Genomic DNA, 51,478 nt, shown 5'->3' with positions numbered 1-51,478 from the left:
CTCTTATCTTGAGCGAGGGTTTTCATAATGTGGGTGATCACATATTTATCTAAGGTCTCACCCAGCTGAAGTTGCTCTACTGCCCCCAAGAAGTGGCCTGCGCCGTAGTATTCGCCGTCTTTTTCAATCGCYGAGAAGACCTCTTGGTGGAGCAGTTTTGAGGTGCTGTCACTGACAGACTGAAACTTAAATACAAAGAGCTCTTTCGCCACCGCTTCATGAAGGAGTGCTTTCCATTGCTGTTTACCCATCGCCGCATCCCCCATCGACTGGTCAATCAGCACCACAGGGTGATCGGGGGTGTTTCGTGCTTGAGAAAGCGCATTATCGGCTTGCGAGAGCAAGATACTGGCGTCACGGTTCCCGCCGCCATTCACGGCTAAACCGACAGCCACTTTCGGGGGTGTGAGCCCCATAGGATCGGCTTGCATATCGACCACCATTGCTAGCACACTTTCACCGAGTAAACGCAGATCATCGGCATCGGTATTGGGCGCTAAGATCACAAACTCGTCCTTGCTCAAACGGGCCGCTGTCATGCTGTCATCGGTAATAATGGTAGTGGTGAGATTATTGGCAAAACGTTCCACCAAGTTATCACCCGCTTCGAACCCTTGTTTTTTGTACGCTTCACTGATCAGATCAACCTTAATCAGTGCCATCCCGCCAACGCCCGATTCGGTGAGCCAAGATTTAAGTTGGCCAACGTAAAAGCTACGGTTACCGAGCCCAGAAACAGGATCGCGGTAAGCGGTTTTACGTAATCGGTCGGCCTCTTTGGCTTGTTGCTCAAAATAGCTTTTCAGCTGTTCGGTCATGACATTGATGGCCCTAACCACGGTTTTTAATTCAATGGTTGGGGGAAGGGGAATAGGGTCGCCAAATCGGTTCTTAGCAATCTCGCCTGCTTTTTGGGTGATGCGAGCCAAGGGCTTGAGAGAGCGGCGCAATTGCCAGCCGATCACGACCGATGCGATCAGAAAAATGACCGCCATACTCGACCCCAATTGCACAAACGACTTCCACAATTGTTTGTAGGCATAGCCTGGATGGGCCACCACCTCCACTTCTGCCAATTGCATCCAGCCACTAGTAATGGTTTGCTTTTCCGTAATCACCGGAAAAATATCGAGGTCGATAAACCATTGCGGGACACCTTGAATTTGAACCGGATATTCGCGCACAATTTCGCTGTTGTCGGAAAGCAACGTGAGGTTAACCTCACGGTAAAAGCCACCGTCAAAAAACGCATTGATCACGGATTCGGCCGCCACCTTATCGTCTGATTCCAAGTAAGGGGCGAGGGCCAAGCCCATCGAGTTCACGGTATTGTTCACATCTGCGGTTTGCTGGTTGAGCAAAAAGTTGCGCGTGGTGTTGAGCTCGATACCGAACACCGACAACACCAAGAAGAAGAAAATGACCAGCATCCAGGTGAATATTTGGTTGAATAACGTCATAGGTCGTTACCTATCAAAAAGTTTAACGGGTTTTTGCATTTTTAACGTGTCGACGCGGTTACGTAAGTCATTCCATAGTCCGAGTCGTGAGGAGTTACCGGCCAGCTCCCCTTGGCCTCGCTCTTTCATCAGCCACAATCGGCTACCATTAAAGCTGTAGATAGGTAGCAAATCTCGCCGCAATGAAGCGCGTTTTATTTCTGGGTCGAGGTTATCGAGCAACACAGGTTCTGATGACGGTGTGGGATAGTAAGCGACAACCATATGGAACTGATCCAATCGAATCGCTTTGACATACACCAACCGTAGTTTCTTATCATCGACACCGAGTTCTCGCAGTGAGAAATACTTGGCGATACTAAAATCCTCACAATCGCCTGCGCTGGTGCCGAGAAACTCAAGGGGCGTCGCCCAATAGTCTTTTTTTCCCCATAGCTCGATATCATCAACAAAATACAATTGGTTAAAAAAATCATTTACCTGACGCAGCTTTTCTTGCTCCGACAGACTTTGTGTATTCGCGACCATATTGCGCCAGGCCAATACGCGTTTGCCCGCACGCTCACCGTAAAACGCGGAGACCTGCTGGATCCAACGCGATTCAGTGGTAGTCAAGCCGCCGACACTCATCGACAGCAAAATGGTCAATATGGCGACGCCCCATCGCTTCATAGATATAAGGCTCGCTGTACTACTGGGGCCGGCGAGTGAAGATTGTCCACGCTTTCTCTACATCTCCTTTAAAGTTCAACAGCTCTGCACTCACGCGCCGGTCTTGTGGCGCATTCGGATCGGTTTGCGTGGCAAGGGCTTCTCCCAATGCATCAATGTCAATGCGGTTTGGATCAATGCCGGCGCTGACGAGCTCGGCTCTGACCGAACGTGCACGCTCTCGCGATAAGCGTAAATTATACTCAGGCGAGCCAATGGCACTGGCATGGCCGGTTAAACGCACCGACACGCCGGGGTACTGAGTAAGAAAGTCTGCCATAGCCGTTATATCAGTGACATAGTCGGGGCTGACTTTTGCGGTATCATTGGCAAATAGCACCCGCAACGATGTGGCTGGCGTCTCTGACGCTTGAACGGTGGAGTCTGGCTCCACATAACTGGGACACCCTTGATTATCGACTATGGCACCGATTGGCGTTTGTTCACAGCGATCACGCGCATTGATCACGCCATCCTTATCCGCATCGGCAACGTCGTGTTTTTGCAGGGCCACCGGCGGTGCCATAATGGCATAACCGCAGCCACTGAGGAGGCTGATACACACAGCGTAAAATAGGACTCGCATCATTTGTGGTCCTCCGCGTTGACTTGCCATTCGGCAGGTATCGTCACCCGCAAGGCGTTCAATAGGTTGCCGGTGTTATTTAATAGCCGGTATTGCGCTAAGAGATGATCAAAGTTCGCGTCAAGGTAAGCGCGACGCGCTTCAAACAACTCGTTTTCTGTGTTGAGCAAGTCCAATAAGGTGCGTCGGCCGATACGAAACTGTTTTTCATAGGCCAGCACTGTATCAGAGGCCGCATCCACTTGTTGTTGGAGAAACACTTTTTGTTGGGTGGTTAGCTGGTAGGCGCTCCATGCTAAGCGCGTACTTTCTTCCAATTGCCGATAGGCATTTTCAAAGGTGTCGCGTGCGCGATTTACCTCATACGCGCCTCTGCGAATAGTGGCCTGATCGCTCCCTCCATTAAAAAGGTTGTAACGAAAGCGCACCATCGCGCTAAATTCATCACTGGTATCGTTCACCCCACTTACTTGATCAGCCCAAGTTTGACTGACTTCCAAACTGACGTTAGGCAGGTGATTGCCTTTAAATTGCTCGTATTGAGCGCGAGCCGCCTCAATGTCGTATCGTGCCAGTTTTAACAATGGACTGCGGCTGACGGCTTGCTCTAACGCTGTATCAATGGAGGCCGGTAAGGCAAGGTTATCGACAACGGGTTCAATTGGCTCGTTAGCAGGCTCACCCACGACACGGAAAAACGCAGTAAAGGCATCTTCGAGGTTGGTTTGTGCCGAGAGTAAATTTGCGTTGGCACGCGCGACACGTGCCTCGACTTGGGATAAGTCAGCCGTTGACCCGATTCCAGACTCCGCGCGGCGACGAATATCAGAGAGAATTTGCTCATGCACAGCCATATTGGCCTCAGAGAGATCCAATACTTGCTCTGCCTTAAGCACATCCAGATAGACCTCGGCGACTTGCAGGGCTTTGTCTTCAGCATCCGAGAGCAGTTGAAAGCGCTGACTGTTGGCTTCATAACGTGTGCGCCTCACATTGTGTGAGGTTTGCCCATCCCATAACAACTGGCGAAGGCTTAGTGTGGCGTCCTTGCGATCAAAGTCGATATCACCTTGTGCACGGGTGGAGTCATTTTCGATACGCTCATAGCCAATGCCTGCGTCTAAATCGATATCGGGAAGGTAGTCGCCTTCACTGTTTTTCATTCGCTCATGCAAACTCATCAGCTCGTGAAACCCGCCACGCAATTCCGGATCGGTGGCGAGTGTGATCACCACCGCCTGCTCTAATGATTGGCTGTGGGCGGTGGGGAGCAAACTAAGTGCCGCTATGATAGCCGCGCTCATACGTATCCAAACTGGCATCATTTTTCAGTCATCCCTATTCCCGTAATGCCGTGTTTTGTGCCCTAACAATAGGATTAATCAGATAATCAAGGACGCTTCGTTTCCCGGTAATGATGTCAACAGACGCGGTCATCCCGGGAATAATCGGCAGTGTTTCTGCGTCACCGATGTTGTTTTTCTCGGTGCGTACCTTGACCAAATAAAAACTGTTGCCTTCCTCGTCTTGAATGGTATCTGCACTGATGGTTTCTAGCTGACCGTTAAGGCCACCATACACGGTAAAATCGTAGGCGCTAAACTTCACCACTGCTTCCAACCCAGGGCGCAAAAAGGCAATGTCTTGCGGCGCGATTTTGGCCTCAATGAGCAGGTTGTCTTCCGAAGGGACAATTTCAATAATGTCCATCCCCGGCTGAATCACGCCACCGACGGTGTTGACATGTAACTTCTTCACGGTGCCATCAACTGGGGAGGTCACCACGGTGCGTGCGACTCTATCTTGTAGACTCACTTTTCCCTCTGTCATCGAGGCGATTTGCTGTTCGACTTGGTTGAGGGTCTCTTGTTGTTCCGTTCTGAACGTTAATGCGACATCCAAACGTTGGAACACTGCCTCACGCATTGATGACACCACTGAGGGCAATGATAACTGTGCAGAGGATAGCTCACGTTGGGTATCGTTGAGTTGGCGCTGTAGTTTAATTAAGTCAATTTGAGGCACCACCCCTTCTTCGGCGAGAGGGCGAGTAATGTTGAGTTCTTCTTGTGCGAATTCCAAGCTTTGCTCGAGGTTGTCGATGCGTGACTCAAGCTCGATCAGTTCTTGCTCTTTTTGGCGAATTTTTTGTGCCGTCACGTACAGCTGGTTTTGAATATTCGATAGCTGCTCTTGATAACTGGCTTGGGCTTGGTTCACCAGCCCCGGACGAGCTGCGGCCAAGTCGCTGGGGACTTGGAGCGGTTGACGATTGAGAATGATGCTGTCACGCCACTCTTCCAGTGCAGCAGTGTCATTAATTTGTACTGACTCGAGCAATGCGCGAATGCGAATTTCATCGGCGCGCAAGCCATTGAGTTCTTGCTCTCGCTCTCGAAAATCCGACCGGAACAGGGTGTCGTCGATAAGGATTAAACGTTGGCCACGGGCGACTGTATCGCCTTCTTTTACCAACAGTTCTTTAACCAGCCCGCCTTCAAGGTTTTGCACCACTTGCAGTTGCGATGAAGGGATCACTTTTCCTTGCCCGACCGTCACTTTATCGAGTTGCGCTTGAGAGGCCCAAATGGCGGCTGCGATAAGAAACAAAGCGATTGTCCACAACAAGATACGCGCACTTTTGGGCGCGTTTAAGAGCAAAGCTGCTGTTTTATCATCGATGTAATCGAGATGTTCGTCTCTGGGCAATACTGCATGAGACTTATCGCGCCAAGCCATGTCTCTCCCCATGTAGGAAACCGCTCTTAAAAGTTTAGTCTATGCTGCTGATTTTTTGCTTTATTTGTCGGTTTTTGTGCAAAGCGATGTATTACTGCGCGATGGTGATACGAAAGTGCCACTAATATTGGCTACGTTTAAAATTTTCTTTATCTAACTGATACTTGCGCATTTTATCGTAAAGGGTCTTTCTCGCGAGTCCCAATTCTTGTTGTACGTCTTTTAGTCGACCCCCATGTCGACGTAATGCGTCGCTTAGGRTCTCAAACTCAAATTGACTGACACGGTCCGTCAGTGTGGGCAATTTAGACTCTGTGGTCGCGGAAGGCGCTGCGTTGTCTAGCCTATCTTCGCCAAGTAGGACCAATCGCTCGGCGTAAGCGCGAAGCTCTCGCACATTGCCCGGCCAGCTGTATTCGCATAAACGTTGTTGTTGTGGCGAAGATAATGTTGGGGCTTCGATGCCATAGCGTGACGCAATAGTTCGCGTAAAGTTCTGAAATAGCGGGATAATGTCATCACAGCGGTCACGCAATGGTGGCATCAACACTTGGCCAGTCAGGAAATGTTGACATAATGCGGGATCGAATTGCTCACGTTGTACCCTCTCGGCCAAATCAAATCGTGATGTGACAATCAGGCGAACCTGACTGGTTTGGGAATGTGCAGGATCATCACGCAGCTGAATATAGCGATGTAACCGTTGCTGGAGAGGGATAGGCAGCGCCTCGATGCCGTCAATCAACAAACAGCCACCATTCGCAGCATGTAATTTCCCAGTTTTATTCGCCCAGTGAGACAACTCGCCACCAAATAACGTTTGCTCCAGCAAATGGGTAGGCAATAAGCGGCATTTGAGGGTAATCAAGGGCGTGTTCTGCCATTTGCCATGGTCGTGAATAAAGCGAGCGGCCAGCTCTTTCCCGGTGCCTTTTTCTCCGACTAGTAATACATCATCGTCTGTTTGCTGGTAGTAGCCCAGCTGACGACGGGCGGATTTCACTTGCGGATGGTTGCCTAAAATGCGCGGGCCGGGGCCACTTTGCGCTGCAAGCTCCTTGCGAAGTTCGCGGTTTTCGAGCACCAGAGCACGTTTGTCATACGCACGTTTTAACACGTCCAACAGATGATCGGTTGAAAAAGGTTTTTCGATAAAATCGTACGCACCCAGCCGCATGGCTTCGACTGCGGTAGAAATATCACCGTGGCCGGTAAGCATGATCACTTGCATCTCACCATCTAGCGCTAATATCGCTTGCAATAGCTGCATACCGTCCATGACGGGCACATTAATATCGGCAATGATAACGCCCGAGAAGTTGGTGGTTAAGGCCGCTAATGCCTCTTGTGCGGTCGCAAACGCGTTGACATGCCAGTCATCAAGGTGCAGTGTCTGCGTAATGGCATCGCGGACCGCTGGCTCATCATCGACCACAATCACCGTCGGTTCCATTATTCACTCTCCTTAGTCGGAACGGGCAGACGAATTATCATGATGGTTCCGCCTGTTGGGTTGGTGTTTGCGATAAGTTGACCATGTAGGCTCTCGAGGATCCGCTTAGAAATCGTCAGCCCAAGCCCGAGTCCTGTTTCTTTAGTAGTAAAAAAGGGTGTAAAAACCTGTGCCAGCGTATCACTATCCATGCCTTTACCATTGTCTATCACACGCAGTTCAAGGCTGCTTGCATCGTGTTGAGTGTCAACCCGAATGCAAGGGTCGGGAGTACTCGATACAGCGTCTATCGCATTGGTGAGCAAGTTGACTAACACTTGCTCGAGCAAGATGGCATCCGCGACAACATAAAGCGGGCTTGAGTGCGAGGGAAGCTGTACAGTGATACCTTGACGAAGCCAGCGGCTTTTGGTCAACGAAACAGCGGCATGAAGTAATGGCACCACATCGAGGGTACCTGTTCGGGTTTGTGATTTTTTTGCGAAGATCTTAAAGCGCGCCACAATGTCATGGATCATTTGAATCAATCCGAGCGTTTTCGCCAAATTATCTTCCACGTCTTGATAGCGTGCTTTGGCCATTAAGCGCTGACTGTTTTCTGTGTAGGTGCGCATGGCCGCAAGTGGTTGATTGATTTCATGGTTGATCCCCGCAGACATCTCTCCAAGGGTCGCCATTTTGGCCGCTTGTACCAATTCTGATTGTGTTTGCTTGAGTACTTGTTGCGTGCGCTCGTATTGATGAAGGGTGTCACGCAATTGCTGGTTGGACGCTTGTAACGATTGTGTACGGCGAGCGACTTTGCGTTCAAGGCTCTGGTTTAATCGTGCAAGCTGGCGCTGAGCAGCAAGACGCTGCCACCATGCTAAGACAATCACAGCGACCAAGAAATAAAACGTGATGAATAGTATAACCGCCTGAAAAACGTAAGGGTAAAGGGTGCTGATCGGGGTAAGTCCATAAAGCTGCCAGTCTGCTTGGCTGATGGTGTGTGTGGTCATCAGCATTGGCTGACGTGCAGAGGCATCTAGCCCCAGGGAAATCACCGTGTTATCTGCTAGCTGACGAGGATGCTGAAACTGGCTCAGTGGGATAAGCGGGGTGTCGCCATAACGCCTCGAGCGTTGAATACTTTGCTTTTGAGGCGTGGGCAGCGTAGTGAGTGTTTGGTACACCCAGTTGGGGTTAGAGCTGTAAAAAATAACCCCTTGCGGATCGGTCAATAGGTAGTCAAAGGTTTGATATTTCCATACTTGTTCGATAATAGACAGGTCAACCTTGATGACGAGCACCCCCAGTAAATCCTGTTGATTTGAGTCACGGACGGGATAGGAAAAATAGTAACCGCGCTTTCCTGAACGAGTTCCCAAGGCATAATAAGCGCCTTTTCCCCCTTTTATCGCTTGTTGGTAATAGGGCCTGTACGCATAGTTTTGACCCACAAAGGAGGCTTGGCTCTGCCAGTTACTTGCCGCGATCGTGGTGCCTTGTGTGTTCAACAAGTAGACGGTGTCGGCTTCAAGACGCGAAGCCCACCGAACTAATAAACGATTGATCTCTACGACTTGCTGTTTGGGCGCCGAATCAGCCAATAAGGTGATTAAGCGTGGATCGGAGGCGAGGACGGCGGGTAGCTCACTGTATCGAGCCAGCTCGGCAGACAGCTTGTCTTCGAGTTGTCGAACATCCTCGCGCATTTGCGCAATTAACTGAAACTTGGTTTCGTTGAAGGTGACAATGCCAACGATCACGGATAAGACCGTGCCGAGTAGGGTCGCTGATAACACAAATTGCGACTTTTTCACCGTCTTGCTCCTTGGTCATTGATCGGAGTCGGTTTAATACCGTACCCGAGAATATCCTTGTCTATCTGGCGCAACCTGCGCAAAATAACGAAAAATGAATGAATTGGAGAATGCAATGGATCTGTCTGACATTCGAAGAGAATATACGCGAGGCGGTCTACGCCGCAATGATTTGCCTGATAGCCCACTACAATTATTTGAACACTGGCTCAAACAGGCCATAGAAACTCAGGTTCCTGACCCTACCGCGATGACTATCGCGACAGTGGATGAAAACGGTCAGCCTTTCCAACGTATTGTGCTTTTAAAAGACTACAGTGACGATGGGTTCGTGTTTTACACCAATCTAGGCAGTCGTAAGGCCTTGCATTTAAAGAACAATAGCCAAATTAGCTTACATTTTCCTTGGCATTTTATTGAGCGCCAAGTGCATATTACCGGCGACGCTGAGCCATTGACTAAAAAAGAGGTGTTTAAATACTTTACCTCTCGTCCCAAGGAAAGCCAGATCGCTGCATGGGCGAGTAAGCAAAGCGAGCGTCTGACGGCACGCTCCGCCCTTGAAGGCAAATTTATGGAGCTAAAACAGCAATTCGCAAAAGGTGAAGTGCCAGTGCCCACATTCTGGGGGGGCTATCGTGTGAAACCGAAAAGCATTGAATTCTGGCAAGGCGGGGAGCATCGGCTGCATGATCGCTTTTTATACCAGCGCAACGATGACGATCAATGGGATGTTGAACGCCTTGCGCCCTAAGCCCTATCTCTTAGCCAATGTAAGCAATGAAAAGTGCTGCTTTGTGTAGCACTTTCCCTCTCCTCTGAACGTTAATCTCGCAATACCACCGACACTTGCTTGGTGAGCAACCGCTCTGGGATCACAGAGCCGAACCCCAACGCCAACGCCCGTTCAATTAAAGCTGCCTTGGACTCAACACTGAACTTTTCCCGCAGGTGTGCAAAGTGGTTTTCAATCGTTTTAACCGACACCCCTAGGGTTTGCGCAATTAATTGGGGCTTTTTGCCATACAGATGCAGAAAAAGTACTTCAGACTCTCGCGCGGTTAAATGAATGTCGGAAGGATGTGACGGTGCGTCGAGCGGATGATCATCTGGATGCGTTACTGCACGGCATATCCAGTGTCCGACTTCCAATATCGCCGTGTCACTCAACTCTTGACCACAAAATACGACGCCACAGATATTCCCCGCTTCATCGTACCAAGGCGTTTTGGTAAAAAGATGGGCGTACCATCGGCCGTTTGCGTAAGGGTGAATATCTAATACTCGTAGACGTTTGCCGGTTTCCATCACTTGTTTATCTTGCGCTTGAAATTGATCGGCACAGGCGATGGTTGGGCAGGGCATGTCGTGATCCGTTTTACCAATACTCTCTTGAGGGTGCTTGAGGCCCACGAGTCGGCAGTATTCACTATTTGCGTAAACAAACACGGAGTTTTTATCTTTGCATCCCCAGCACCCTGGCAGCTGTTCAAGCATTGAGAGAGAGGGAGGCAGCATGGAAACCGGTTGCATCATAAGGCCTACACGATCGAATGTTATTATTATTGGACGCCATTGTCCGTTTGAACATAAAAAAACAGGCAGGCTTATTTGAGCACAAAAAAATGCCGGCATAAARCCGGCAAAGACAAGAGTCGCCCTTTCGGGCTGTATCCTGTACGACGTGTAGAAGAGGTTGTCTAAATAACCGAACGAGTCATGAGGGTTGTTGACCGCCCTAGTTATCGTTGACTGCACCTAACAGTGTTAGGATTTACGTAAAAGCATTTATCGGGACAAATACTGTTTACGCTTGCCACTATATCCAGAAGCCTAGACGTTGGGTAGGGGGGATTTGACCCATTGACACAAGATAAAGTGACTTTACTTAAAGATTGTGGTTAAGATCAATCTATGCTGCAAAGTGTAAGTAACTGATAAACGCTTTCTTAACCAGTGTATTGTTCTGCTGTTGATTCGGCTGGGTTATGGACAGTCGTGGTACGTCGGCAAGTCGTACCGTGCGGATGATGCTTACCGATAAAGTAAGCAGAAAAAAAGCCGCTTGAGAAAGCGGCTTTAAGGGACTTAGATACTATCGCTTGTCAGACTAGATTTTTCTGATCACGCGGAAACCAAGGTAATTAGCACTCATGTTTTCGCCGACGTCCAAGCGCTCTGATGCGCGAGCACGTTGCGGTGAAAAGTTCCAAGCACCACCACGGGCAATTGGCTCTTCACTGCTTACCCATTCCCAGACATTTCCGGCTGTGTCATAGACACCAAAGGGGTTGGGCGGGAAGCTTTTAACCGGAGAGGTTCGTGTGTTTGACCATACGGTACCGCTCCAGCCTGTGTTGGCGTTGCCGACACCAATTTCGTTGCCCCACCAGAAATCGCTGTTTGTGCCGCCACGGGCCGCCACTTCCCACTGCACATCGTTCGGCAGTGCGTAGTTATGGCCGGTTTGTTGGCTTAGCCATTTGGTATAAGCGTTGGCATCTTTCTTGTTCACACAAACAACGGGTGAATCTGCGGCTTGGTCAAAGCCTGGCTGACGCCAATCTGATTCCAAGCTTTGGCTGATTTCACCACTAACCAGCATATTACAACCATTACCTTGTTCTGCAGCGGTGACATAACCGGTCGCATTCACAAAGGCATCAAATTGCGCCACGGTGACAGGCGTAGAGCCAATCGCGAACGAGTGACGTACCGCAACGCTTTCTCGCGCGTCTGGGCCTACTTTGTATTCACCTGCCCCAATTACCACCATTTGCGGGGCTTCAAGGTTATTGGATACAGGGTCAGTAAACTTTTTTCCCGGGCTAGGTGGACGATTGGGTTGCTCTTCGAGCTTGGCCCATACGACCTGATCTTTACCCAGATAAACCTCGCGGCTATAAGGTATAAATCCGGGCTTGCTGACCGTCAGTTCATGGGTGCCAACAGGAAGCATCAGCTCAACAGGTGTGCTGCCATAAGACACGTCGTTAATTTTAACGCTGTCGTCATAACGGTTAGAGCGAACAGTGACATTGACCCAGCGTTTTGCTTGTTGCTTATGCTTGGCTTGCTGCTGTGCTTGTGTGGTTTCAACACAGTAGCGATCTTCCAAATCTAACAAGCGACAGGCAGCTGTTTTACCCGGACGACTGACCAGTTCCGCTTTAATGCGGGTGGTGTAGTCGGTGCCACCGGTAAACCCTGCATCAACCACTTCACTGTTGGTAACGTGAATGTTGAAAGCAACCTTATCGATGTTTTGCTTCACCGCCGCCGATTCGGTGACAAAGTCGGTGACTTGGCCACGGAATTCGCGAATGGCTTGTTGCATTGTCAAGGTCTTACCTTGATTGGCACAAGCGGCAAGCGTCATATTGGGCGCACAAGTCACACTGTGGACAACCTCAATGGTGTCTTTTTGCGTCAACTCTTTACGCAAGCGCTCAGCACGTGCTTCACGCATAGCCTCGTGCAGGTTTTCCAGCGTGGTGGCTAATAACGCCTGCTGGCGCTCTTGCTGCGCGAGCAACTTTTTCTGCTCGATAATCGCTGATTCGTTCGCAGCTTGTTCTTGTTGATGGTTATTAACCTTTTGCCAAGCTTGTTGGTACGCTTGCTGATAAGGACCGATGTCGGTACTTGGGTCAGCTATCAAGTCTTGAAACTTGGCGTCCAGCTGGGCTTTAGCCTCACTACGCTCGCGTTGAAGCTGACTTAGCTCGTCATCTAACGTGGCGCGTTTAACTAAAAGGTCATCAAGCTTCGCCTGCTGCAGGGCCAGCTCATCGTTTTGAGACTCCAGCACATCTTCTTTTGCGCGAAGTTTCTCAACCAACTCACTGACCGGATCGATGTTATCCGCGGAAGACGCGTTTTCAGCGAACGCCAACTCGGTTAGCAGTAGGGGAGGGAGCGCTAAACATAGCGCCTTTATGTATTTCGTTGTCATAGTTCCCTTGCTTACGCATGTGTCGCAATAATAATACCTATGTCCAAAAAGTAGACTATCACGGAAACCAGTGTTGCCACGCAAACCGTGTTAATTATTTGACGGCAGTCAGCATTCTGCGACGTGATCGGTGCAACTGTGTTCATTGTTTTTAATATCCACGCGAGATTACCTTAAGCGCCGCCGCGCTTCAAATAAGATTGTGTGACGACGCGTGTGACGGAACCATGATCAAGGCTAAGATCTCCATTGATCGCCTCGAAACGATGATCAAGCAGAGAGGTTTCTCATCGCATCGCCTTTAACCGCTTTATAGACAGTAGCTTAGCAGCTGACACTGTCATTGTTTTCTTGTCTTTTTTGTTCTTCTACGCTGATCTATTAATCAAAAATGAGGGATCTTCCGCATTTTTTTAGTCCAAATGACATCGGCCGTAAAAATAGAGGTTCTTGATCATAGTTCCGAAAGATGATGATCGCGTGCTACTGATAATCGTGACAAAATAATGCGACATAGGTTAACGGTGATAGTGACGGTCAATGGCAAAGACGCCGAAAGTGTCTGAAGTGATAGCGTTACCCAGCCAGCAATTGCACCATAGCCATGATTACAAACAAGTGGTGATAGGGCTGCAAGGACAAACGGAATTTGATGTCGGTGGGCGAGGAAGCCTCGTTGGCCCGGGACAGGGGTGCTTGGTAACAGAATCTGAAGAGCACGCCTTTACCGGTGTGGGACGCAATGAAATATTGGTGATTAACTTACCGTATCAAGAATGGGTTGGGCATGCGTCGATGCATGACAATATCGCTCGTCTTTTTGAACGTGATGCGTATTTTCAGCTCGACACTCAGGCTCAGACCTTGATTAAAGCGTTAACGGCAGAAATGATTGCTAATCCAACCGATTTACTGCTCAGTCGGGCGTGTGCCGATACTCTGATGTGTGTGTTGCACCGCCATTTTCGTGACCATATTTCGCCACGTCGAGATGGTCATCGGCTCAACATGGATATCATTGACCGCTATATTCACCAACATATGAGTCGTAAGATTACCGTCGCCCAGCTAGCTGGTAGTGTTTTTCTTGCAGAAAGCCAATTCCATCAGCTGTTTAAAGAACAAGTTGGGATGACTCCCCATCAATATGTGTTGGAAAAGCGGTTCGCGTTGGCGAAGCAACTGATTAAAGAAAGTGATTTGACGATGGCGCAAATCGCTGACAGTTGTGGCTTCTCCAGTCAAAGTGGGTTTACTAATGCGTTTTCACGCTATTTTGGTGTTTCACCCGCAAAGTTTAAGTTGACTCCTTAGCGTTTGTTCACAACGCGATCTCGTGCCTATTTTTATCGTCGTCATGCGTCCTATTTGTTATGGAAGCATGGCGATCGACAGCTTTGTTTGTTAATTACCGGAGGATTTTGCAATAATGCCGGAGCTTTTTGTAAGACCCTGACGATAGACCCCGCATAGAATCGATCGCCAAGTAACAATGACGTAACATTTTCCTGCCCAAGTTGGGAAGGACGTGAGTGAGGATACCACTATGTTTAAAGCCATCGATGCTATGCAGCCATCGTTTATCGAGCGTCCGCTAGCGCAGATTTGGTCTGAAATATCGCCACTTTACTGTGTTGATGAAAGTGAATGGCTAACCCAATTGATCCCTCTTGCTGAGCCGTCAGAGACAGAGCGTGAACAAACACGCCGCCAGGCGACCAAGCTCATTGAACAAGTTCGTGCGGATAAGAAAGCCGTGCAAATGATTGATGCGTTGTTGCTGGAATACAGCCTAGACACGCGCGAGGGTATTTTGCTGATGTGTTTAGCAGAAGCACTGATGCGCATTCCTGACGCGCATACCGCCGATGCACTCATCCGTGACAAACTCAGCGTTGCCGATTGGAAAGCACACTTGCGTCATTCTGACTCGCTATTCGTGAATGCCTCAACGTGGGGGCTGATGCTAACGGGAAAAGTGGTGACTTTGGATGAGAGCACCGAAGGAAAACCTGCATCTGTGATCAATCGTTTAGTGAATAAGCTCTCTGAGCCTGTGATTCGTCAAGCGATGCATCAAGCGATGAAAATCATGGGTCACCAATTTGTGCTGGGCCGAGATATCGACGAGGCGTTAAAAAACGGTGAGACGCCGCGCAGCCAAGGCTTTACCTATTCCTTTGACATGTTGGGAGAAGCGGCCCTAACGGCCGATGATGCGCGCAAGTATCTCAATGATTATTTACAGGCCATTGATGCGGTTGGCGCGGCAAAATCGAGCTACTCAGGACCGTCGCCGTCAGTCTCCATCAAGCTCTCTGCGCTGCATCCACGTTATGAAGTCGCGAATCAAGATCGTGTGATGACAGAAATGTTTGAGACGGTATTGGTTTTGCTTAAACGTGCACGAGAAAAAGATGTCGCCATCACCATCGATGCCGAAGAAGCCGATCGTCTCGAGCTGTCTCTGGCTTTGTTTGAAAAACTCTATCGTGACGATGCCGTCAAAGGGTGGGGCAAGTTTGGTCTCGTCGTGCAAGCTTATTCTAAGCGTGCGTTACCTGTCATCACTTGGCTGGCGGCGCTGGCGAAAGAACAAGGTGATTTGATCCCAATGCGATTGGTGAAAGGTGCGTATTGGGACAGTGAAATCAAACTGTGTCAGCAAACCGGTCATCATGGCTATCCGGTATTTACCCGTAAAGAAGCCACCGATGTGTCCTATTTAGCGTGTGCACGTTTCTTGCTGAGCGATCACGTGCGTGGCCTCATCTATCCTCAGTTTGCCAGTCATAATGCGCATACTATCGCGGCGATTGCGGCAATGGCGACCCATCAGGATTTTGAATTCCAACGCTTACATGGCATGGGTGACGCCTTGTATAACCATGCCAAAGGCCTATTTAATAGTGATGTGCGCATTTATGCACCAGTGGGTAGCCACAAAGACTTGCTGCCCTATCTTGTCCGCCGTCTGTTAGAAAACGGCGCCAACAGCTCTTTCGTTCACCGTCTCGTTGATGCACGTTGCCCTATTGAGGATCTGATTGCCAGCCCTGTCGATATCTTGCGAGGGCATGCGACGTTGCACAATGATCGCATTCCGCTGCCGAGTGAGATTTTCGGACCGACCCGTCAAAACTCACAAGGCGTTGCAACGGACATTGCGTCTGAATGGCAACCATTCACCGATAGTGTCGCGCCCTTTATGGGAGATTACCAATGGCAAGCCGGCCCGATTGTGAATGGCGAACGACCATCAGGTGATAGCCACCCTGTGCATGCTCCTTATGATCGCAACGAAGTGGTCGGGCGTGTGGATTGGGCCACGGCTGATCAGGTTAACCAAGCGCTGGATAATGCGGCGAGAGCTTTCCCTGAATGGCAAAAAACCGATGTGAGCGAGCGTGGTAAGTACTTACTTGACCTTGCTGATAAACTGGAAGCGAATTTGGGCGAGTTGGTGGCTATATGTCACCGAGAAGCAGGGAAGACTATTCACGATAGTATTGATGAAGTGCGCGAGGCTGTTGACTTCTTGCGTTACTACCCGCAGCAAGCGATGGAGCTTCAGGCGGCTCCGTTTAGCTACCAAGGCTTTGATGGTACCCAACAATCGGTGAGCTATCACGGACGCGGTGTCTTCACCTGTATCAGCCCATGGAACTTCCCATTGGCGATTTTCTTGGGGCAAGTGAGTGCCGCTCTGGTTGCTGGGAATACAGTGGTTGCTAAGCCTGCAGAGCAAACTTCGATCATTGCTTACCGCGCTATCGAGTTGTTGCTTGAAACGGGGATCCCTGCGGGCGTTATTCAACTCTTGCCGGGTAGTGGGCCTGTGGTTGGCGCTCCCTTGACGCAAGATACGCGTATTGCGGGTGTGGCCTTTACGGGCTCGACGCCAACGGCGCAGCGTATTACGCGTACCTTGGCAGAGCGAGATGCCGACCCTGTGCCTGTGGTGGCAGAAACCGGCGGTCAAAATGCCATGATCGTCGACAGCACCGCCTTACCCGAGCAAGTGGTACGTGACGTATTGCGCTCAGCATTTGCGTCGGCAGGCCAGCGTTGTTCAGCGCTTCGCGTGCTTTATATCCAAGAAGATATCGCCGATCGTGTAATTACCTTGATCAAAGGCGCAATGGCTGAACTGTCTGTTGGCCGCCCAGAATTGCTGTCGACGGATGTTGGTCCAGTCATAGATCAGACCGCGAAGGACAAGTTGTTCGCGCATATCGAACAAATGAAACGCAGTGGCAAGTTAGTCACGCAAGTTGCGCTCTCTCCTGAGTGTGACCAAGGAACCTTTGTGCCGCCAACGGCCTTTGAGATCCGGAGCATCGATCAGCTCAGTGAAGAGCACTTTGGTCCCATCCTTCACATTGTGCGCTATCGCGCTGAAGAGTTGGACAAGGTGATTGATGACATTAACCGTACTGGCTTTGGCCTGACGATGGGCGTACATAGCCGTAATGAAACCACCTGTGCGCACATTGAACATCGTGCACGCGTTGGTAACTGTTACGTCAACCGTGACCAAGTTGGTGCTGTGGTTGGCGTTCAGCCATTCGGCGGTCGTGGTTTATCGGGCACTGGTCCGAAAGCGGGTGGCCCGCATTACTTGTATCGCTTTACTCAAGCGACGGTGAATGCCCAATAAGTCGGTTGAAAGGATCAGGAGAGAAAAATGAACCAATTAAATAGCATCATTGAGCAATGTGAAGCGGTATGGGAAGACTGGAACGATCAAGGTGTCGCAGGCCGTATCGCGCTATTGCAGCGTTGGTCTGACACAGTGTCAGCACGAGGTGAAGCCTTTGCAGACGCAGCAAAAATGATTCGATTTCAGTGTGATAATGCCGAGCGTTTGCTCGATAAAGTACACGAGTTACCTGGCCCAACCGGGGAAACCAACGAGCTGTATACCGTTGGTCGCGGGACGTTTGCTATCACAGGTGATGCGTCGTTGACGCATGTCGCACTGTGTGGGCAGTTAGCGGCTGCGTTGGTGGCAGGTAATTGTGTGGTGGTGAGTGTAGAGGGCACTCACACCGATATGGCGGATGCCGTGTTGGCCGATTTGGTTAAAGCAGGGTGTCCGGACAGGGTTGCCATTCGTGTTGACCTTGATACCAACGCGCCGCTCTTGGCGCATCCCAATATTGTGGGTTTAGCGACGACAGGCACGCTTACACACGTACGTGATGTCAATCGTCAGCTTGCACAACGACAGGGTGTGATTGCAGCACTGGTCGCAGAGTCCGATACCCAGCTGTATCCGGTTATCGGCGCGCCTGACTATGTGCTGCGTTTTGTGACCGAGCGCACCCGCACAATTAATATCACTGCTGTAGGTGGTAATGCCACGCTTCTGGAACTCGGCAGTGGTGAACATTAACTTTCCAGAGATGGCCCCGGAAGGGGCCACGTAATTGAGGGACAGATATGATAGACAATAGCTATGCCATCAGTGCCACGTTTCTTGCATATCTCATACTGATGCTTGTCATTGGTATATATGCGTATAAACGTACCTCCGACTCCGAGGATTATTTTCTCGGTGGCCGCTCATTAGGTCCTTGGCCTGCGGCACTGTCGGCCGGTGCGTCAGATATGAGTGGTTGGTTGCTGCTTGGCCTTCCTGGCTATGCCTATGCGGCTGGAATGGAATCACTTTGGTTAGCAGGCGGTTTGCTGTTAGGGACCTACCTCAACTGGCTGATTTGTGCCAAGCGCCTGCGTACGTACAGTATTGAAGTCGACAATGCATTGACATTGCCTGAGTTCTTCTCGCGTCGCTTTGAAGACAAGTCAAAGCTTCTGCAAACGATCTCGGCCTTCTTTATTTTGCTTTTCTTCCTTTTCTACACCAGTTCAGGCTTGGTGGCGGGTGGTAAACTCTTTACTACCGTCTTTGGTTTTGATTACACCACCGCGGTTGTGATCGGCACGATTTGTGTTGTGTCCTATACCTTGTTTGGTGGTTTCTTAGCCGTCTCTTGGACCGACTTGGTTCAAGGGCTATTAATGGCGGTAGCCCTACTGATTGTGCCCTTTGTTATTATGGATGGCAGTGTCTTCAAACTGGGCAATGATGTGGCCGCGATCAATCCTGAGCTGATGACACTCTGGCGCGATGTTAACGGTGAGCCGCTGACGTGGATTAGCATCATCTCATTAGCTGCTTGGGGCTTGGGTTACTTTGGTCAGCCTCATATCTTGGCCCGTTTCCAAGCGACGCGTTCAAACAAAGACATCACCACAGCGCGTCGTATTGCGGTGGGTTGGTCTGCGTTGTCGATGTTTGGTGCGGTGTTGATCGGTTTGGTTGGGATTTTGTACGTACAAAATGACATGACCGGTGATTTGAAAGACGGCGAGAAAATTTTCATGCTGTTGGTGAATGCTGCTTTCCATCCCGTCATTGCAGGTATTCTGTTAGCTGCTATTTTGGCCGCGATTATGAGTACCGCCGATTCACAGCTACTGGTTTCTTCATCGGCATTGGCAGAGGATTTCTATAAGCAAGTATTCCGTCCTGACGCGTCCACACAAGAAGTGGTGATGGTCGGTCGTGGTGCTGTGATCTTGCTTTCTGCGATTGCGCTGGGGCTTGCGATGGATCCAGACAGTTCGGTACTCGGCTTGGTCTCTTATGCGTGGGCAGGCTTTGGTGCCGCCTTCGGTCCGGCCTTGCTCCTGAGCCTTTTCTGGCGTGGAATGAACCGTAATGGTGCACTCGCTGCCATCTTGATTGGTGGGATCACCGTGGTCGTTTGGAAKCAGATGTCGGGTGGCATTTATGATTTGTATGAAATCGTCCCTGGCTTCTTCTTGGCCGGTCTGGGTGCGATCATCGTCAGCAAACTGACCGGTGGTCCAAGCGAGTCAGTCTCTAAGCAATTTGAAGGATACGAGAAAAGCTTAGATACCATGCCTTAATCGTGATGGCATGAGACTGCAATGAACCATGAAAAAGGGAGCGTCAAACGCTCCCTTTTTAGATCTCATCGCTCTACCAAGCAATTGCTTCACTTTTGCTTTGGCGGACACAATTGCGGCCATCGCGTTTCGCTTTGTACAGCGCCTGATCGGCACGTTTAAGGCCATCGACATAGTCACTGGCTTGCTGATTACCCGCCATGCCAATGCTGACCGTAATCGAGAGCGTGGTATCAATATCAGACAGGTCTAGCGCTGCGATTTGGCGGCGCAGGTGGTCAAAATAGCTGAATCCGTCGGCAACGYTGCCAGCAAACAGCAGAGTAAACTCCTCGCCTCCCCAGCGTGCCACATGGCGTAAGTGTTTTTGTTCTTGATTTAAAAACGCACCAACACGTTGAATAATGAGATCGCCCACTAAGTGGGAGTAATGATCATTAATCCGTTTGAAGTGGTCAATATCCAGAATCGCGACCTGCAATGGCTCGCCCGATTCACGTGCTTGGTCAAAGGCACGGTGCCAATATTCATCAAACGCACGACGATTTGCGAGCCCGGTGAGAGGGTCTTCTTTGGATAACCGTTCAAAGTCATCGGCTTGCGCTTGCAGCGCCTGCGTTTTCTCTTTGACCAGGGCTTTCAGCTGCAATTGCTTTTGTTGTAAGCGTTGAATACGCCATAAAAAGATGCCGTACGCCGCACTGACAAAAAGGAAAAAGCCAAGTGCGCGTATGTCCGAACGTTGCCACAGCGAAGGCTCTAAAGTGAACTGGTAGCGCAATACATCGTCACTCCATTCCCCATAAGGGTAGCGAGCACTCACTTTAAAGGTATAAACCCCCGGCGACAGGTTAGTGTATTCCGCATCATGACTCTCGTGCCGGTAGGCCCAATCAAGCTCAAACCCCTCCAACTGGGTGCGGTATTGGATTTGTTCTGGCATCGAATAGCCGAGCGCAGCGTAAGAAAAGAGAACGCGATTGGTACCCGCTGGCGCGATGTCATTGGCTTCGGGGTTAATATCCTTGCCATCAAATTGGACTTGTTGCATCACGATAGGCAGTGGGCGACTGAGCAAGCGCGCAATCCGCTCCGGACTTACACTGGCCACGCCTTTGGCGGTTGCAAACAGTAAGGAGCCGTCTGGTGTTATCGTCGCTGCGGGTGACGAGCCGCCATTGGCTTGGTTATTTGCCATGCCATCGCTTTGATCATAATGCTCAAAGTCGATGCGTTGGCGCGTACCGTCGGCCACTTGATGCGCTTGTTGATAGTTAATGCGCCAAATACCACGGTTACTCGACAACCAAAAATTATCGCTATCATCTTTGATGATTTGGAAAAATTTATCGATCGGTAGTCCCTGCGGGCGACCAACAAGCGCAAGGCTTCCATCGGTTTGCGAGTAACGAATCACGCCCCGGTCGGTTGCCATCCAAACAAATCCCGGCTCAATATAAAAGCCGAAGACATACTGAGCTTGCTCTTGTTGTGAGAGATCAAGTGTGTGTAATCGACCCGCTTCAATATAGCTGACCCCGCGTCCGGTTCCTACCCAGACTTTACCTTGTTGGTCGCTCGCCAATGCCATGACATAACTGCCGGGCATATCGCTATTTTGGTTATCATAAAGCTGGGCTAGATTCCCTTGGTTGAGTTTCGCTAATCCGCGAGGTGTGCCAACCCATAAGGTGTTATCAGGCATCTCTAAAATCGCTCGGACTTCATCATCTGGCAAGTGACCATTGATGCCGCGCGGCGTATGCAGCGTGCCGTTTTGCCAAATCCGGAGTCCATGCTGATAGGTTCCCACCCAGAGTCCACYTTGACGGCGGTGGGCAAGACTGAGCACCGACACATTATCCGTTAGTATTCGAGCACTACCACGCTGTGTATCTATCTGGCTAAGCCCCTCACTCGCGCCTACCCAAACGTGATGGTCTTGGCCTGCTAAGACGGTACGAACGTAATTTCCTGCTAACCCTTGGTCTGCGGTCAGGGTGACAAAGGGGGCATAGCGTAAACGCATGACCCCGCCGTTGGTGCCAATCCAAATACTGCCTTCGCTGTCTTCAAACCAAGATAAAATACGGTTGTTAGGCAGCCCTCGATGATAGTCGAGAAAATCGAGTTCGCCATCGCTCAGGTGGGCGACGCCACGGCTCAGCGTACCAAACCAATAAGCCCCCTGACTGTCTTGCTCTACCAGAGTGACGGCTTGGTTAAGCAAGGCGCCATCGAGTGGTGTCCACCGCTGTTGTTGATATCGCCAAGCGCCATGCTCAGAGCCGACGAGGAGAGCACCATCGTTAGCGGTGGAAACGTAGAACACTTTTTCGAACAGGTTATGATGAGAGATGGGTGTGGCACCCTGCTGTGCCGATAAGAGATAAACCCCTTTCTCTGTGGCGGCATAGATATGCTTGTTGGGCGCTAACGCGAGACGATAACTACTGATTGTCTCGATAAATTGAGTAGGCTGGGGAGTGGGCATTTGCAGCTGTTCAGCCGTGTAATGGACAACCCCCATGCCTTCGATAGCGAGCCAGAGACCGCCGTCAGCGTCACGTAGAATATCGTTCACCAAACTAGGTGCGGTCGGTAAAGCGTGCCATGAAAACCCTTGTCGCATCACGACACTGCCGCGCGCGCCACCCGCGTAGAGTTCATTTTTAGGGCCAACCGCCAACGCGCGTGTGCCGGAATCTTGCATCTGGGTTTTGGGGCCGCGATCGAAAAGAACAAACTCCAGCCCGTTGTAACGGGCAATGCCTTCCCACGTTGCGAACCACAGGTAACCATCTGTGGTTTGTTCAATCGCGTTAATGCTATTGTGAGGCAGGCCACTTGCAGAGGTCCACGTTTCGATAAAATAATCGGATAGCTGGTTATCATCGGCATGACTTTGGGTCATAAAGCCGAGAGAAAGTAATAGCCAACTACACACTAAAAGTGTGAGCGTGTGGCATGGTCTAATCCTTGATAAAGCCTGCTTAATCCGTTGGCACATCTTTTGTTCTTGTTTGCAATTCCAAGTAGACTGGCGATTCTATCTTAACCTATGTCTAGTTCTGGCACCTTGAGGTCAGGTTTTAATAGGCAAGTTGAGAAAGATCACATTAGAAACGCAAACCTTGGCTAGGCGTATTAATTCAATGATGCAGTTTATGGCGATCCGCCAGCAACTCTTAGAGCAAATCAACAGTGGTCAACTCGACCCCGGGCAAAAGCTGCCTTCAGAGCGGCAGTTAGCGGAAGCTTTCCACACGACGCGTGTCACTTTGCGTGAAGCACTCGCGGTTTTAGAAGCAGAAGGGCGTATCTATCGGCTTGATCGCCGAGGTTGGTTTATTGCGCCGAACCCTTGGCGGTATAACCCCAGTGACCTGATGGACTGGACGACTGATTTCGCCGCACAAGGCGGACAGTTTGCGATTCAAAAAGAAACAACGACGCTAGCCAGTGCAGAAATGAGCCAACAGATGCACTTGCCACCCTTTAGTGCGATTTATCAAGCAGAAGGCATTGTCTCATCGGTGGGCGTACCTGTGGGGTATGTTCGCACTTACTTACAACCTGATTACTACCCACAATATCAGCAGCAGACGATGAGCGAGAAATTGTCTGCCAATGTAACCATTCATCAATGTCACTGGACCAGCCGTTGGGAAGCCTTAGAAGGGGCGCCGATGGCGGCACTCAATGTGGCGGTTGGTACACCCGCATTGAAATTGGAGCGGCATTGGTTGATTGAGCGAGCAGGTCAATTACAGGCCATTCGCGTCGACGAAGAATGGTGGCGCCAACATGCAATTGCGCTAAGTAGCCATTCAAGGTGAGATCGCTACATACGCCTTTGAAAACAATTGCTTTAGCCCCTCAGCTGAGTATTCGCGGTGCACCAATGGGTGGGTCGTGGTGAGCGCGTTTGGGTTGGCATTAAAATGTATGGTGCGCATGTTGGCATTAATACCCGCTTGAATGCCCCGATTGGTATCATCAATAAAGATGCACTGTTGGGATGGGCATGCCATATTCATGGCAGCATAATGAAGCAAGTCTGGCGCAGGTTTCCAGCTGTTGGTATCAAAGGCGCTAAAGAGTCGGTTTTCAAAATAAGGCATTAAGCCGGTCAGGGTTAGCGCGTGCGCCATCTTTTCGGTCGGCCCATTGGAGGCAACACACATCTCAATGCCTTGGGAAGCCAGTGTTTTTAGCACTTCTTCAATACCTGCAGTGGGTTGTAAAGATTGTTCAAACAGCTGGTGGCATAAGGTACGGAATCTTGGTTCTAATTGGTCGATAGGAAGTTGCACGGCATAGCGCTCACAGGTTTGGCGCAACACGTCGGTGAGTTTGCCACCCTCAAAATGATCCAATGATTCTTGCAAGTCAATTGCCACGCCGAAAGACGCAAATGTAGCAACTAAGGCTTGGTGAGAAAGTTTCTCTGAATCAACCAAGGTGCCATCGCAGTCAAAGATAACGCAGGCAATTGGTTCATCTAAACTAAAGTGCTCCATAGTGGCTCCCTTGTGTGCCTCGCTTTATCGTTAGCGCTGAGTTGAAAATCAACAAGTCAGCGACCTTTGAAATGCTAACTGTGTCTTGCAATCTGTATTAATTCGTTATCAAAATTGGTCAGGGATCGACTTTTAAACGACATGGCATCACAAGGGTATGGATTATCAACACCAATGGATAAACGGGAATGTGATTGCACTCCCAGTCGGACAGGTTTATTGTGTCGGGCGAAATTACGCGGCGCATGCGGCGGAACTCAATAACCCGCTTCCAGAACAACCGGTGATTTTTATCAAGCCGCCAAGCGCGATCCAACCGCTCGGTCACGCTCTGACGTTGGCAGAGAAGTTTGCGCCGGTGCATTTTGAAACCGAGCTGGCAGTTCTGATCACCCAGCCGTTGTATGAGGCAACACCGTCGGAGGTACAATCTGGTCTGGGGGCCATGGCGTTGGGACTGGATTTAACGCGACGTGACCAACAAAGTTACCTAAAAGCACAGGGGCTGCCGTGGGAGAGGGCGAAGGCGTTTGCGGGTAGCGCTCTGTTAACACCCTTTATGGCAACCCCAAAGAATTGGGACGATGTTTTCTTTTCACTGGCGATCAATGGCGAACTCCGACAGCAAGGCCATACGGCACACATGCTGACATCGGTCGTGTCGCTTATTGCTCATATGAGTGACACCTTTCCGCTACGTCCTGGGGATGTGGTGTTTACCGGCACCCCGGAAGGGGTCGGTCCCCTTGCTAATGGGGACAAGTTAACCTTACGTCTAGGGAAGTGCAATTTGGGTGAAACGCGCGTCGTTTATGCGTCTTCGTCAGTGGATAACCACGGAAACAACGCGGCTCGCTGAGAGGCAGTGAGTGCAGAGACACAGGCGATATTGCGTGTCGGAATCGCCTCGGGATCCTGACCGTAATGTGCAAGTGCTCGCGACATACTGTCTTCACGAATCAAATGAAAGCAGGGATAAGGCGCACGATTGGTGAGGTTCTCTGCATCATCAGGTTCACAGCCAGCAAAGCAATATTGCGGATGAAAGCTGGCGAGTTGGAAAGTCCCTCGCCAACCAAAATGATCGATAAGGTTCTCGGCCATCGATAGCACATCGAGATAATGTTCAAAATCATGGAGTGCGTTCGGGACGACGAGAACGGTCGTGTCTGTGATCGCCAGATCCGTCTGCGCCAAGTCGGTGAGTGCTTGGTATACGGCTTCGAGAATATCAGCATCGTCACACGCGGTGCAGATATCTATTTTGATTTGTTGATTTCGGCGTGGTTTGGCTGCAAAGGGACACAGGTTTAACCCGATAACCACTTCATCTAACCACGCCTCGATACGAGATTCTACCGTTTTCATCGCGAGCATCTTTAGTCTATTGGCCCGCTATGGTAGCCGCTTATTCGGTGAATTGTTAGCCTTTTTGCGGCGTTAGCTGATACGCCTTGGTACCCCATAGCGGGACGGTCGACAAGCTATGCTTAAAGCTGCCTGAGGTTTCTTTGGTGGAATAGGACAGGTACATCAAAGTTTGGTTTTTGGCATCGTAAATACGACGGATCTTCATAGACTTAAAGAAGATACTTTTTGATTTACGGAACACTACTTCACCGGAGTCGCTTTTATCAATTTGTGCGATCATCTCGGGCGTAATCTCACCGGTTTGTCGACAAGAGATTGCACTGTCGCTGGGATCGGCAAAGCTGAGGTCGGCTTCTACCGAGGCGACATGGCAGGTAACGCCTGTGACGATAGGATCAACCAAGTGATTGAGTTTGATGTCTTTCATGGTGAACATGCCTAAACTCACATCGCCTACCTCACTGTTATCACAGCCGGATAGCATCACGCTTAATGCAATGAGACAAAGTGCTTTTTTCATAACTGTCTTATGTTTTGCCCGAATAAATGTTGGCAAGCAGTCTAACACAGTCTGATTTCTGTGTGTTTTTACGCCAAATGAATAAGGTGGGAAATGATGACTTACTCTCGAAACTGTGCGTCACCATCTTTACTGGACAGCGATTTGGGCTCAAAGGTGAGCAGCACATCAGCCGCGTCACAGTAGCTACCGGTTTCCGCAAACGCCTCTCGTGCCGCCGCAATTTTTCGCTCCGCAATACGGCGCACTTTTTTGTCGTTGTCCTGATCGCTAAATGTCATCTGCTGATTGAACATCTCGCGACTAAAGGTGGTTTTACATATAGACTCGTTTTTTTCGGTCACCACTTGGCCCGTGTTAGCTGGGGTGTCGGACTCGGGTTGAGCATACACACAAAATGATAACAACGCCAACAAGGCGAAAAACGACTTAGTCATATATGAGTTCCTTAACCTATTCACACTAATAATAGCATTAAGCGGCGGTGTCGACTATCGCCGACATGGTCGTCTAGCTAGCTCATCAGTTTGGTGTTTAAGCAAACATAAAAAAAGCGACCCGTTGGCCGCTTACATTTTGTGTTGCTTATTCCGCTTAGGTTTATTGCGGTTACAGCGAAAGGTCGTTCTCAGATACAGAGTGAGAGAGTTGCGTCTCGCCGATCGTTTGGGCGCGACGTGCTTCAAACCAATAGCCGAGTGCCGCGAGCCAAATCATGGCATACGCCATCAGCTCAGTGCTTTCTTCTGCAATGCTTTTCACATCACGCACGTAATTGGCGCCCATCGCTTGCTCCCAAAGCACGCCCATGCCAAACAAACGCGAGTAAACGAGTAACAGCGCTAAGGCGACCATCAGTACGGGAGCGAATTTAGATGTGACGATCCTTGCCAGACTTTCAGCCGTTTCACGCCAGTTTTTGGCTGCTGGCCAGAGAGCGAGTGCCGTGACGGTGAGCGCCGGGATTTTCCAAAAACCGTGGAAAACCACATCTAATGTTGCATCAAGCTCACGGATCATTAGGACTAAGAAAAAGGCACTCATTAGCGACGCAGCCGAGCTGTACGCGCGATTCACATACGCGACACGTCGAAAAGTAAATACGGACGCGGCCAATAAAATAAGCTGGGAAAGCTCAATCAATGACGCCTCAGAGGCAACGTTATGGGCGGCGACGCTGTAATGAATAATGCCAGCGATAGCCGCAAAATAAAGCGCAATAGCTAGGAATTGCCCGGCACCATGAAACACGGTCCGAACGGGGGAGGAAACCTGTGCCAATTTCATATCAACCTCAGATGCTCGAATACAAATAGTCCGTCCGATGGKAAACGCTAGCGGCACAACTGTGACGTTAGTCTCACTAATCTGTCCGTCGCGACGGATATTACGGAGGGATTCATAAAATCGCAATAATTATGTGAACAAAGTCACCTTTTGTTCAGGGTTGAGACAGGTAATGGACACTATTTACAGTGTAAACAGTGTTATGTTGCCAAGGCTCACTCGCGAGCAAAGAGTAAGGAGGACATTAAATAATTGTTTTACATCAGCATTATCAGGAATAACGATCGCTTTGTTTCTAGTGTTTTTATACACTGGCGTTAAATTCGTTGGACAAGGATAAAGCTGATGAAAACGCTCAAAGCGAGTTGCCTGTGCGGAAAAATACACCTCTCATTCCCAGATGAATTTCTTTATATGGGGAATTGCCATTGCTCTGAGTGCCGCAAATTTACTGGCGCTGATTACTCATCCGTGGGTGGCATTGAAAAGAGTAAAGTGATGATTGTGTCGGGCGCGTCAGATATCCGCTATTACCCCAAAAGTGACGAAACCGAACTTGCCTTTTGCGCGCACTGTGGGGCGAGTTTGTTTTCACATAAAGTGAAGAAAGGGCTGCTCAATATTCGGCTTGGCATCCTCGATACGCCACCGCGCCATGCACCGGATTTTCACATTCATACTGCGTCCAAAGCGCCTTGGCACTCGCCCAATGAAGCGTTGAAACAATTTGAACATGGACCTGACTGATGGGAGAGACTATGCAACTGTTAGTGCGTCCACTGACGACCCACGATCGAGAGGCGTTGCTCGCGTTTGAGCAGGTTAATCGAACCTATTTTGAAACCTTCGTTGATAGTCGCGGAGACGCTTTTTATAGCCTCGATGGCGTTGCTGAGCATATTGAGTCACTGCTTATGCTTCACGCGCAAAACGAATACATTCCCATGCTGATTACTGATGCGAGCCAAGCCATTATTGGTCGCGTTAATATTAGCCAAATTGATGCGGTATCAGGGACAGGGTCGTTAGGCTATCGCATTGCTGAGGAGCAAACGGGTAAAGGCGTGGCCTCTCGCGGCGTAAAATATGCGTTAGATGTTGCACGTGAGTATGGGCTAAATACACTGCATGCGCTGGCTGCGACCACCAATATTGCTTCTCAAACCGTACTAATGCGCAATGGTTTTGTTGAGTGTGGCACGGTATCGAATATCGCCCGTGTCGCGGGACAAAGTATGGATGGTATTTGTTACCAAAAAGCGCTGAGGTAGCGTTAGATTCGACCGTGCGGATGATATGACGGTAAATATCACAATATGACTACAACTGGATACATTCGCACATCGAACTCATCTTACCAGTAACAAGCTGATAACACGCATTGGGAGGGGCTAGTTTTGCAATAATGTATAGGCCATTAATTTTAAAACAGAAATTTTACTAGCTGCCGTCCATGTACTTATATGCCTTTTCGACACACTCATACTTTCCACGTCTCTTTTGATTAATTAATGAACTAACTTAACCCTCACATTAGTACTGATATTTGTATTAATAATGTTAATGGGAGGGCTTGCCATGTTTAAGTCAACGTTACTAAGAAAGGGTGAGGGTGCACTACAGCAAGTCCTCGATCAAGCCATCGATGCGATTGTGACGATTGATCACAACAATAACATCACTTATTACAACCCTGCCGCTGAGCGTTTGTGGGGATATCATCCCGAAGAAGTGCTCGGCAAAAACGTGAAAATGCTGGTGCCGAGAATGTATCAGGCGAATCACGACAGCTATGTCAATAATAACCGGAATACCGGTGAAGATAAGATTGTTGGCACATCACGCGATGTTCAGGTTGAACGTAAAGATGGCAGTATCGCATGGTGTAACCTTTCGCTATCGAAAGTTAAAGTTGGCAAGCATATCCACTACACCGCGTTTGTAAAAGACATCAGCAAACAGAAAGAGTCGCAAGAAATCATTAATCAAACCCTCGAACAGTGTATTGATGCGGTCGTCACGATTAACAGCAAGAACGAAGTAATTTTTTTCAATAAAGCGGCTGAAGCATTGTGGGGATGTGAGCGAGACGATGTGTTAGGCCAAAATGTGAAAATGCTGGTGCCTGCTGAAATCCAACCTAAGCATGATCAATTTGTGAATGCGAACAGGGAAACCGGTCAAGATAAAATCGTGGGTACGTCACGCGACATTGAATTACACACTTTTGACGGCCAAACGATATGGGCAAACCTATCTCTATCTCGGGTTAAACTCGACAGCGGTGATATTCTCTATACCGCGTTTGTGAAAGACATCGACGCACAGAAAAAGCAGCAAGAAGAGTTCAAGGTGTTGTCACTGGTGGCTAATGGGACGGATAACTCAGTGATTATCACCGACCCCAATGGCTTGGTTGAGTACGTGAATCCTGGGTTTACCAATATGACGGGTTATACCCTAGAGGACATGGTTGGCAAAAAGCCGGGGCATGTATTGCAAGGCAAAAACACAAGCCCAGAAACCGTGGCGCGTATTCGACGTAACCTTGACAATAACCAGCCTTTTTACGAAGAAATTCTCAACTATACCAAAGCGGGTGAACCTTACTGGATTTCGTTATCGATTAACCCCATTTTTGGTCATGATGGTCAAGTCGAGCGGTATATCTCTGTGCAGGCGAATGTTAATGCGACCAAATCTGAAGCAGTGGAGAATGATGCCCGTTTAAAAGCGATTTCCGAAAGTAACATCGTGATCGAATGTGACTCGCAAGGACATTTTGAGTTGATTAATAGTCATGGCTTAAATGCCCTTGGGGAAGAGAGTTTGGAGGCATGCCAACGCCGTTACCGTGACTTAAAAGGGTTAGTCGGTGATTATGATCTAAAACGTCTTCAATCTGGCCAAGTTATCCAGCAGCATTTTGTCTGTGAACAAGAGCAAAAGCGTGTGACGGTAGAAGCTGTAATGTCACCTGTRTTAGATGACGATGGAAAGCTTTCCAAAACGATCGTTTATGGCTCTGATGTGAGTGAACGGAACGCGGTGATCAGCGATACTCATGGGTCGATGGTGCAAATTCTAGATAGCATTGGCACCATTACAGGGACGATTAACGGCATTTCTGACCAAACCAATTTACTCGCCCTCAATGCGGCGATCGAATCTGCCCGGGCAGGGGATGCGGGCCGAGGATTTGCTGTGGTAGCGGACGAGGTGCGTGCGCTGGCACAAAAAACCACCGCATCGGCGTCAGAGATCAGTGGTCTCATTGATGAAACCCGTACACTCGTCGAGCGGTTGTCGCAATTTAGTGCCAACAAAGCGAGTGGATGACTAGCATCAATACCGTCTTCAATGCCATCATTAGGGATAAACAATGACAGTAAACAGCGGCACACCCATGGCCGCTTTTTCAAAAAGGAAACATGATGGCTGATTTGAACGAACTAAGCTTGTATCACAAAGAGCACTGCCCATTTTGTCATAAAGTTCGTGCGGTGATGGCGGAGTTAAAGCTCGATATCCCGCTGGTGGATATGAATGCGAATCCACAAGAGTGGCAGCGCCTGCAAACCGAAGGCGGCAAAGGCATGGTACCTTGTCTGCGTATCGACCAAGGCGGTGAGACGCACTGGATGTATGAGTCAGACGATATCATTGAGTACTTGCGCGACAACTTCGCGTAAGTTGCTGGCTTAATACTGAAAGGGACGTCGCTTGGGTGATGTCCCCTTCATTCGTTGCGCTATCACTCGATGCCAATGCCACCACCTTCTTCAACACCCTGTGTGATTTGTCAGCACCAACGCCCGCTGACCTTCCATCACCTGATCCCGAAAACCTGCCATAACAATAAGTGGTTTACCAAACGCTTTTCCCGTGCCTACATGCGCGAGCATGGTATCTGGGTATGCCGACGTTGCCATGCCTTTATCCATCGTCAATTTAGTGAAAAGCAGTTAGGCCGCTCCTACCACACGCTTGATCTGTTGCTCGCAGAACCTGTCATCCAAGATTATGTGACTTGGGCCCGAAAACAGCGATCTTGAATCACGCCTGCTCGATTCGGTTCCGGCCATTTTTCTTTGCTTTATAGAGTGCGGTATCCGCGCGTTGAATGATCGTATCTTGTGTATCGTGTGACACAAAATGGGTGTAACCGATACTGATGGTGCAACGTATAGCTTGCCCATCCACATGGATGACTTCGGCGTGAACGCGCTCGACGAGACGCTGGAGTACCACTTTCGCGCCGTCTATATCGGTCTCCGGTAGCACACACAAAAACTCTTCCCCGCCCCAGCGACCATATATGTCGTTGGTTCGTGATTCTTCCCTGACAATATTCCCAAAGCGCTGTAGCGCGATATCGCCAGCTCGGTGGCCATAGGTATCATTAAGATTCTTGAAATGGTCAAAGTCGACGACTGCCAGTGTTAATGGATTTTTGTAACGTTCACATCGCGCCAGTTCCTTGGTCAGTGCATTAGTCAGATAGTGGCGATTGTAGAGTTGGGTGAGCGAGTCAGTATTGGCTTGGATCTCAAGCAGTTGCTGTGCATGTTCTAACGCTTCCCAATCACGTAGTCGCGCCAGCTCATGACCCACCCACTCAGCAAATAGTCGCAATAGTTCGAAATCTTGTGGAATAAAGGGTCGAGTGGGCTCTGGACTAGAAAAATTTAGGGTGCCATAGCGCTCACCATCAATAAAAATGGGGGCGCCAATATAAGCTTCTAAAGCAAAATGTTGGTAACAGGGGTGTGAGCGGATATCACTGTTGCCAACATGATGAAATCCTTTGACCTCATTGGCTTGATAGACATGACTGCAATAGGTGGTTTGTAAATCAAATACCTGGCCGGCTTGGAGCGCACATTCGGGATGAATGGCTTGTTGGACGGTATAGCGTTGGCCGACGATTTGGCTAAGAATGCCAATGGGTAGCCCGAAGTGTTTGCAACCCAGTGATAAAATACGCTCCACGCGTTTGCTGAAGTCAAGATTGCGCGCCGAGGTAATGGAATGCAGTTGGCTAAGGGCTGATTCCACTTCAACGCGCGTGCTGATATCTTGGATAAAGGCCACGTACATAATAACGTCTTGGTTATCATCGCACACTGGACCACCGTGAGTTTCCCCCAGAAACACATGACCATCGGCGGTTTTGTATCTTACTACGTAAGCATTGTGATAATAGGGCTCCGCCTCGGGATTAAAGCGTTCACGCCCCTTAGCATCGAAGTCTTCTTGTTCGGCGTATAGCACTCGCGTGCTGGTATTTTTCACACTTTCCAGTGTACAACCAAACAGGGCTTCTGCTTCGGGGTTTAAAAACTGGATGCGCCGTTGCGTGTCGGCTATTACAACGGCGGTATCTAGATTACGAAACAGCGAGGGCAGTATCGTCTCAACGTCTTTATGATGTTCAATTGCCTTGTTCACAACTGGCTCTATACGTCTGCCGGAAATAGCTTAAGCGTAGTACAAAACCCAGTGCTTGTTCGTGTTATTGATGGGTTTATTATTTGGTGATGATCTCAATACGCTCTGCCATCGACATGGCGATGTTGTTATCGTAATACGCGGCTTCATTAATAAAATGTGGGTACGCAACATAGTCGCCTTGCCATGTTTGCTCGCTGCCATCAAACAAGATAAAGAGTGGATCCCCTGGATTCACCGGAGCGAAGTCTTTGTCTTGAACGTGTTGATGCACCATACCAATGCGTTCCCCAGATGCATCCTGAGGTAAGTGCAGTGTTTCTGTGTAACGGAACCCAGTGATCTTTTCCGGCAATTCAGGCACTTGGTCGATATTAAATAAATGAACGAAGTCAAGAATGTGCGTGGTCATTTCATGCATCGATTCCATCACATCATGGCGCAGCACCGATTGAGGTTGGGGGCCAATTTCAACGATCACACCTTGTTTAGCTACTGAGCATAAGAAGGCTTGCTGAATGGGCTCGATATGATCTTCGACTAAGATAACCGCATCGGGCATGCGTTCGATGACATAGGCGGCTAACTGGGTATTGAAGGTATCTAGGGTCAATAAAATTAGCGTCGGGCCCATATTGCTGGTGGTATTGTGCAAATCAATAATTAAATCTACTCGCGGATCGCCTTTGGGGCCGAGTTGCTGATTGAGTACCTTGGCTCTGCTCTGCTCATAGTTAGCAAGTGATTGATCAGCCAGTAACTTGGGATCAAATTGCCGATTAAGGTCACAATCGAGATAGCGCTTGTTGGCTTGATATGCGCAGGGATTTGCGAAAAATAACTCAGTAGAAAAACTGCTTCGTGTGACCGTCTCGCTATTCTGCTGCCACTGTTTAAGTGCGTAGATGCCACTGAATTCATTGCCATGGGTGCCACCAACAATCGCGACCTGACTAAAAATGCTCATTGATACTCCTTGTGGACTGATCAAACGGTATCCGTTGTATATCACTTAAGCGTATCACTGCCAGCGAAATAAGTTAACAGAATAAATTGTCTTTTATTTTGCGTTTTTATTCATTCTGGCATGGCTGTTTCCAGCAACTATATTAACTATCAATTAATCTTGGATTCAGTTCACACTTCAGCAGTATTGAACGGGGTAGGCTAGCGACGAAGACGGATAAGAGGTGATACATGAGTAAATTTCCTGAGAACTTTCTTTGGGGCGGCGCCGTGGCTGCGCATCAGGTGGAAGGGGGTTGGAACGCCGATGGCAAGGGGATCAGCATTGTCGATGTGTTGACCAAAGGTGAGCACGGCGTACCTAGAAAGATGACCGATACCATTAAGGCTGGGGAGGCGTATCCGAATCACCAAGCGGTTGATTTTTACCACCGGTATCCGCAAGACATTGCTTTATTCGCGGAAATGGGATTTAAGTGCTTCAGAACCTCGATTGCATGGTCGCGGATCTTCCCAAACGGTGATGAATCTACTCCGAATGAAGCCGGATTAGCGTTTTATGACCGCTTGATTGATAACTTGTTATCGCAGGGAATCGAGCCGGTGATCACCCTGTCGCATTTCGAAATGCCTTATCACCTTGTGAAAGCGTATGGTGGCTGGGCCAACCGCAAAGTGGTGGACTGCTTTGTGCGTTTTTGCGAGACGGTGTTCACGCGCTATCGCGATAAAGTCACCTACTGGATTACCTTTAACGAGATTAACAATCAGCTTAATTGGGACTATCCGCTATTCGGCTATTGTAACTCAGGGGTCATTTTTACCGAACACGATCACCCCGAGCAGATGCTTTATCAGGTGCTGCACCATCAATTCGTGGCGAGTGCCAAAGTGGTCGCGCTGGGCCACGTCATTAACCCAGATTTTAAAATTGGTAGCATGATCCATATGATGCCGCTGTATCCGGCAACGTGCCATCCTGATGATCTACTGGCATCTCAACGCGCGATGCGAGATAAATATTTATGCAGCGACGTGCAGGTTAGGGGCCACTATCCTCATTATATTTGGCCACAATGGGCTGCAAAAGGGATTCAGGTCGCGATGGACGACGATGACGCACAAATTCTAGAAAATGGCCGCGCGGATTTTCTGGCGATCAGTTACTACATGACCAACATTGTCGATGCCAATCCACCCGAGGAAGATGAAAATGCGTTATTCAGCGCCAGCCGTTTGAATCCGCACTTACCCGCCTCTGATTGGGGGTGGCAAATTGACCCTAAGGGGTTGCGCTACGCGCTGTCTGAGCTTTATGAACGTTACGAGAAACCGATTTTTGTGGTGGAAAATGGTTTAGGTGCGCTGGATACGAAGGAGGCATCGGGCGAGATTAATGATGATTATCGTATCAGCTACTTATCACAACACATCGAGGCCTTGGGAGAGGCAATTTCACAAGATGGGGTGGATGTGATTGGTTACACCCCTTGGGGCTGTATTGACTGTGTTTCGTTTACCACAGGAGAGTATCGCAAGCGTTATGGGTTTATTTATGTTGACCGTCATGACGATGGCAGTGGTGACTTTTCACGTCATCGCAAAAAGAGCTTTTWCTGGTATCAAAACGTGATTGCCAATAATGGCCTGACAAAATAGTAGCGACGGCAAAGGGACGCATGCGGCGTCCCTTTTTACTGTACTCGAGGCGTCTATCTCTGCGTGAGAAGGTTGTTATTGACCGGGCTGATAATCAAATTCGATAATTTCGCCGTATTCAATGCCTTGTTCGCGATACCCSACAATCGCTTCTATCACATTAAAGTGGGCGACAACGGCGATGGTTGAGTAGGTTTGATAGCTATCGAGCACGGCACTGACGCGGCGGTGTAACGAGGTTGCCGATTCATAGCCTGCGTTGGTAACCTCGTTGCCATTGGCAAATAGCTCGCGATACTCAAGCCAGCGTCTATCGCGCTCTGAAAGGGGAATATAGCTGCCTTTGATATCCGCTTGCCACTCGCGTAGGTCATGTTCTACAAACAACGGGTTTTGCAGCTGACGATTGAGGATTTCAGCGGTTTGTAATGCACGCGTGTAGGGCGAAGACAGAATAATCTCTGCTTGCTGTAAGCTAGGATGATTGGCCAAGGCCTGAATGTCGGGAATACACTCACGCTGCAAGGGGGCATAGTCTTTTTCCAACTGGCTCATTTGGCGYGCGTCTGCCAGTGAGTAATCGGTTTTTCCATGACGGATAAAAACGACTTTCATAGGGCTTCCTTTTCTTGAGTCGATAACAATTTATTATTATGTTGCGCGGATGCGCTTATCGATGGGCATTGCAAAGACAGCTGCCACACCATGATGTTGGCGTTGTAGCATACCGTCATCGTCCTGTCATGAATGTCGATGGTTGCTCGCAAACGGGCGTGAGCTGGCTCGCTATTTTTCCTCTCGCTGGTCGAGAATGTTAATGCAATCGCGGCCGTCGTCTTTGGCTTGATAGAGTTGTTGGTCGGCGGCCTCTAACAGATAGGAGTCTGATGTCTCATCATCCGGTATCGTGATGATCCCGCCGATACTGACAGTGACATAATCGCCATCAGGGTTTTTCTCATGCGTCATTGCCAGTTCAGTAATATCATCGCGAATCGCATTGGCCAAGCCGTCGAGCTGTGCGGCATGCTTAGGGGGAAGTGTGATGGCAAATTCTTCTCCCCCGAACCGTGCAACCGTGCCTTCATACTCTTGGGTACGGGTGAGTAAAACACGCGCGATTTGAGTGAGTGCGTCATCGCCTTGTAAGTGTCCATACTCATCGTTGTAGGCTTTAAAATGGTCGACATCGATCATCATGACCGCGACTGGATGGTTTTTTTTGATGCCGTCGTAAATATGATTGCTGAGCTCACGTTTAAACGGGCGGCGGTTCATGAGCCGGGTTAAGTCGTCGGTTTCTGCTTGTACTTTCAGTCGCTCATTGGCAATGATCAATTCTTCTTGTAACTGCTCCATGGCAACATGATTGCGTTCGCGGATCATGACTTCACTGATTGCAGTCGCAAAGCGTTTGAGCAACAGTGTTTTGTTGTTATCCCAAATAAAGGGTAAATGGCGATTCGCCACTGTGATCATGCCAAAGCTTTTTCGGCCGTCAGTTAGCGGAAATGCGGCAATAGAGAGAATGCCGCGATGGCGTAACCAAGTTCGTTCGTTGATAGCGTCTTCGCCTAACTGTCCGACATGGGGAACCACCAGCGCTTCTGTATCCGCAAGCCAACGCTTGATCATGTGCATTTCACTTAGGTCGACCACATCTGGGGCGAAGGTAATCTCCTGTGGCCAATAGCAACGACGCTCAGCGCGATAGGCATCGAAGGCGTACCAGCTGATTGCTTCTACCCCCAAAAGCTTTGYCATGCTGGGGAGCACTTGCTCAACATCTTCCGTGATATTGTGGGAGTCAGAGCTTAGAAACTGAATGGAAATATCTGCGAGCAAAGAGCTTGCGTTTGATTGCCAATTGAGTGCCTTGGTACGCTGTTCGACTTGTTCTTCCAGCAATGTTTGATGTTGTCTTAACTCTCGCTCGGTAATACGCTTTTGCAGAAAGTCATCGCGGATACGCGATTGCATGGCGTTGATGGAACGCGCCACCTTACCAATCTCATCGCCGCGTTGGATCAAGCTTACAGGTACACAGCTTTGATTGGTTTTTTCTGATTGATACCGGTCCAAAGAATTTGTTAACTGCTTTAGTGGTCGAGAACATAGTCGGTTGACCACCCAAAGTACGATGATAGTGATGATGAATGCTTCAGTAAAATGGACGAGTGCGAGAGGAGTCGCACTATCAAGCGCCTCCCGTTTTACCTCGTAGCGATTGAGTACCATATTCAGCGTACCGATGTTATTCCCCTGCACGCTTAAAAGAACTTGATGATTGGCATCACAATGACTACTCGTGCTATTAACTTCGCTGATCTGGGTGCCATCAAAGCCTTTTACCTCAACGCGGCAAACGGTTGGGATCATCGACAACCCTTTAACACTGCGACGTACGAGTTCTAAATCGACCACCCAGAGCGCATGACTAATCACACGCGCGGCGTCCGTGCTGCGACTTTCGATTAGTGTGGTCGAGGTGGCTACCGCACGTTGGTAGTTAAGATACATCTGAGATAGCGTGCTTCCGATAGAAAACAGCAAACTGAGCGCCAGTACCACAAACGCGATACGAGCTTGGAGACCTTTTAAATTGATATCGAATTGGGTCACTGGTTGATCCGTTCCATTTTATCAGCACCGCAGTGCGAGCGTTGTTGACGAGCCATTTCTTTGAAAGAGATATGGTCCCAAGCATCGGCCTGTAAAAAAGAAAAATAGGGTGTGTTGGGCTCTATCAACTGGAACAACTGGTCAGCGCATAATAACGGTAATGAAAGGCCATTTGCATGGGCATAAATACGGGTAAGTGCTATGCCTCCCGCAGAGAAATGTCCGCCGCCCAGTGCCGAGATAATACCTTGCTGTCTCAGCGATAGAACCTTTGCTGACGTATTCACTGTCGCGAAAAAAATATCTTCACCCGGCTTTTTCCCCATTTCTTGCGCCGCTTTGATGGCGCCAAATGCCATATGATCATTCGCGGTCCAAACGTATCTCAACGCTGGATAACGTTGCAGCAACGTGCCCATTTGTTCATAGCTTATTGCTTCATCCCATTGCCCATGAACGACTTGCATTAATTCAATCTGCTGATGGCTTTTGAAATAGTCGCGAGCGCCAGCTTCGCGGGCAACAGAGGCCGGAGTGTTGAGATCGCCCGATATTATAACCGCTTCGCCGGGTTGTTGGTGGCCAGCTTTTACCATGGCCTCAGCAATTTTCTCCCCAATATAGCGATTATTTGGGATCACGCTGGGTAACAAATATTGCTGCCAGTGAGGATCGCTTAACAGGTTTGCGCGCACTTCTGCATCGATGTCATTTAAGATGACCTGAACGTAAATCGGGTGTTGACGTAAAATCGGAAAAAGGTGATTGGCTGCCAGCTTTTCATTCACAATGATCACATAGTTGGGAAGGGGGGGCTTATTCAGTCTCGCCGAGAGTATTTGACGCATCGCAAAGTGATTACGGGAGGCGTGGCGGATATCTAACTCGATCCCAAGAGCGTCCGCAGCGGCTATGCTGTATTGATCGACTTCCTGCCAGAAGCTTTCAGACGCATGCCCTGGATTGATGAATAAAACACGTATAGGTTGCTCTGCCTTTGCAGAAGCACTCAGCATGATGATCAGACTGATAAACACGCTCAGACAACGCATTATCTTCTTTTGCATCCTCTCGCGGCCTCGTTGATGAAAATCTCCCAGTACAAATAATAGTTTAGCTAGATATATTAAGAATGATGATGTGGTTCGGTATTTTCGCGACAAAATTATGATGATTGTTTTGCGATAAGTGAGGTTGCGAGGCTATTCATAGTTTACATGTTTAATTGCTAGACGCTTGGGCACTATCGAGTAAATTTGATTAGGCAAGCGTTGGACGATAGGGCATGATAATGCAGTAATTATGACGATGATTGTCATTACTGGTGACGAAAAAAACGACAATTGAAAGATGAAAACCTATAACGATAAAAAGAGAATAAAGCGCCATTTCCCGATGGATTTTTATGGTGACGGTGAGGGTTGGCGCTTTGCGGTACGGGCAGAAACGCCACAACAAGTACTGGCAGCAAAATGTTGGGTAGCGCTTTTAAGTGCGCGTCGTCGCGAGTTTCGGATTGTGGATTTAGCGATTGAATGCTTCACCTATGTGGGTAGCGCGGATGAGGGCGCTGGACGCATCGGAGCCGACTATGGCACACGTGTCAGCGTAAAACGCCAAGGGCAAGTGATCTCGGTGGATGCGCTGACACAACGTTACGGCGCCATTATGACGGTAAAATCCCGCACTCTTTCATCTATGTGCACCCAACCTGCAAGCGGTGTCGCACTCTCTTAAGCCTTCACTCTCACCCTTAGCCAGCCAGTGGCATAATAGAGAAAAAGGCAGGAAACATGGCATTTATTCTTCTTCTCGTGCTGACCATAGTCGGCGGTGTGCTGGCGGGTGAGCATTTCCATTCTTATCTTCTTGGGCTGTGCGTCGCTAGTACAGCGGTGGGTGCTTGCTATTGGATCACGTTTCGTAGCAGCCATTACCCCCAGTTTGCGCTGTTTTTGTTGTTGCTCGGGGTGGTCGCTAAGATTGCAGTGACGGCGGCGGGTGTCCTGCTCGGGTTAAAACATGCGTTGATCACCTCGCCTTTGGTCTTTTCGCTTTCGTATTTGTTTTTCCTGTTTGCCTCGACCTATTGCTATTTTCGCTATCGTGAATATTGGCTTACGCGCTTGAGCCATAAAGACTTACAGTAAGTACCAACACTGTACGATACCCAGTATGGGCAGTATTTAAAGCAACATATTCAGTTTTCAACGCGGCGGTCTTGGGTTCGCCATGATGAACATTATCACGTTGATTTTGCCGTACCTTGCCAATATGGGCAGAATAAAAACAAAAAAGACTGGGAGAAAGCGTGCACAAACTAGCGGATGACTTACACCAAAAACTTTTTAATGAAGAAGATGCGCGTGCCTGTAAAGACATTGATGGCAGTGCGTGCCGTGAGGTTCCGGGCAATTTTTTCCGCATCATCGTTAGCCAAGGACTCACCAAAATTGGCGACGCGGTATCTAACCCGAAAATTGTCTTGCCAGCGCTTCTCACCGCGGTTGGTGCTCCCTTGTCGTTAATTGGCTTATTGGTGCCCATACGAGAGGCGGGCTCGTTAGTGCCTCAGTTGGGTATCGCCGGTTATGTCCGCCAATTTGCGGTACGTAAGTGGGCATGGGTGGCGGGCTCTGTCATTCAAGGGGCGTGTATCCTAGCCATGGCGATCGCTGCGTTACTTTTAACCGGTCAGGTAGCCGGCTGGAGCATTATCGGCTTGCTGGTGGTATTTAGTTTGGCGCGAGGCTTGTGCTCGGTCGCCTCGAAAGATGTGTTAGGGAAAACCATTCCTAAGCCGCAACGAGGACGCTTGAATGGGTGGTCGTCAAGCTTGGCGGGGGCGGTGACGATTGCCGCCGGTGTCGGATTATTCAGTGTCTCGGATCAACAGCATGTGTGGGTCTATTGCGCGCTATTGGCGTTCGGCGCAGTGCTTTGGTGGATTGCCGCGGCGGTTTACAGCCAAGTGGATGAATACGAAGGGGCCACTGAAGGTGGTGCCAATGCGCTCACGCATGCGATTTCTAAACTGCGCTTATTGGTGGATGATAGACGCCTACGCCACTTTGTGATCACCCGTTCACTGTTACTCTGTTCGGCCCTATCCGCGCCCTATTATGTGCTGTTAGCTAGTCAGCATAGCCAAGCGTTAGCGATCACCACCGCAAGTTTTGTTGCGATTAGTGGCATCGCAAGTTTGTTGTCGGCCCCTTTTTGGGGACTGTTTGCCGATCGGTCTAGCCGCCAAGTGATGATAATGGCTGCCGTGGTGACGGCGTTATTGGGGCTGGTGGTGGTGAGTATCGGTCAGTGGTATCCCGCGCTGTTTTCTTTTGCGTCGGTACTGCCTGGCGTCTACTTTGTCCTGACCATTGCTCACGAGGGTGTGCGGCTTGGGCGTAAAACCTACATCGTGAATATGGCTGAGGGCAATCAGCGCACCGATTATGTCTCGGTTAGCAATACGTTGATTGGCTTCATGCTCTTATTCATGGGTGGCGTCACGGCATGGTTGAGCCAGTGGGGGTTGATGGTGGTGATTGCGGTGTTATCGGCGCTTGGCCTGCTGGGTGCATTGATGGCACGCGCGCTGCCAGAAGTAGAAAGATAAGCCGGCGGGCGGAATAGAAAAAGGCGCTAGCGATTAGCGCCTTTTGGTCTGGTGTTGCCGGTTAAACCTTAAATTGGCTCACCAGACGTTTGAGCTCTTCGCCTGTCTGGTTTAAGTCAGTTGCCGCTTGTGACGAGTCATTACTGGCGTTGAGTAGCTGGCTCACAATGTCGCGAATCGATACCAGATTACGGTGAATGTCTTCGGTCACCGTGGTTTGCTCCGAGGCAGCCGAGGCAATATAGCTGGTCATGTCATTGATTTGGGTAATGGCGTTACTCACCGAATCAATGCCGCTACCAATTTCGTTGGATGCCTCCGAGGTTTGCTGGCAGGTATCGTTACTTTGCTTCATCCCATCTACAGCTTGATTGACGTACGACTGTAGCTCATCCAGCATTTCGCGAATTTCGTGAGTGCTCTTTTGCGTGCGGCTTGCGAGGGTTCTCACCTCATCAGCGACCACCGCAAACCCGCGACCTTGTTCGCCTGCACGTGCGGCCTCAATGGCAGCGTTAAGTGCCAGCAAGTTGGTTTGTTCAGCAATATCGCCAATCACAGAAAGCACGCCGGTAATCTTATGGGACTGCTCATTTAGCGAATCCACATGCGTACTCGAGGTATTCATTTGCTCGACCAGCGCTTGCATCGAGGTGATCGAGAACTGAACTTTCTCTTGGGCGTGACGCGCGTCGTCAGTAGCTGCACTAGTGGCATCAGCCACCTGGGTGGCGTTCTGTGACACCTCTTGCGCAGCCGAGCTCATCTGGGTAACAGCGGTGACCACTTGCTCGGTCTCGTTATCGTGAGTCTGTAATTGCGTGGCAACCATCTGGGTTTGCTCGTCAATCGTGCGTGCGGTGTGGCTCACTTTTTCCGTAACATCCACCACACTGCGGATGGTGGTTTGCAGCTTGTCGATAAAGCGGTTAAACGCATCCCCAAGCAGAGCAATTTCGTCACTGCCTTTAATTTTCAGGCGCTGGGTCAGGTCGCCATCACCGTCGGCAATATCATTGAGGTTGTCCAGCATGTCTTTCACCGGTATTGACATCCGTTGGGCAACAAAGGCGACGGCAACGAACGTAATGATCAAAATAAGAATACCCGCAATGACCATGCGCGCAGTTTGTGCCGCTAAAGCCTGTTCTGCATTTTCGCGGAAACCGGCAACGCGTGCCTCAATATCGTCAATGTACGCCCCGGTCCCCAACATCCATTGGCCGTTATTGACCATATCGGCATAGCCAATCTTTTCGATCAATTCATTGGTACCCGGCTTTTGATAGAGGTAGGTGAAGGTGCCATCACCGCTTTGCGCCGCTTCGAGCAGGCCTACAATAATTTTGTTGCCCTTGGGATCTGTAAGATTGATCAAGGACCGGCCTTCAAGCTCTGGCTTTAAGGCATGGAATACGTTGTTACCTTGTTTATCGTAGATGTAAAAGTAGCCTGCCTTACCAAAGGTCACTTCGCGAAGTGCATCTTTAACATTTTGTGTGGCATCACCGCCCGCTTGCTGTGCGTTTTTTACTACAGTCGCGGCAATTTCTGTGGCTTCGCGAAGCTGCATTTTTCGCTCATCAATTAATTTGGTTCGAAAAGTGGCAATGTTCTCTTCGACCAGCTCTCGCTCGTAATAGGTAGTGATAAATAACGTAACGAGAATGGATAATACCAAGGGTACGATGGCAAGCACTAAGAGCTTTCCGCGCAGCATTAACTTCAACATACCGGATACCTTGTGTTAATTATGGTTTCGAATTCGCTAAAGTATGGAAGACATTTTTTCCGTTTGCCGCGCAAAAAGCCCTTTTATTTGATGTGGATTGGGAAACATTCTGCAATCTTTTACATCTGTCTAACTCGTTATGCAAAAGAGATTGCGATAACTATCTGATTCATCACTGGTAAGTAAGTATAAGCCATTTTTCACTCACCCCTCTTACCTCTTTATCCCACAAGCAGGCCCAATGCACGCTTAACGTTCTGGCATGTTTGTTCTGTCTGTATACGCGCCTTTTTTTGCCCATCTTTTAGGATATCTGACAAGTAATCAGGGGCGTTCATGAGTGCTTTTCGCCGTTCTCGAATGGGCGATATCAGGGAGATTAAGCTATCGGTCAACACGTTTTTCACTGTCATATCCCCCAGACCTCCGCGCTGATAATGTGCTTTGAGTTCGGCGACGTGTTGAGCGTCAGGGTGGAAAGCGTCCAAATAGGTAAAAACGACATTGCCTTCGACTCGGCCGGGGTCTGAGACGCGTAGGTGTTGAGGGTCTGTGTACATGGATCGCACCGCGTCACGTATGGTGTCATTGTCATCGCTAAGATAGATGGCGTTACCCAAAGATTTTGACATCTTGCTTTTACCATCAACACCCGGCAAGCGCGATGCTTTGCTGGTAAGTGCACGACATTCGCGTAATACAGGCTCGCCGACAACGTGATTAAATTTGCGCACAATGTCGTTGGTTTGCTCGATCATAGGAAGTTGATCATCGCCTACTGGCACGAGGTTAGCGCCAAATGCGGTGATGTCGGCGGCTTGACTGATTGGGTAGGTTAAAAAACCGACGGGAACTTGCTGTCCAAACTGCTTGTCGTTGATTTCGTGTTTTACCGTGGGGTTGCGGACCAGTCGTGCGTAACTCACTAAATTACTATAAAACATGGTGAGTTCTGCGAGCGCAGGAAGTTGGGATTGCTGACAAATTGTGACCTTATCAGGGTCAAGCCCAACCGCGAGATAGTCCGCGACCAAGCCTAAAATATGCGTGGCGACGTGACCTGGTTGATGACCATTGTCGGTTAATCCCTGCATATCTGCGACCAGAATGGTTTGAGCACATTGTCCTTGTAACGCAAGTCGTTGGCTAAGTGAGCCACTGTAATGACCAAGATGTAAGCGGCCAGTGGCGCGATCGCCGGTCAGAATAACGTCGTTTTTGTCGATAGCGTTTTTGTCGATAGAGTAGGGGGGGTGCATTGGTGTCTCCTTGAGGATAAAAGCCGACGGAGACAGGGAAGTTGAAAACGACTCATTGACTGCCTACCGGCGGCCAATGAATACCCAGACTCAATGGCACGCTAAAGCGCGCGCCACCACTGGGTGCGAAAAATCAATAGAGTGTGTGTATCAAATACCGTTTTCATAGTGGTTTAAACTATCAGTCTTATGAGTACGACACAAGACTCACATCCTGACTATTTTGTTGGTTTATCCGCGGGTTAAAAAGCCGTAAGGTAAAGCAAAGTCAGTGAAATCGAGGGAGTGATGAAACTAAACGCAGACATGGGTGAAAGCTTTGGTGCGTGGTCGATGGGGATGGATAGCGCGCTAATGCCGTGGATTGATATGGCCAATATCGCGTGTGGTTTTCATGCCTCAGATCCTGATGTAATGGCGGCCACGGTGGCACTCGCAGTAAAGCACAATGTGAGTATTGGTGCTCATCCCGGCTACGCCGATAAGCAGGGCTTTGGCCGCCGTCATATTGATCATACCCCTGCACAAATTAGTCACCTTGTTCGCTATCAAATTGGCGCGTTACAAGGGATCTGTGCACGCTTTAATGCGAGCCTTGATTATGTGAAGCCCCATGGTGCGCTGTATAACACCATGATGGTGGACAATGATTGCTTTGAAGCGGTGTTGGCTGCGGTGGCTGATACGCTGCCCAATACGCCATTAATGGTGTTGGCATTGCCTGATAACCGTCAGCATCGCCAGCTTGCCCAACAAGTCGGTGTGCCGCTGATTTTTGAGGCCTTTGCTGATAGAGCCTACCTGGCGTCAGGGCAATTAGCGCCGCGCGGTCAACCGGGCGCGGTGTTAGATGACGCTAACGCGATGATTGCGCAGGTGTTGCAGCTATCTCAACATGGCACGGTGACAACCCTTGAGGGGCAAACGCTCACCCTATCGCCGGATACGGTGTGTGTGCATGGAGATAATCCACAATCGGTCGAGGCGATAAAACAACTCAGAAAGGCCTTAACACCATGACACTCAAGGTTGAGCAGGTCAGTGAAACCACGGTAATGATCCGGTTGGGCAATAAGATCGATCTTGCCTTAGTTCCACAGTTATCTGCGCTGTGTGAGCGAATCCGCCAACACTTTGGCCGTGGTGTGGTTGAATTAATTCCTGCCTACACCAGCGTTCTGGTAGAAGTGAATGTTCGCTTACTGTCACCAGACAGGTTGAAAACGTGGGTGATGAACCAAGGCGAATCACTGCGAGTCACCGATGACGCCGTGGGCGGAAAACACGTGATATTGCCGGTGTATTATCACCCTTCGGTTGGGCCCGATCTGGCTGCGGTCGCCGAGTTTGCTGGCGTGAGTGAGCAAGAGGTGATTGCGCGACACAGCCAACAAACTTACACCGTTTGTGCGATTGGTTTCGCGCCCGGCTTTGCCTTTCTTGCGTCGGTGGATGAGACGATAGCCATGCCGCGGCATACCACGCCTCGCCATCAGATCCCCGCCGGCAGTGTGGGCATTGCACAACAGCAAACTGCGGTGTATCCGGCGGCGTCGCCCGCAGGCTGGCAAATTATTGGTAACTGTCCCAAGGTGCTATTCAATCCCCGTCAATCGCCCATGATGCCGTTTGATGTAGGTGATACCGTCCGTTTTGAGCCAATGTCAGAGTCTGATTACCGCGCGGCAGGAGGTCAATGGTGGCAGGATTAACGGTGCTCGACCCCGGCGTATTGAGCTTGGTGCAAGACACAGGGCGCTACGGGGTGGGCCAGCTTGGCTTAAGCCAAGGCGGGCCGGTCGATTGCCACGCTTTTGCTTGGGCGAATTATTTACTCGATAACCCCGCCAATACACCGCTTGTCGAGATAACCATGGGTCAAGCACGTTTTCGTGCTGACCACGCGATGTCGATCGCCATCACCGGCGCAGACATGCAACCTTGTATCAATGGTCAGCGCGTGGGTATGTGGCAGACGTTGACGCTAAATGCGGGTGATGAATTGCGTTTACGCTACGCGCGCCGTGGTTTGCGGGCCTATCTCGCGGTGTGTGGCGGCTGGGCGGTCGATGGGGCATTTGGCAGTGCTGCGACGGTGATGCGCAATCAACTCGGCGGCCTCCATTCCGGATTAGGTGAACAGGCGGGAGGCATGGCGCTCACCAAAGGAGATGTATTGCCTTGCCGACCGCATGCGCTGTTGCCGAGGGTGCGCGGTGTACCGACACGTTTTATTCCTGACTACAACGCCCTGACCCCACTGGCGCTTGTGCCGGGGTATCAATTTGATAGCTTCAGCGCCGAGGCGCTAACGGCATTTTTTGATGGTGAATACACGGTCAATCAGCACAGTGATCGTATGGGCGTGCGCCTCAATGGACCGAGCGTCGTGAGCAAGCRACCGGGTATTGTTTCCGAAGGCATTGCACTCGGCGCCGTGCAAGTACCCCCGGATGGTCAGCCGATTGTGTTGCTCAACGATCGGCAAACACTCGGTGGTTATCCTAAGCTTGGCTGTTTAACCCGTGCCAGCTTGAGCATGTTGGCGCAAACGCCACCCGGTCAGGCCGTGCGCTTTTATCCAGCGCGGCTGGCGGATGCATCGGCGCAATGGCAAGAGTTTGTGCAGTTTTTTGACTGGATATAGCCTGCAGAAAATGGATAGATGAGCCTCTGGAAGACAGAGGCTCATAAACGGATAGGCCTTAACGTGCAAGCGACGGACTAGCGGAAACGGCTGATTTGCTCGAGGGCTTTTTCCATTTGCGCAAAGTCAGGTGACGCGTTTTCTATGGGTCGGTTGGTGTTATCCATGTATTGATATTGCCCCCCCGCACCCACTTCTAAAATAGTGTCGTCGGTCACTAACGCATAGCCGCTGTAGTTTGACGATAACACCCAATCTTGGCCGGGGTTTGGTGCAAATAAGTCATGACCAATCGCATAGCTGGCTGGATCGGACGTTACGCCCAAATAATGCTTCATTAGGGTAGGCGCAACATCTTGGTGGCTGGTGAGTTGTTTGCCGGTATCGACCTGTTTTGCCTCGATGCCGGGGCCTATCATCGCGAAAGGCACATGAATTTGTGGGTCAGTAAAGTTACTGTTATGCCCCCAAAAATTCAGTTGGTTGTCATTCATTTCTTGGCCGTGATCGCCAGTGAGCACAATCAAGGTATTATCGAACTCTCCGCTTTGTTTTAGCTCCTCAATGACCTTGGCCACCAAGCTATCCACGTAGCGCACGCTGGTCTTATAGCGATTGAAAAACGGTGTCGGGTCTGTCTCGTTATTTAGCTTGAGGTAGTTAATTTCGTCCAGCATCGGCTGATACTTGGGGGTAAAGTCCGCAGGAAAATCATAGCCATGTGGCGCATCGTAAAACAAAAACGAGAAAGTAGGACGATTGGGGTCACGCTTTTGGTGCCAACGGATCCAATCTTGGGTGAGATCTGCGTCTAGCTCGGCGGGAGAGTCGCCCTCAGAGCCGTTACGTAAATCGGCTACCTTGGCAAACACGGTTTGGTTAAATTCCGGCTTTTCCAATTGCGCGGCGGTAAAAATACCCAGTTGATAATCGAGCGCTTGCAGGCGGTCCATCAGCACCGGAGATTGCTGATTGGCAAGAAAACTGTGCCAATAGGTGCCCGGTATGCCATAAAACAGGCCAAAAATGCCGGTACGGGTGGCGTTCCCCGTCGCAAGATGATGTGAATAGGTACGACCATTTTGTGCCAGTGCCCAAAGGTTGGGCGTGTTGTCAGCATTGAAGGTATCCGCGCGCCATGAGTCAACCACCAAAAACATGATATTTACCGGTTGTTCAACATGGATGGTTTCTAATGGTGAAAGCGGGTAGTTAAGGTCGGCTTCGCGATCTACATCCATCGCCTTTTGGCGCGCTAGAGCTTGTTCATCAATCCAACCATTTTTGCGCATCATGCTGTTGGCGGTGGCTGGATAGAAAAGTGGCAAATAACGTTTCACCGTTGTCACGGGTTGGTACGCGTAGGCCGCGGCCCAAATATGAATCCCATGGGTGGCAAGCAAGGTAAGAAACGTGAGCAGCGCAAATTTTTTGCCGACTTTGTGCTGGTGGGAAAAACGTGTGCGCGACAACGCAGCCAAAAGTGCCCATTGCGCGGCGAGGCAGGCAATCACGCCACCTATTACCATCAGCCAAGTGATCAGCGGGAAGCTGACAATTTGCCCTGCGAGGATCAGATCTAGCACCATGGCATTAATATGGAATCGGTACTGGGCAAACACGATGGTATCGATGAAAAGCGTGATCACACCCACCGAGGCAATCAAGGCGAGCAACGGTTGGCGCACCTTGGTGGGCAGCATTAGCAGCGGAAGTGTTATCAAGCCAACAATGGCGGCAAGTAAGGCCATTTGGCTAAAGGTACTGACCACGATAAAGGTGATGCCAAGTGGTTCTGTGGGAAAGCTAGGTAGAAACGCAAAGTAGCGGCTGGCTATTGCCATTAACACAAGGGCGTTAATGGCGATGAACCAGCTGTGTGTTTGAAGTCGCGATTTAAAAGACATGATTTCTCATCACAGTTAAGTTAATCAATCGGCAACATAATGGACGCGTTGCCGGGTTGTATGACGATGTGTGTTATCGAATAAGTAGGACACCAAAGTGATGCCATAAGATGGTAAGCCAGATTACACCTGCTAAAAGCAAACTGACAAACACCGCCGCAGAGCCGATGTCCTTTGCTCTGCCACTAAGCTCATGACGCTCTTCACCCACTCTGTCGACCACGGCTTCAATGGCGGAGTTAAGCAGTTCGACGATAATCACTAACACAATGACGCCGAACATCATCAAAGATTCCATCACAGGCAATTGTAGCCAGAGTAATACGGCTAGCGCCGCAACCAACAATACAACTTCTTGACGGATCGCGGCTTCATGGTGATATGCCGCTTTTAATCCAGCCCAAGAATAGCCAGTGGCTTTAATGATACGTATCAGCCCTCGCGGCTTTTCTGAGGGGGATGTATTAGCGCCCATAAATACATTCTCGTAACAATTTGATCGATAGGCTGGCATTTTACATTTAACCGAGCCAACTGCATAATCGGCGCGATAACTTAATTGGAATTTGTTATGCCTCTGTTTACTCACGCCCCACGCTCCCTGTGTTTTTTACGCCTATCTGCGATTGGCGATGTTTGTCATGCGGTCGCGGCGATTCAAGCCGTGCAGCGCCATTGGCCGCAGACGCAGATCACTTGGGTGGTTGGTAAAGTTGAAGCACAGCTTCTAGCTGGACTTGATGGGGTGGAGCTGGTGGTGTTTGATAAAAAAGCGGGATTAGCAGGCATGCGTCACGTCTGGCGGCAGCTGAAAGGGCGCCGGTTTGATGCGTTAGTGCATATGCAGCTTGCTTTACGCGCGAGCTTATTGACTGTGGGGATCGGCGCGCGCTATCGCGTGGGATTTCACCGCCACCGAGCGAAAGAGGGACAGTGGCTGTTTACCAATAAACGGATCCCCGACACCCAATCTCGCCATGTGTTAGATAGCTTTTTCGCCTTCACTCAATATTTGGGTGTGCCAGTTACGCAGCCGCAGTGGCAACTACCACTTTCTGAAGACGATCATGCATTTGCCAAAGCGCAACTCGGTGACAAGCCCACTGTCGTGATCAGTCCTGCCGCGAGTAAAGATGAGCGTAACTGGCTGCCAGAGCGCTATGCTGAATTTGCCGACTACGCGGTCGGTAAAGGTTATCAGGTGGTACTCTGTGGTTCACCGGCAGCGCGTGAAAAAACGCTGGCCGCCCGCATTATTGCCGACGCCAACGTACCACTGATTAACTTGGTGGGACAAACAAGTCTCAAGCAATTGGCCGCGGTGCTCGCACGTGCCGATGCGGTGCTAGCCCCCGATTCCGGCCCCGCGCACATGGCAACCACGCAAGGCACGCCCGTTTTAGGTCTTTACGGGCATAGTAATCCGAAGCGGACCGGCCCTTATAACAACCTCGCGGATGTAGTCAGTGTCTATGAAACCTTTGCTGAACAGCAACATGGCAAGCCCGTTAATCAATTGGCATGGAGCACTAGGGTGAAAGGCGATCATGTGATGGCTGCCATTGRTACACAGCAGGTGATCGACGCGTTTGAAACCATGATGGCGAAGCAATATCACTGAGGTTAGCGCGTAGGTTGATGATAAGGCGCCACCTACGCGCTTCTGTTTTACTTATTCGTCGTAGTGGGACGTATCAGCGCATGTTTTTCACTGTTGGCGTTAACCCTAAATCTTAGAAAGTTATGTTGAAGCTTTTGATAGTTTCTACCCCAGTTTGGCTCTGAATTTGTGACAGCTTCGCGTTCGTTAGTTAGTAATGAACGCCAAGGGTAGAGTTTTTTAGGCGATGATAGACGATATACCCCCTGCGAGTTGATAACTACAGAGTTATTGTAGCCATAATTAGAGACAGGCTGTTTTTGCAGCAAGTTTTCTCCGCCTAAACTCGAGTATAGCGAGTTGGATAAGCTAAAGTGATAGAGCGTAGGGAAAATATCGCGGTGTGAGCCGATACGCGTTGGGTCATAATAATAAGATGTTTGAGTTAGAATTTTTTTTGGTACTTTAAGAAAAAATGGAACAGCATAATTCAGTGCAATTTCGTTCTGTGCACCTTTTGATAAAAATCGTAAATGATGGTCCCCTGTTGCAGCAATAATAGTGCGCTCAGAAAGTGGTGAGTCATCAATTGCCTCTATGAAACCGCCTAAAGCATCGCTAGCATATTGGTAGGCTTTTAACATAGTACTTACTTCAACTGTTTCAC

Annotated in this window: 45 protein-coding genes; 20 read left to right on the top strand and 25 right to left on the bottom strand. The window is 49.6% G+C overall.

Annotated features, from left to right (window positions below):
• The 7 genes from BZG83_RS05365 to BZG83_RS05335 form a co-directional block, all read right to left on the bottom strand.
• Nucleotides 1-1,460, bottom strand: a 1,460-nt coding sequence (locus BZG83_RS05365; RefSeq protein ID WP_077479663.1) for a LapD/MoxY N-terminal periplasmic domain-containing protein, incomplete at its 3' end; no start/stop codon positions are given.
• A 6-nt stretch (nt 1,461-1,466) separates the two neighbouring features.
• Nucleotides 1,467-2,132: a transglutaminase-like cysteine peptidase gene (locus tag BZG83_RS05360; protein WP_077479662.1), complete on the bottom strand. Its 666-nt coding sequence runs from the start codon at nt 2,130-2,132 to the stop codon at nt 1,467-1,469.
• Between the two features lie 19 nt (nt 2,133-2,151).
• Nucleotides 2,152-2,760 (bottom strand): OmpA family protein, encoded by a 609-nt coding sequence (locus tag BZG83_RS05355; protein WP_158011503.1) that lies wholly within the window; start codon nt 2,758-2,760, stop codon nt 2,152-2,154.
• Complete coding sequence (locus BZG83_RS05350; protein WP_077479665.1) at nt 2,757-4,061, bottom strand: TolC family outer membrane protein; 1,305 nt, start codon at nt 4,059-4,061, stop codon at nt 2,757-2,759. The genes BZG83_RS05355 and BZG83_RS05350 overlap by 4 nt, the downstream gene beginning before the upstream one ends.
• Before the next feature lie 34 nt (nt 4,062-4,095).
• Entirely contained in the window at nt 4,096-5,496 is a 1,401-nt protein-coding gene (locus BZG83_RS05345; RefSeq protein WP_077479660.1) for an HlyD family type I secretion periplasmic adaptor subunit, read from the bottom strand.
• A gap of 121 nt (nt 5,497-5,617) precedes the next feature.
• Entirely contained in the window at nt 5,618-6,949 is a 1,332-nt protein-coding gene (locus BZG83_RS05340; protein ID WP_077479659.1) for a sigma-54-dependent transcriptional regulator, read from the bottom strand.
• Nucleotides 6,949-8,754 carry a sensor histidine kinase gene (locus BZG83_RS05335; protein WP_077479658.1) on the bottom strand — a complete coding sequence of 602 codons (1,806 nt, stop codon included), beginning with the start codon at nt 8,752-8,754 and terminating at the stop codon, nt 6,949-6,951. The genes BZG83_RS05340 and BZG83_RS05335 overlap by 1 nt, the downstream gene beginning before the upstream one ends.
• A 115-nt stretch (nt 8,755-8,869) precedes the next feature.
• Between BZG83_RS05335 and pdxH the strand changes: the two genes are divergently transcribed.
• Complete coding sequence (gene pdxH, locus BZG83_RS05330) at nt 8,870-9,508, top strand: pyridoxamine 5'-phosphate oxidase (RefSeq protein WP_077479657.1); 639 nt, start codon at nt 8,870-8,872, stop codon at nt 9,506-9,508.
• A gap of 71 nt (nt 9,509-9,579) precedes the next feature.
• Here pdxH and BZG83_RS05325 read toward each other — a convergent pair whose 3' ends face one another.
• Together BZG83_RS05325 and BZG83_RS05320 are read right to left on the bottom strand one after the other, a co-directional pair.
• Nucleotides 9,580-10,290, bottom strand: coding sequence for a helix-turn-helix transcriptional regulator (locus BZG83_RS05325; protein ID WP_077479656.1), 711 nt, complete (start codon nt 10,288-10,290; stop codon nt 9,580-9,582).
• 574 nt (nt 10,291-10,864) lie between these two features.
• Nucleotides 10,865-12,709: an SUMF1/EgtB/PvdO family nonheme iron enzyme gene (locus BZG83_RS05320; RefSeq protein ID WP_077479655.1), complete on the bottom strand. Its 1,845-nt coding sequence runs from the start codon at nt 12,707-12,709 to the stop codon at nt 10,865-10,867.
• 540 nt (nt 12,710-13,249) lie between these two features.
• Between BZG83_RS05320 and BZG83_RS05315 the strand changes: the two genes are divergently transcribed.
• The 4 genes from BZG83_RS05315 to putP all read left to right on the top strand — a co-directional run bounded on the left by BZG83_RS05315 (nt 13,250) and on the right by putP (nt 19,651).
• Entirely contained in the window at nt 13,250-14,023 is a 774-nt protein-coding gene (locus BZG83_RS05315) for a helix-turn-helix transcriptional regulator (protein ID WP_069586778.1), read from the top strand.
• A gap of 232 nt (nt 14,024-14,255) precedes the next feature.
• Nucleotides 14,256-17,369, top strand: a complete 3,114-nt coding sequence (gene putA / locus BZG83_RS05310) for a bifunctional proline dehydrogenase/L-glutamate gamma-semialdehyde dehydrogenase PutA (protein WP_077479654.1) — start codon at nt 14,256-14,258, stop codon at nt 17,367-17,369.
• A 27-nt stretch (nt 17,370-17,396) separates the two neighbouring features.
• Complete coding sequence (locus BZG83_RS05305) at nt 17,397-18,107, top strand: aldehyde dehydrogenase family protein (RefSeq protein ID WP_077479653.1); 711 nt, start codon at nt 17,397-17,399, stop codon at nt 18,105-18,107.
• 47 nt (nt 18,108-18,154) lie between these two features.
• Nucleotides 18,155-19,651 (top strand): sodium/proline symporter PutP, encoded by a 1,497-nt coding sequence (gene putP / locus BZG83_RS05300; RefSeq protein WP_077479652.1) that lies wholly within the window; start codon nt 18,155-18,157, stop codon nt 19,649-19,651.
• Between the two features lie 73 nt (nt 19,652-19,724).
• On the opposite strand, the gene BZG83_RS05295 is transcribed toward putP, so the two are convergent.
• Entirely contained in the window at nt 19,725-22,565 is a 2,841-nt protein-coding gene (locus BZG83_RS05295) for a ligand-binding sensor domain-containing protein (protein ID WP_077479664.1), read from the bottom strand.
• A 241-nt stretch (nt 22,566-22,806) separates the two neighbouring features.
• Here BZG83_RS05295 and BZG83_RS05290 point away from each other — a divergent pair, with 241 nt between their 5' ends.
• Nucleotides 22,807-23,490 carry a GntR family transcriptional regulator gene (locus BZG83_RS05290; RefSeq protein ID WP_077479651.1) on the top strand — a complete coding sequence of 228 codons (684 nt, stop codon included), beginning with the start codon at nt 22,807-22,809 and terminating at the stop codon, nt 23,488-23,490.
• Here the strand turns inward: BZG83_RS05290 and BZG83_RS05285 are convergent.
• Nucleotides 23,482-24,174: an HAD-IA family hydrolase gene (locus BZG83_RS05285; RefSeq protein ID WP_077479650.1), complete on the bottom strand. Its 693-nt coding sequence runs from the start codon at nt 24,172-24,174 to the stop codon at nt 23,482-23,484. The genes BZG83_RS05290 and BZG83_RS05285 overlap by 9 nt on opposite strands.
• Nucleotides 24,175-24,331: 157 nt before the next feature.
• On the opposite strand from BZG83_RS05285, the gene BZG83_RS05280 reads away from it, so the two are divergent.
• Entirely contained in the window at nt 24,332-25,033 is a 702-nt protein-coding gene (locus BZG83_RS05280; RefSeq protein WP_077479649.1) for a fumarylacetoacetate hydrolase family protein, read from the top strand.
• On the opposite strand, the gene BZG83_RS05275 is transcribed toward BZG83_RS05280, so the two are convergent.
• The 4 genes from BZG83_RS05275 to BZG83_RS05260 form a co-directional block, all read right to left on the bottom strand.
• Nucleotides 24,985-25,551: a DUF1415 domain-containing protein gene (locus tag BZG83_RS05275; RefSeq protein ID WP_241825801.1), complete on the bottom strand. Its 567-nt coding sequence runs from the start codon at nt 25,549-25,551 to the stop codon at nt 24,985-24,987. The genes BZG83_RS05280 and BZG83_RS05275 overlap by 49 nt on opposite strands.
• A gap of 46 nt (nt 25,552-25,597) precedes the next feature.
• Nucleotides 25,598-26,065: a CreA family protein gene (locus BZG83_RS05270; RefSeq protein WP_077479647.1), complete on the bottom strand. Its 468-nt coding sequence runs from the start codon at nt 26,063-26,065 to the stop codon at nt 25,598-25,600.
• A gap of 101 nt (nt 26,066-26,166) precedes the next feature.
• Nucleotides 26,167-26,502: a hypothetical protein gene (locus BZG83_RS05265; RefSeq protein ID WP_077479646.1), complete on the bottom strand. Its 336-nt coding sequence runs from the start codon at nt 26,500-26,502 to the stop codon at nt 26,167-26,169.
• Nucleotides 26,503-26,674: 172 nt separating this feature from the next.
• The gene (locus BZG83_RS05260) at nt 26,675-27,352 is read right to left on the bottom strand and encodes a hypothetical protein (RefSeq protein ID WP_077479645.1); all 678 of its coding nucleotides are present in this window, start codon (nt 27,350-27,352) and stop codon (nt 26,675-26,677) included.
• A gap of 345 nt (nt 27,353-27,697) precedes the next feature.
• On the opposite strand from BZG83_RS05260, the gene BZG83_RS05255 reads away from it, so the two are divergent.
• The 5 genes from BZG83_RS05255 (at nt 27,698) to BZG83_RS16650 (ending at nt 31,407) form a co-directional block, all read left to right on the top strand.
• Complete coding sequence (locus BZG83_RS05255; protein ID WP_077479644.1) at nt 27,698-28,099, top strand: GFA family protein; 402 nt, start codon at nt 27,698-27,700, stop codon at nt 28,097-28,099.
• 11 nt (nt 28,100-28,110) lie between these two features.
• Nucleotides 28,111-28,623 carry a GNAT family N-acetyltransferase gene (locus BZG83_RS05250; protein WP_158011502.1) on the top strand — a complete coding sequence of 171 codons (513 nt, stop codon included), beginning with the start codon at nt 28,111-28,113 and terminating at the stop codon, nt 28,621-28,623.
• Between the two features lie 307 nt (nt 28,624-28,930).
• Nucleotides 28,931-30,691 (top strand): PAS domain S-box protein, encoded by a 1,761-nt coding sequence (locus BZG83_RS05245; protein ID WP_077479642.1) that lies wholly within the window; start codon nt 28,931-28,933, stop codon nt 30,689-30,691.
• 92 nt (nt 30,692-30,783) lie between these two features.
• Nucleotides 30,784-31,044, top strand: coding sequence for a glutathione S-transferase N-terminal domain-containing protein (locus tag BZG83_RS05240; protein ID WP_241825815.1), 261 nt, complete (start codon nt 30,784-30,786; stop codon nt 31,042-31,044).
• Between the two features lie 75 nt (nt 31,045-31,119).
• Nucleotides 31,120-31,407 (top strand): hypothetical protein, encoded by a 288-nt coding sequence (locus BZG83_RS16650; RefSeq protein WP_131825055.1) that lies wholly within the window; start codon nt 31,120-31,122, stop codon nt 31,405-31,407.
• 1 nt (nt 31,408) lies between these two features.
• Here BZG83_RS16650 and BZG83_RS05235 read toward each other — a convergent pair whose 3' ends face one another.
• Together BZG83_RS05235 and BZG83_RS05230 are read right to left on the bottom strand one after the other, a co-directional pair.
• A complete protein-coding gene (locus BZG83_RS05235) occupies nt 31,409-32,803 on the bottom strand; it encodes a sensor domain-containing diguanylate cyclase (protein WP_077479640.1) in 1,395 nt (464 codons plus the stop codon).
• A 79-nt stretch (nt 32,804-32,882) separates the two neighbouring features.
• Complete coding sequence (locus BZG83_RS05230) at nt 32,883-33,770, bottom strand: aspartoacylase (RefSeq protein WP_077479639.1); 888 nt, start codon at nt 33,768-33,770, stop codon at nt 32,883-32,885.
• 230 nt (nt 33,771-34,000) lie between these two features.
• On the opposite strand from BZG83_RS05230, the gene BZG83_RS05225 reads away from it, so the two are divergent.
• On the top strand, nt 34,001-35,428 hold the full coding sequence (locus BZG83_RS05225) for a 6-phospho-beta-glucosidase (RefSeq protein ID WP_077479638.1): 1,428 nt from the start codon (nt 34,001-34,003) through the stop codon (nt 35,426-35,428).
• A 75-nt stretch (nt 35,429-35,503) separates the two neighbouring features.
• Here BZG83_RS05225 and BZG83_RS05220 read toward each other — a convergent pair whose 3' ends face one another.
• The 3 genes from BZG83_RS05220 to BZG83_RS05210 all read right to left on the bottom strand — a co-directional run bounded on the left by BZG83_RS05220 (nt 35,504) and on the right by BZG83_RS05210 (nt 39,213).
• Nucleotides 35,504-36,043, bottom strand: coding sequence for a histidine phosphatase family protein (locus BZG83_RS05220; RefSeq protein WP_077479637.1), 540 nt, complete (start codon nt 36,041-36,043; stop codon nt 35,504-35,506).
• A 171-nt stretch (nt 36,044-36,214) separates the two neighbouring features.
• The gene (locus BZG83_RS05215) at nt 36,215-38,050 is read right to left on the bottom strand and encodes a GGDEF domain-containing protein (RefSeq protein ID WP_077479636.1); all 1,836 of its coding nucleotides are present in this window, start codon (nt 38,048-38,050) and stop codon (nt 36,215-36,217) included.
• Nucleotides 38,047-39,213 (bottom strand): ABC transporter substrate-binding protein, encoded by a 1,167-nt coding sequence (locus tag BZG83_RS05210; RefSeq protein WP_131825054.1) that lies wholly within the window; start codon nt 39,211-39,213, stop codon nt 38,047-38,049. Before BZG83_RS05210 ends, BZG83_RS05215 begins: the two co-directional genes overlap by 4 nt.
• A 187-nt stretch (nt 39,214-39,400) precedes the next feature.
• Between BZG83_RS05210 and BZG83_RS05205 the strand changes: the two genes are divergently transcribed.
• The 3 genes from BZG83_RS05205 to BZG83_RS05195 all read left to right on the top strand — a co-directional run bounded on the left by BZG83_RS05205 (nt 39,401) and on the right by BZG83_RS05195 (nt 41,666).
• Nucleotides 39,401-39,787, top strand: coding sequence for a hypothetical protein (locus BZG83_RS05205; protein WP_131825053.1), 387 nt, complete (start codon nt 39,401-39,403; stop codon nt 39,785-39,787).
• A gap of 56 nt (nt 39,788-39,843) precedes the next feature.
• Nucleotides 39,844-40,200, top strand: a complete 357-nt coding sequence (locus tag BZG83_RS05200; protein WP_077479633.1) for an NADH:ubiquinone oxidoreductase — start codon at nt 39,844-39,846, stop codon at nt 40,198-40,200.
• A 161-nt stretch (nt 40,201-40,361) separates the two neighbouring features.
• Nucleotides 40,362-41,666 (top strand): MFS transporter, encoded by a 1,305-nt coding sequence (locus BZG83_RS05195; RefSeq protein WP_077479632.1) that lies wholly within the window; start codon nt 40,362-40,364, stop codon nt 41,664-41,666.
• A gap of 61 nt (nt 41,667-41,727) precedes the next feature.
• On the opposite strand, the gene BZG83_RS05190 is transcribed toward BZG83_RS05195, so the two are convergent.
• Together BZG83_RS05190 and trpS are read right to left on the bottom strand one after the other, a co-directional pair.
• On the bottom strand, nt 41,728-43,398 hold the full coding sequence (locus BZG83_RS05190) for a methyl-accepting chemotaxis protein (protein WP_077479631.1): 1,671 nt from the start codon (nt 43,396-43,398) through the stop codon (nt 41,728-41,730).
• Nucleotides 43,399-43,619: 221 nt separating this feature from the next.
• Nucleotides 43,620-44,657 carry a tryptophan--tRNA ligase gene (gene trpS / locus BZG83_RS05185; RefSeq protein WP_077479630.1) on the bottom strand — a complete coding sequence of 346 codons (1,038 nt, stop codon included), beginning with the start codon at nt 44,655-44,657 and terminating at the stop codon, nt 43,620-43,622.
• A 288-nt stretch (nt 44,658-44,945) separates the two neighbouring features.
• Here trpS and BZG83_RS05180 point away from each other — a divergent pair, with 288 nt between their 5' ends.
• Genes BZG83_RS05180 through BZG83_RS05170 form a run of 3 tightly spaced genes read left to right on the top strand, consistent with a single transcriptional unit; the run spans nt 44,946 to nt 47,304 of the window.
• Complete coding sequence (locus tag BZG83_RS05180; protein ID WP_077479629.1) at nt 44,946-45,677, top strand: 5-oxoprolinase subunit PxpA; 732 nt, start codon at nt 44,946-44,948, stop codon at nt 45,675-45,677.
• Nucleotides 45,674-46,369: a 5-oxoprolinase subunit PxpB gene (gene pxpB, locus BZG83_RS05175; protein ID WP_077479628.1), complete on the top strand. Its 696-nt coding sequence runs from the start codon at nt 45,674-45,676 to the stop codon at nt 46,367-46,369. Before BZG83_RS05180 ends, pxpB begins: the two co-directional genes overlap by 4 nt.
• Complete coding sequence (locus BZG83_RS05170; protein ID WP_077479627.1) at nt 46,354-47,304, top strand: biotin-dependent carboxyltransferase family protein; 951 nt, start codon at nt 46,354-46,356, stop codon at nt 47,302-47,304. The genes pxpB and BZG83_RS05170 overlap by 16 nt, the downstream gene beginning before the upstream one ends.
• A gap of 77 nt (nt 47,305-47,381) precedes the next feature.
• Here BZG83_RS05170 and BZG83_RS05165 read toward each other — a convergent pair whose 3' ends face one another.
• Both BZG83_RS05165 and BZG83_RS05160 read right to left on the bottom strand, forming a co-directional pair.
• Nucleotides 47,382-49,211 (bottom strand): DUF3413 domain-containing protein, encoded by a 1,830-nt coding sequence (locus BZG83_RS05165; RefSeq protein ID WP_077479626.1) that lies wholly within the window; start codon nt 49,209-49,211, stop codon nt 47,382-47,384.
• A 73-nt stretch (nt 49,212-49,284) separates the two neighbouring features.
• On the bottom strand, nt 49,285-49,686 hold the full coding sequence (locus tag BZG83_RS05160; RefSeq protein WP_077479625.1) for a diacylglycerol kinase: 402 nt from the start codon (nt 49,684-49,686) through the stop codon (nt 49,285-49,287).
• 96 nt (nt 49,687-49,782) lie between these two features.
• Between BZG83_RS05160 and BZG83_RS05155 the strand changes: the two genes are divergently transcribed.
• Entirely contained in the window at nt 49,783-50,832 is a 1,050-nt protein-coding gene (locus BZG83_RS05155) for a glycosyltransferase family 9 protein (protein ID WP_077479624.1), read from the top strand.
• A 47-nt stretch (nt 50,833-50,879) separates the two neighbouring features.
• Here BZG83_RS05155 and BZG83_RS05150 read toward each other — a convergent pair.
• On the bottom strand, nt 50,880-51,478 hold a 599-nt coding region (locus tag BZG83_RS05150), incomplete at its 5' end, for a sulfatase-like hydrolase/transferase (protein ID WP_158074935.1).

The organism is Salinivibrio sp. PR919 (assembly GCF_001995355.1).
Taxonomy (GTDB): Bacteria; Pseudomonadota; Gammaproteobacteria; order Enterobacterales; family Vibrionaceae; genus Salinivibrio; species Salinivibrio proteolyticus.
Note: the sequence above shows the minus strand (reverse complement) of the source record. Positions and strands in the feature narration are given on the sequence as shown.

Excerpts from the sequence above, each read along its gene's own strand:
- BZG83_RS05360 (WP_077479662.1), bottom strand. The coding sequence starts at position 2,132 with ATGAAGCGATGGGGCGTCGCCATATTGACCATTTTGCTGTCGATGAGT.
- BZG83_RS05355 (WP_158011503.1), bottom strand. The coding sequence starts at position 2,760 with ATGATGCGAGTCCTATTTTACGCTGTGTGTATCAGCCTCCTCAGTGGC.
- BZG83_RS05350 (WP_077479665.1), bottom strand. The coding sequence starts at position 4,061 with ATGAGCGCGGCTATCATAGCGGCACTTAGTTTGCTCCCCACCGCCCAC.
- BZG83_RS05345 (WP_077479660.1), bottom strand. The coding sequence starts at position 5,496 with ATGGCTTGGCGCGATAAGTCTCATGCAGTATTGCCCAGAGACGAACAT.
- pdxH (WP_077479657.1), top strand. The coding sequence starts at position 8,870 with ATGGATCTGTCTGACATTCGAAGAGAATATACGCGAGGCGGTCTACGC.
- BZG83_RS05325 (WP_077479656.1), bottom strand. The coding sequence starts at position 10,290 with ATGATGCAACCGGTTTCCATGCTGCCTCCCTCTCTCTCAATGCTTGAA.
- BZG83_RS05320 (WP_077479655.1), bottom strand. The coding sequence starts at position 12,709 with ATGACAACGAAATACATAAAGGCGCTATGTTTAGCGCTCCCTCCCCTA.
- BZG83_RS05315 (WP_069586778.1), top strand. The coding sequence starts at position 13,250 with ATGGCAAAGACGCCGAAAGTGTCTGAAGTGATAGCGTTACCCAGCCAG.
- putA (WP_077479654.1), top strand. The coding sequence starts at position 14,256 with ATGTTTAAAGCCATCGATGCTATGCAGCCATCGTTTATCGAGCGTCCG.
- BZG83_RS05305 (WP_077479653.1), top strand. The coding sequence starts at position 17,397 with ATGAACCAATTAAATAGCATCATTGAGCAATGTGAAGCGGTATGGGAA.
- BZG83_RS05290 (WP_077479651.1), top strand. The coding sequence starts at position 22,807 with ATGATGCAGTTTATGGCGATCCGCCAGCAACTCTTAGAGCAAATCAAC.
- BZG83_RS05285 (WP_077479650.1), bottom strand. The coding sequence starts at position 24,174 with ATGGAGCACTTTAGTTTAGATGAACCAATTGCCTGCGTTATCTTTGAC.
- BZG83_RS05280 (WP_077479649.1), top strand. The coding sequence starts at position 24,332 with ATGGATTATCAACACCAATGGATAAACGGGAATGTGATTGCACTCCCA.
- BZG83_RS05275 (WP_241825801.1), bottom strand. The coding sequence starts at position 25,551 with ATGCTCGCGATGAAAACGGTAGAATCTCGTATCGAGGCGTGGTTAGAT.
- BZG83_RS05270 (WP_077479647.1), bottom strand. The coding sequence starts at position 26,065 with ATGAAAAAAGCACTTTGTCTCATTGCATTAAGCGTGATGCTATCCGGC.
- BZG83_RS05265 (WP_077479646.1), bottom strand. The coding sequence starts at position 26,502 with ATGACTAAGTCGTTTTTCGCCTTGTTGGCGTTGTTATCATTTTGTGTG.
- BZG83_RS05260 (WP_077479645.1), bottom strand. The coding sequence starts at position 27,352 with ATGAAATTGGCACAGGTTTCCTCCCCCGTTCGGACCGTGTTTCATGGT.
- BZG83_RS05255 (WP_077479644.1), top strand. The coding sequence starts at position 27,698 with ATGAAAACGCTCAAAGCGAGTTGCCTGTGCGGAAAAATACACCTCTCA.
- BZG83_RS05250 (WP_158011502.1), top strand. The coding sequence starts at position 28,111 with ATGCAACTGTTAGTGCGTCCACTGACGACCCACGATCGAGAGGCGTTG.
- BZG83_RS05240 (WP_241825815.1), top strand. The coding sequence starts at position 30,784 with ATGATGGCTGATTTGAACGAACTAAGCTTGTATCACAAAGAGCACTGC.
- BZG83_RS16650 (WP_131825055.1), top strand. The coding sequence starts at position 31,120 with ATGCCACCACCTTCTTCAACACCCTGTGTGATTTGTCAGCACCAACGC.
- BZG83_RS05230 (WP_077479639.1), bottom strand. The coding sequence starts at position 33,770 with ATGAGCATTTTTAGTCAGGTCGCGATTGTTGGTGGCACCCATGGCAAT.
- BZG83_RS05205 (WP_131825053.1), top strand. The coding sequence starts at position 39,401 with ATGAAAACCTATAACGATAAAAAGAGAATAAAGCGCCATTTCCCGATG.
- BZG83_RS05200 (WP_077479633.1), top strand. The coding sequence starts at position 39,844 with ATGGCATTTATTCTTCTTCTCGTGCTGACCATAGTCGGCGGTGTGCTG.
- BZG83_RS05190 (WP_077479631.1), bottom strand. The coding sequence starts at position 43,398 with ATGTTGAAGTTAATGCTGCGCGGAAAGCTCTTAGTGCTTGCCATCGTA.
- trpS (WP_077479630.1), bottom strand. The coding sequence starts at position 44,657 with ATGCACCCCCCCTACTCTATCGACAAAAACGCTATCGACAAAAACGAC.
- BZG83_RS05180 (WP_077479629.1), top strand. The coding sequence starts at position 44,946 with ATGAAACTAAACGCAGACATGGGTGAAAGCTTTGGTGCGTGGTCGATG.
- pxpB (WP_077479628.1), top strand. The coding sequence starts at position 45,674 with ATGACACTCAAGGTTGAGCAGGTCAGTGAAACCACGGTAATGATCCGG.
- BZG83_RS05165 (WP_077479626.1), bottom strand. The coding sequence starts at position 49,211 with ATGTCTTTTAAATCGCGACTTCAAACACACAGCTGGTTCATCGCCATT.
- BZG83_RS05160 (WP_077479625.1), bottom strand. The coding sequence starts at position 49,686 with ATGGGCGCTAATACATCCCCCTCAGAAAAGCCGCGAGGGCTGATACGT.